Source organism: Shinella sp. BE166 (assembly GCF_051201095.1).
In the GTDB taxonomy this organism is placed as follows: domain Bacteria; phylum Pseudomonadota; class Alphaproteobacteria; order Rhizobiales; family Rhizobiaceae; genus Shinella; species Shinella lacus.
This window is the reverse complement of sequence record NZ_JBPEHL010000014.1, coordinates 56,681-110,072: the sequence shown is the minus strand read 5'-3', so window position 1 is coordinate 110,072 and position 53,392 is coordinate 56,681. Positions and strand designations below refer to the sequence as shown.

The following is a 53,392-nucleotide window of genomic DNA, read 5'->3' as shown; positions in this document are numbered from 1 at the left end:
TAGTCCTTGATGTCGTGGCCGCCGACATAGCCCATCGAGGCCTTGAGACCGCCGGCGAGCTGGTGCAGCACGCCCGAGACCGGACCCTTGTATGGCACCTGGCCTTCGATGCCTTCCGGCACGAGCTTCAGCGTGTCGCGCACTTCCGCCTGGAAGTAGCGGTCTGCCGAGCCGCGCGCCATGGCGCCGACGGAACCCATGCCGCGATAGGCCTTGAAGGAACGGCCCTGGTAGAGGAACACTTCACCCGGGCTTTCATCCGTACCGGCGAGCAGCGAGCCGATCATGACCGCCGAGGAGCCGGCGGCGATCGCCTTGGCCAGGTCGCCGGAGAACTTGATGCCGCCGTCGGCGATGACCGGAATGTCCTGGGCATGCGCCGCCTCGACCGAGGCCATGATGGCGGCAAGCTGCGGCACGCCGACGCCGGCGACGATGCGGGTGGTGCAGATCGAGCCCGGGCCGATGCCGACCTTGACGGCGTCGGCACCCGCATCGATCAGCGCCTTGGTGCCGCTGGACGTTGCGACGTTGCCGGCCATGATGCGCACCGAGTTCGACAGCTTCTTCACGCGGCCGACGGCGTCGAGGACGCGCTGCGAATGGCCGTGCGCGGTGTCCACCACGATGAGGTCGACACCGGCATCGATGAGGCGCTCGGCGCGCTCGAAACCATCGTCGCCAACGGAGATGGCGGCGGCGGCGCGCAGGCGCCCCTGTGCATCCTTCGAGGCGTTGGGGTTGAGCTGCGACTTCTCGATGTCCTTGACCGTGATGAGGCCGACGCAGCGGCCGTCGCCATCGACGACCAGCAGCTTCTCGATGCGGTGCGAGTGCAGCAGGCGCTTGGCTTCCTGCTGGTCGACGCTTTCCTTCACCGTGATGAGGTTTTCACGGGTCATCAGTTCGTAGATCTTCTGGTTCGGATCGGAGGCGAAGCGCACGTCGCGGTTCGTCAGGATGCCGACGAGGCGGCCAGCCTTGCCGTTGCCGCCGTTTTCGACGACCGGGATGCCGGAAATGCCATGCGCCTTCATCAGCGACAGCGCGTCGGCGAGCGTGGCGTCGGGGCCGATCGTCACCGGATTGACGACCATGCCGCTTTCGAACTTCTTGACCTGGCGGACTTCCTCGGCCTGTTCGGCGGGCGTCAGGTTGCGGTGGATGACGCCGAGGCCGCCGGCCTGCGCCATGGCGATGGCGAGACGGCTTTCCGTCACGGTATCCATGGCGGAAGAGAGGATCGGCAGGTTGAGCTCGAAATCGTGGGCGATGCGGGTCGCGATGTTCGTCTGGCCCGGCATGACCTCGGAGTGACCGGGCTGCAGGAGAACGTCGTCGAAAGTGAGAGCTTCGAGACCGGTTGCGGTTTCTATGATGCGCGCCATGGGCCAAGTTCCTTTAAGGGTAAAGCTTACGCACCAAGGGGAACATTGGGAGTTGTCCACCTCGGTCGCTTGCAAGAAATTCTTGGAAGTTGGCGAGGGCTGGTAACACGTTCATGACGGGTTGGGAATAGCAAAAGCGGCCCGGCGGCCCGCATTGCCGCGTTGACGATTTTTTAGCCGTGCCTGCTGGCGTTCTTTTAAATCTTCGCATGTATAACCGTTTTCGTGGCCAGGACAGAAAGGCCAACGGCAAGAAACAACCAGAGAAAACGGGGAATAACAATGTCTGCACTGAAGAAGAGAGCACGCGCACTCGAAAACGAATTCGCCTACCAGCAGGAATTTCAGTTCAAGGCTCAGGCCCGCCGCAATGCTCTTATCGGCCTGTGGGCCGCCAATACCATGCGCCGTCCCGATGGTGAGCAATATGCCCGCGAACTGGCCGTGGCCGATGTCGCAGCACCCGACGGCGCCTTCAACCGTATTCGCGCAGACTTGCGCTCGGCGGGCGTCAACTGTCCCGACGAAGAATTGCGCGACCGCATGGTCGTGATGCTGAAGGATGTGGCCCGCGAGATGCGCGGCGGCTACTGACCGGCTTTCTTGACGAAACGGCCCGCCCATGATGAGGCGGGCCGTTTTTGATTCAAAAGCAATTCCAGCAAAAGTGTGAAGCGGTTTTGCGTTCGGAATTGCGAGAAATAAATCAGATATCGAACTGGTAGCTTACGGGCACGAAGCGATAGCCCTCGCCGGCCTTCTCGACGAAACCGGCTGCCGGGAACGGCATGTGGTAGCCGATGAAGGCGAGCTTGTCGGTTGCGATCATGTCGAACACCTTCTTGCGGGTGGCCGCCGCCTGCGCCTTGTCCATGTCGAAACGCACTTCCCAATCCGGCCGCTGGAGCGACAGCACGTAATGGTTCGCCGTGTCGGCCGTGAGGATGATCGCCCTGCCCTCCGATTCGACGCGGAAGATCATGTGGCCCGGCGAATGGCCGAAGGCATCGAGGCCTGTGATGCCGGGCACGACCGCGCCGCCATCCTCGATGAAGGTGAGCTTTTCGGCGAGCGGCTGCACCTTGGCGAGCACGCCCTGGTGGCCTTGCTCGGCCGGCGTGCCCATGCGCTCAGGATTGACCCAGAAATCATATTCCGTGCGGCCGGCGACATAACGCGCATTCGGGAAGGCCGGCTTGCCGCCTTCCATCAGCCCGCCAATATGGTCGCCATGCATGTGGGTGATCACCACGACGGAAATCTGGTCCGGCGTGTAGCCGGCATATTTCAGCCCTTCGAGCAGGCGCCCCATGCCGGCCTCCCGGCCGCCCTCGCCCATGCCCGTATCGAACAGCACGACCTCGCTGCCGGTATCGACCAGCGTCGGCGCGAAGCTGTTGACGAAGCGGTCGGCCGGCAGGAAGTTTTCCGCCAGCAGCGCACCCACGGCATCGGCCGACTGGTTGATGCCGAAGGTTTCGTTCGGCGCGCCGGAGGGGCGCATGCCGTCGCGTACGACGAGCACGCGGAAGCTGCCGAGCTTGAAGCTGCGTGTTTCAAGGGGGCTTACTCTCATATCGGTGGCGTCCGTGTCGGATTGGGCGAAGGCTGTTGCGCGGTTGAGCAGCAGCGGTGCGGCCAATGTGCTGACGCCGGCGGCCAGAAACAAGGAGCGGCGCGAAATTGTCGAAGTGTCTCCCATGGAGTGTCCTCTTTTTGTGAAAAGCTGTTCATGAAAAATCTGCATGGCCGTTTGTAGGGCACGGCATCGGCATGAAGATGACATGCGTCCATCTAGGGCGCTGTCACGATCCGGGCACGCCCCATCACGGCCTTGTGAAGCCAAGGGTTTGACAGACGGCAACAAGGGGCGCAGAAGACGGGCGGGCCTGCACGAGGGCCTCAAACCCGATTGCCTGATGAACCGTATCGTCCCCCTCATCCTCGCCGTCGCGCTCTTCATGGAGCAGATGGACTCCACCGTCATCTCCACGTCGCTGCCGGCGATCGCCGCGGATCTGGGGGTGGGACCGATCACGCTCAAGCTCGCGCTCACCTCCTACATGGTGTCGCTCGCGACCTTCATTCCCTTGAGCGGCTGGATGGCCGACCGGTTCGGCGCCAAGCGCATCTTCCGCCTGGCGATCCTCGTCTTCGTCGGCGGCTCCATCCTCTGTGCCGTCGCAGACAGCCTCGTCGCCTTCGTCGTGTCGCGCTTCCTGCAAGGCATGGGTGGCGCGATGATGACGCCGGTCGCCCGCCTCGTTCTCGTGCGCAGCACGTCGCGCTCCGAGCTCGTCTCGGCCATGGCGCTGCTCACCATTCCGGCCCTCGTCGGCCCGCTTGCCGGCCCGCCGCTTGGCGGCTTCATCACCACCTATTTCTCGTGGCACTGGATCTTTCTCATCAACGTGCCGGTCGGCATCGTCGGCTACATCCTCTCCGGCATTTACCTACCGGAAATCCGCGCCGCAGCCCCGCCGCCGCTCGACTGGCTCGGCTTCTTCCTCAGCGCCGTCGCCGCCTCCGGCACGATGTTCGGCCTGTCGGTCGTCAGTCTCCCCGCATTGCCGCCAATCATCGGCATCGTCTCGACCCTGGTCGGCCTCCTCTGCGGCGTGCTCTATGTGCGCCACGCGCGGCGCCATCCCGCCCCGCTGCTCGACCTCAAACTCTTCCGCGACAGCGCGTTTCGCGCGGCCTCCGTCGGCGGCACGCTGTTTCGCATCTCCGTCGGCGCCGTGCCCTTCCTCATGCCGCTGATGTTGCAGGTCGGCTTCGGCCTGTCGCCGTTCCAGTCCGGTCTCGTCACCTTCACCGGCGCCGTCGGTGCGCTCACCACGAAGTTCCTCGCCAAGCGCGTTTTGACCTTCGCCGGCTTCCGCACGACCCTGATCATCGCCTGCCTCTGCGGCACGGCGCTGACCTTCGTCAACGGCCTCTTCACGCCCGCGACACCCTTCTGGTTCATGGCGCTGGTGCTGCTCGTCGCGGGCTTCGCGCGCTCCTTCTTCTTCACCAGCGTGAATGCCCTCTCTTTCGCCGACATTCCGGACGAGGACGCCAGCAAGGCGACGTCGATGAGTGCGGTGCTTCAGCAGATCAGCCTTGCCATGGGCGTCGCGGTGGCCGGCGCGATCCTCGAAATCGAGACCTCGCTCACCGGCTCGCCGCTGGAGCTGCGCGATTTCCAGATCGCCTTCATGGTCATATCGGCGATCACGCTCACGGCCGTCATCCCCTTCATCGCCATGGCCAAGAACGCGGGCGCCACGGTCTCCGGCCATCGGCTGGAGGCAGAGGAAACGGCGGCGGTGAAGTAGGGTTTATTCCGGCTGTTCGCAGACGGCAGCGAGCTTGTTGCCGTCATGGTCGCGGATGAAGGCCGCGTAGAAATTCGCATGGAACGGGCGCAGGCCCGGCGCACCCTCATCGGTGCCGCCCTGCGCAAGCGCTGCGGCATGGAAAGCATCGACCGCCGCGCGGGTCGGGGCAACGAGCGCGATGGTCACGCCGTTGCCGAAGGTCGCGGGCTCGCGGTTGAACGGCTCCACGACCCAGAAGCGGGCGCGCACGTCGTCGTCCGCCGCATAACCGATCTCGTCCGACCCCTCCTTCTGCCTGCGATAGCCGAGGAGCGGCAGTATGGCGTCATAGAAGCGGCCGGCGCGTTGCAGGTCGTTGGTGCCGACGGTGGTGTAGAGCAGCATCAGGCGTCTTCTTCCGTCGCCGCCGCCTCGTCGTCCCTCGCCTTGCGGCCCTTGAACCCCTTGGCGAGCAGGAACATTTCCACCGATTCGGCGCGCGAGGCGCCGGGCTTCACATGGATGACCTGCTTAAAATTCTGCTTCAGCAGGTTGAGCAGGTCGCGCTCCGTGCCGCCCTGGAAGGTCTTTGCCAGGAAATGCCCGCCCTCGGCCAGGACCTCGATTGCGAAGTGGGCTGCGACCTCGCACAGATGCATGGTGCGGATATGGTCCGTCTGGCGGTGACCGGTGGTCGGCGCCGCCATGTCCGAGATCACCAGGTTCGGCGTGCCGCCGACTGCCTCGATGAGCTTTTCCGGCGCATCGGGCTCCAGAAAGTCCATCTGGAGGATGCGCACGCCCGGAAGCGGGTCCATCTCCAGAAAATCGATCGCCGCGACGCGCGGGTCGGCATCGGTGGAATCCGTCACCTTGGCGGCGATCTGCGACCAGCTTCCTGGCGCCGCACCAAGGTCGATGATGCGCCGGGCGCCGGCGAGGATATGGTGCTTCTCGTCGATCTCCAGCAGCTTGAAGGCCGCGCGCGCGCGATAGCCTTCGAGCTTGGCGCGCTGCACATAGGGATCGTTGATATGGCGCTCAATCCAGCGGCGGGACGACGCCTTGAGCTTGCCCTTCTTGACCTTCTGGCCGAGCTTGCGGCCGATCGGGGGCTTGGTCATGACGCCTGTCCTTCGGGCTTTGCCGGGTTGCGGGGGCCGCCGCGATGGTTGCGGCGGTGGCGGCCACGGCGCCAGACGCCGTCATCGGCCATCATGTCGGTGAGCAGGCCTTCGCGCAGGCCGCGGTCGGCGACGCGCATGCGGCGCGATGGCCAGCGCTTGCGGATCGCCTCCAGAATGGCGCAGCCCGCCAGCACGAGATCGGCCCGGTCCGGCCCGATGCAGGGATTGGCCGCGCGGGCGGAAAAATCCCAGGAGAGCAGCCGTGCCTGCATGGCGGTCACTTCGTCGTCGGACAGCCAGACGCCATCCACGCGGCGGCGATCGTATCGCGGCAGGTCGAGATGCACACCGGCCAGCGTCGTGACGGTGCCGGACGTGCCGATGAGGTGGAAATCCTCCGGGGCGGCGCGCGCGACATCGCCCGGGCAATCGAAATTCGCCAGCATGCCCTCGACTTCCGAGACCATGCCCGCAAAGCTCTCGGGCGTCACATCGCGCCCGCCATGGCGTTCGGAAAGCGTGACGACGCCGACCGGCAGCGAGGTCCAGTGCGTGATGTGGTTGGCAAGCCGGCTGGAGCGGTTGTCGCCGATGCGGATGACCGCGATTTCGGAAGACCCGCCGCCGATATCGAACAGCACGACCGACTTCGCCTCCCGCCCGACGAGCGAGGAGCAACCGGACACCGCCAGCCGCGCTTCCGTCTCGCGGTTGATGATCTCCAGGTCGAGGCCGGTCTCTTCCAGCACCCGCTCCAGAAACGCTTCGCCGTTGACCGCCGCCCGGCAGGCTTCGGTGGCGATGAGGCGCGCACGGCGGATGTTGCGGTTCTTCAGTTTCGCGGCGCAGATCTTCAGCGCCTCGACGGAGCGGTCCATCGCCTCGTCGGAAAGCTGTCCGCTTGCAGCCAGGCCCTCGCCGAGCCGCACGATGCGCGAAAAGGCATCGACGACGCGGAACTGGCCGGGCCGGGTCGGCTGGGCGATGAGCAGGCGGCAATTGTTGGTGCCGAGGTCGAGCGCCGCATAAAGCGGCGCGTCGTAGACGTCGCGATCGGCCGGCCGGTGAGCCGCCGCGTCACGCCGCGGTTCCGGCATGTGGAAGGCGGGCCGCTCTCCATTGGCCTGCTCGACCGCCGGGTGCTGCACGACGGCCGCTTCGGCAACGAGCGGCACGGCGCGCGGCGCCTTCTTGCCACGGTTCTTGCGGCGATTGCGGCGGCCTTCGGCCGTGCCCTGCTCGGGAGGTTCCCGCTGGCCGACGGGCGCAAGCGGGCGCACGTTTTCGCTGCCGGCAGTTTTACTGCGCCGGCGGCGCTTGTTCCTGCGCGTGGAATCACCAGCCTCATTGGCCTTGGGGCGCTCAGCCGATCCGGACACACCGGTCGCCTGGCCTGCGGACAGGGAAACGGCAGAGGGACTTGTTGCGCCCTTCTGTTTTCCCTTGCGACGGCGCGACCGCTTCGGACGCCCCGTATCTTCCGCATCTCGCGCCCCGGAAACGGACGGCTTCACGCCGCTGTCGGGGTCGTTCACGTTGCTGCCTATGGCGCCGCGCAAAGCTCATAAAGCTGCAAGCAGGCGCTCTCTCGATCTTCGTTGGCGTGACATTACCAGCGCCCGGCCCGTTCGCCAAATTCTTTTTATGACGGACCGACGACACCTGCGGCCGAGAACACACCCGAGAAAGCCCGGCAACGATTTTCCCAAAAAAACCATTTGCATCTCCCCGCCTTTTGTTTATAAGCCCGCCTCACAGGCGCCGGCCCAGCCGGAACCGTTGCTGGGGAATAGTTCAACGGTAGAACGACGGACTCTGACTCCGTTAATCTTGGTTCGAATCCAGGTTCCCCAGCCAATCTTTTCAATGACTTAGCCGTCATTCGCTTGAAATTCCTTGTTGCAAGCCATTGCAACACGCTACAAAGGAATTCCAAGGGGTTACACAGCGATTCCCAATCAATACGACCTGTTGCGACTCAGATTCTTGCAACATGGAATGCGACAAGGCCCACTACGCGAGCCGATCGCGCAATCGCACACCTGGACCGTTTCCGTTCTGATCGATGAAGATGATGCCGGCTGCCTCAAGGGCTGCCCGCAACTTGGCCTGGGTGGTGGAATTCAGGCCGCCGCGTTCGTTCTCAAATCGTGTGATCGTAGCAGTTGTGACGCTTGCCATTTCAGCCAAGTCACGCACCCCGATTTTTAAAGCTGCTCGCGCCATCCTAAGTTGGCTGGAATCCATAGTTATTACCTTGTAGCAAATAAATGTTACGGGGTGTTGACTTTGGATTTGCCACCCTGTATCAAGTACCTATTACACGGTAACAAGTCAACACAAAGGACCACCAGCAATGGCCACGACCACGCACGACTCGATCACAGACAGAAGACTCGAACCCCGCAGGCTGCTCCCGAGAAGACAACCACCATTCATTTACGAGCAAGCGGCTGCCACCGAAATTCCCAGAATGGCCGCCTTGGCCGAGCAGCTTCAGGCCAGCATGGTCGAGTTGCAACCGATGCCGGATGAGGCCATGAACTCGATCAGCGACGCACACACAGCCGTCGTCGAGGCGCTCGCCGCCGCGCCGGTTACAAAGTCCTCAGAACTGGCGGACAAGCTTCGCGTGCTCGCCTACCTCGTCGAGGGAGACGAAGGCGGCGCGCTGGTCCTTGAGACCGTAATGCTCCAAGCCGTCCTCCACGACCTCGGCGCGTACCGGATCCGCGAGGCGATCGCCTGCGGGTTCGGCTTCGTCGAGACGATTTATGGCGATCTGCTCAAGCTGCGGGCCGATGAGTACGCGCAGCTCGAAGCCGCCTAAGCTTTCAGCCTTCCGTTTCACCGCATGTTGCGGAAGGCCTTTGCCGCGCTCCCCAGGGGGTTGAGCCGGCCTTTTATCCCGTCGAAAGACGGGTGGCGCGCGTAGCTTGGTAACAACGTCGCGCCGGGTGCCGCTGCTCTGGTCGACTGGACACGTCCAGAATGCGGCGGCACCCACCATCAATTACCAGGGAGGCCGCCGCCCACCGAGCGCTGGCATTAGAAGCCGCTCGCCCTCACCAGGGCGAGCGGCTTTTACGTTTCATTTTCCAGGATTGCCTGCCGGACGTCTTGGCCGCCTCATCGCCGGAACAAATTCGCGGCCTTTTCATTCTTGATGCTCTAATTCACAGAAAAGGGAGCACCCCCATGAAAACGCTTGCCGACATTTTCGAGCACACACTGCAGGACGTCTATTACGCTGAAAACGCTATCACGAAGGCGTTGCCGAAGGTGGCAAAGGCTGCGAAGAGCGCCGAGCTCAAAAAAGCGGCCGAGGCGCATCTTGCGGAAACAAAGGAGCAGATCAAGAAGCTGGAGCAGGTCTTCCAGTCGATCGGCAAGAAGGCTTCCGGTGAGAAGTGCGACGCCATCGAGGGGCTAATCAAAGAAGCCGATGGCCTGATGAAAGAGGCGGAAGGCATCGCGCTCGATGCCGGCCTGCTCGCTGCCTGCCAGGCTGTGGAGCACTATGAGATCGCACGTTACGGTTCGCTCCGCGAATGGGCCAAGGACCTCGGCCACGACGAAGCGCACAAGCTTCTAAGCGAGATCCTTGACCAGGAGAAAGCGACCAACAACAAGCTGACGAACCTCGCCGTCACGTCGATAAACAAGACGTCGGCCGCCAAGAAGGCTGCGTAGTCGCTTCTTGCCGGCACCGGACTTTAATAGCCGCTCGCCCCATCAAGGCGGGCGGTTTTTCTGTTTTTCGCACGATGAAATCTTGAATCGCGAAAATTCCAAATCCATATCGGAGGCGCCAGATTCGCATTTGAAAGGAGGATTCCGATGCTGGCTGAGATTTACTTCGCTACCCCACTTTATGTGCGCTTTTCCAATGGCACTGCCCGCACTTTCCACGGCGTCCACGATGCGCTCGACTTTCTCGAAAACGAATGGCCACTACGCAACGGAGAGCGCTATAAGCGCGCTTGCGAAAGGTGCCGCGCCGCGCTGCAGTTCCGCACGCCTGCCCACGTGGCGCGCGAGGCGTTTGTTGCTGCATGCTTGGAGGCCGGGATGCCTGTTGAGGGGCTCCCGCCCGTCTGGCACCGCTCCGGGCCGTCTGCGCCACCAGCTATGAGCGCCTAACCGTGCAGCCGTCCAGCTCCCCCGAGTCGGGCGGCTTTTTCGTTGAATGCCATTCGCCAAAATGACGACAAGCATCTCGACGACCCTGCGACACGGCGGGGGGATGGCGCACCTTGAGGGAGACGATGGATGAGATGAAGTTCAAGATCGGTGACCGATGAGAACGCGCAAGTGGCTCCAGAACATCCTACACCAATCCTGCGAGGGGCCTGATGAGATTGATCGGATTGCCTGCTCTGCTAAATATTTTGCATGATCAATGAATCACATAAGCGGATCTTGGCTCTTCGCGCGCAAGGCCTGACCTACGCGGCCATATCGAAGGAGCTAGGGATTGCCCTTGGCACAGTCGGAGGGGTCTGCAAGGGATACGCTCCACTGCCGGGCGACCAGCCCGTGCCTGAGGGTATGTCCCTGCTGACGGCTCGCGAAATCGAGCGGATCACGGGCTTTTGGCCGTGTGACAGGAATGCGGAGCAGATCTCTCGACGCGCTGCAGATATATTGGAAGACCGACGACGCAAGGGTACGATGCTGGAGCTTGGCAACTGGCTTCGAAAGCTGGGGTTGGTTCCGTGAGGCGCACTGATGAGTTCTAAGATGGCAGTAGAGCGAGACAAGCGCATCGTCGCCCTTCGCGACCAGGGTTGGACATTCAATGACATTTCCCGTGATCTGGGAATCTCCGTTGGATACGTAAATATCCTCTACTATCAAAACTGCGCGAAGCCCGGCGACGAGGACGTTCCGGATGTAATGTCGGTGACTACGGCCCGAGAGGTCAAGGCATTGCTGGGCGTCTGGCCATCGCCGGCGACGGCCGAGGAAGTGGCAAGGCGAGCGATGGATTTGTTTCGCATGTGCCGTAGGCGGCGAACCCGCGGAGAGGTGACCCAGTGGCTGGAGAGTCAAGGTCTCGGGTGGGGTGCGCCTAACGGGTGGAAGCCTTAGCGCCTAAGGGGTGAAAGCCTTAACCCGCGCGGCCAAAGCTGCGGAACGTCTCCAGTCCCGAAGTGCAGACCCACGGAACAATGCTCTCCAATCAAGGTTATGTCAGCGCGGCCGGAACAGTGCTTCCCACCAAGCCCCTCCCAGCCGGCCGCTTTAGGGGCTGTGCCATTTACTGGCGCAGCCCTTTTGTTCTTGCGCCTGCCGTCTCGACAACCCTGCATCACGGTGCGAGGATGGAGCAACACGACGATGTAGCCATGCCCTCAAAACCAATCTTGATCCACAAGCTCACGCCAGCCCAGATCGACCTTATCGATCGCTTGGCCTCCAGCGACGTCGTCCAAATGGACGGACTCGCCTACCCGGATTTGGTCGCCTATCAGGAATTGGAGAAACTTGGTTTCGCCGAAATGCGCATTGAGCCCCGGAAGAAAATCAAGATCGCGATCACCAATCACGGGCGTCAGGTGCGTGCGGCCAGGTACATCTCCAGCAAGCCCGTCGTTCGCCTTACGGGACCGCAATTCCTTGCAATGTGCCTCCTCGCGAAAGGGCAGCGATCCTACAACGATATCCCCGCCTCCATGAAGGAGAGTGTGCGGCGCTTGCGGTTACGCGGCTGGGCAACCGTGGAGGAGGATGCCGCGGGACGGTTCTGGACCGCGTTGACTGCCGACGGATGGCAGATTGTGGATCTGCTGGACTAGGGTCGCTGGGCCGCGCACCGGTACCGCACTGAATTTATTCACGAACCGTACCGATTTCGCTGATCCCGGCCTTCACATACACCCAATTTCTATATTCTATAGCGGCGGGCTCTGAAGGCCCTCCCAGTGTCATGAGCCAATGTGCCACTCGAATTGCCCCGCTTCGGCGGGGCTTTTTTGTGTCAACCTCGAACGCCCAGTGGATCGTCGGTAGGGTAGCAAGAACCAGCACCCGGCGTCGCCTCACGCGTCGTCCGATTTTCCCCAACCCAACTCACGGCACAGCGCTTCCCCCGCGCGCATCGCTTCTTGTTGCGTCTTAAAGGGACCCGCCAAATAATGCGACCTGCTACGGAATTCGACTAGGAGACCTTTGCTCAGGACGTCATAGACAATGTGCATGCCAGTTTCATATTTCATCAGATCACCTCCAGCCTTTGATACGGCCGGCAGCGTGATCGGATCAAATCAATGAGCTCGTTAACCCAAAGAATTGAGGTTAATCAGGAAGCAGGCGACGGGCTCCAGGTTCCAACTTGACTCCTTCTGAAATGAGAACAAAATAGGAACATAGTCCGCCGATCGGACGCAGTTCCTAGAGGTTCCCATGTCCAGCAAAGCCGCTCCGCAGCAAGATGTGGACGCCGTTATCGAGGCCTACGGCGGTGATGCACGGGCCGCGGTGCGCGAATTGCTGGCCGACGCGGACTTCCTGCGCGATCAGCTCTATACGGCCTCTGCGCTCGTTTCTAAGGGATATGCCCGCGGATGGAGGCCTCGCTATGAACGACCGTGATGCGTCAACGGCGCGGCATAGACATTACGGCCGGCACTCCGATTGATCCGGCGACGCGCACCGGCCTGAACGTTTATGTGAACAGCCGCCAGCACTCAGTCGCCTTCCAGGACATTCCAGAGTGGTATGAACTCGGCGCCCGGTGCTTCCGGTGCAAACACGCTGGATATCTTGATCGCTGGGAACTGGCGCGTCGCTTCGGCAAGAAATGCATGATCATCACTCTGGAGCCGAAACTGCGGTGCACGCGGTGCGGAAACCGGGAGGCGAATGACTTTGTGTTGGTGAAGATGGGGCGGTGAGGTGAACCGCGAGCGAAAACAAAAAAGCGCCGAGATAGGCGCTTACGCGGGTCGATGTGCGAAACCTTATCCGAATTTTTTCGGCCTATCGCGTAACTTGTTTCTTGCTTCGCGATGCATTGCCCTCGTTGCGGCCTCGCACGATTTTCTTTCTGAGGTCGACATAACCCGAACAACTGAGTAGTCGACCGGCTTCGGGGGATGTGAAACCCCGGTGATCAAAGCCGAGAAGCTCGTGGCAAAATTTTGCAAGATCGCTCCCATATGATTTCTCCAGCTGTGCTTGGGTATCAGTGTCGAGTCGGATCCGAACATCATTTCCATCTCTCGAGGCAATCGTGCTCATACCGATAACACGCCCACCTTTCCCGAGGATGAACGACCGGAGGTCGGCCAATGTTCCACCTAGAGTAATAACATCGTCTACTATGACATATAGGTCCTTCTTGTCAATTTCGCCGTAAAAGGTTGACCTATGCGCGACCCGTACCCAACCGTCCAACTTGTCCTTTGAAAAGTCCTTCATTTGAAAGACGTTCTCATCCACCGGCCATCCTAGTTCGTGGCCTAACCAGTTGGCGTAACCAATAGCTAATGCGTTATTTGACTCGCTGACCTGCGCAGCCGGCGCTATCAGCTTAGGCTTGACACCATGGCGCTTTTCAAGTTCACGGAGATTTACAACAGTCTTTTCTATGACCAAGTCGTCAAGAAGTCTCAGTGCCGCGTCCATGTCCCGCTGCCCCTTTGCAGCGGAATAGAGAGCGTGATCCGCTAAGCAGACGACTTTAGCATCTGGCGACTTCCACTTACAGTTTACGAATACGTCCGGGAAGTCACCCTCCCATGGTGCTCTTGCCATGGATCGAATCACACAATTACAACTTAGCGGATATAGCACCTGGCAGTCTGCGTTCTCAAGGCTCAAGCGCCGGCCAGTTCCCCTATTTCAAATCCCCGCCCTTTCCAACGCCTCTTCTCCGCCCTCACAGACCTCGCCCCACCTCTCCTCGCGGAAAATTCGCCGATATGCCGCGAGGCCATCCTGGACGAAGGCGGGCCACAATTCGGCCGGCACCTGCACGGCCCGGCGCCCGTCTCGCAGCAGCGGCGGCCGAGCCTCGAGCTTGCTGTCCGGTCGCTGGACGACAGTGCATCCGCGGATGGTCCACCCGTCGATTTCGACATCGAATATCGCCTTGGCGCCGCGAGAACCTTTGCGCATGTTTCCGATTCTGATCATGTCATCTCCCCATAATTCGCCACCGCAACCCGCAGCAGCTCCGCCTCCATCATCGCGGACAACGCCGCCGCCCTAGTCTCGCCAGGAGCGCCGATCCGGGGCACTGAAAGGCCATAGCCATCACCGCGCCGGATAAGTGCGCAGCCCGGAAGAACAAGGCCGCCGACTGTGGCCGTGAACGTCGCTGCTATCCGTCCGCGAGCCGGATGCATGTCAGTGATTTTGATCATGGGGAACCTTCCGTCCCTGCGCGCATTCCGGCTGCGCAACAGGGAACACCGTGATGGATTTGCAGAAACTCACCCTCGAAGAAATCGTCGCGCGGCTGCGTGAATTGGCCGATGAGATCCGTGCGCAGGCACAGGCCGAGCCGGCGAAGGCTGCATAACCACTAATTCTCGTCCGTGCGCCCATACCGGCGGGTGTTCGTCCACTCGGTCGGCGTTGCCGGCTACCTATTTTGGACACTTGACCTACATCCCGCCACGCTGTTTTCTAACGCGGAGTTGGGGGACTTGTGATGGCGTACGATTGGACCGGAGAACGTACAAGGCGTCTAAGAACCGCGCGGCGGGCCGTTGCGGCGACCTTTTTCATCATGCCGCTGCTGGCGGTTGCCGCCGCGCTATTCAATTTCGCCGGTTGATGACTTAGTCCGAATACGCCGACTCTACCGCCGCCTTCACCCGCTGACCCAACTGCGACGCGGCAGCGTCCACCGCTTCCTGGGGCGAAGAGATGTTGCTGATCGTCACCGGCGCGTGAACGTTGACGACCGGCTGCTGACGGTTGACGTCACGCACCTCCTGCACACCACGAGACGGCTGTAGCAGTTGTCCGATTGTGCCGGCGTCGAGAGACAGGGGCTTGCCTTGCAGTCCGGTGAGCAATTGCTCCACCGTCGCTGGCGAGCCGCCGGAGGGCATCTTCTCGGGACCGGCAAGGAATGCGTCCTGCGATGCTGACCGTCCACCGTCGTCGTCCGCCGACGGCTGCAGCGGTACGATATGCTGTTTGAACAATTCCGACGGCGTTGTGATCCGGTCAGTGAGCCAGTTATTGAGCTTTCCCGCACCCTCCCGGTTTTTCTTGTAGAGCTCCTGGATACCTTCCTTCGAATCCGGCATGCCGGCGTAGGCGTCGACCATCTGGAAGGCCGCAAGGAGGCCCTTCCATCCCAGCCCCCAACCGCCGGGTTTGTCGTCGGGTGCCGGCTTGGGCTTGCCGTCGCCCGGAACGGTTGGAATCGGCACATCCTTCAGGATGCCGCCAATCTTGCCGACGGCTTTGAGAATGCCGATGGCCGTCGTAACGCCAGTGATCCGTGCCAGCGCGGTAGCGAGGGTGGTAATCGCACCGGCAACCAGCGAGATGCCTCCGGCGGCAAGCATCAACTTCAGACCTTTTCCGGCCACGTCGCCGAGGAACTGCGCGATCGGGTTGTCCGCCAAGGATTCTTTGAAGTCCTTGATCGCCTTCCCGTATCCCTCGAACTTGGCGAAGATGCCGCCCAGGCGGTCAGCAGATCCCCCTGGATCGACCTTCCCGAAAAGTAGATCACCGAGCCCCTCAATGCCCTCCTTGATGCCGCCCTTGTAGCCAAGACCTTGCATGAACCCTTTCAGGCCGTAGCCGAGATCATCGAAGACGGAAGCGCGTTCCCCGAGCGTATCGAGAACCCCTCCGATAGCGGCGGTGCCCTCTTTAATCTTAGGCAGCCAGCCTTCGCCCATGTCCTCGAAGACATAGGCGATCTTGTTGCGCAGGATCTGCAGCGCGTTCCCGGTAGTGTCGGCGCGTGCGACAAATTCCTTGAAGGCCGAGCCGGTGTACTTGCTACGATCTGCTACAGCGTCGAGCGCCTGATCGAGCAGCCCTATGTTGCCGACCAGGGGCGCAAACGCCTTCGCTTCGTCCCCAAAAAAGTCAGATAGGAGCGAGAGGTGTCGATCCTTTGACTGCTTTGAAATGGCCGTGAGAACAGTCTTCAGCGCCTTCGGCGCATCTTTCTGCATCTGCTTGGCCAGGAGCGGAAGATCCAGGCCGAGTGCACGGGCGGCGTCCTTCTGTCCTTTTTTGGCCGACGCCCCTCGCGTCATAGCTTTCACGACGTTTTGCATCGCGGTGCCAGCGGTGTCCGCGCCGGCGCCTGCCGCAATCATGGCCGAGCCGATGGCCGCAATCTCTTCCTTCGCGAATCCGCCCATTTCGGCCAGAGCGCCAACGCGCAGCATGTAGTCAGTAACGTCGCTGGCCTTCGAGGCCATATTATTCGAGAGATGGTTGATCGCGTCGGCCATGTCGCCAGTCTCGGCCACCGTAAGACCGAACTGCGTTTTCAGCTTTGCCAGGCTTTCACCGGCCTCACCGGCCGACATGTCAAAGGCGATAGCGACCCGGCCGGCCATCTGTGAGAAAGCCTGGAGGTCATTGGTCGCAACGCCGGATTCGGCCGCTGCCGCGTACAGCGCGGCAATTTCCGTGCTCGCCATCGGCAGTTCGCGCGACATGAGCTTGATGGAGCGCGCGATCCCGGCAAGCTGCTCATCCGAACCGTCGACGACCTTTTTCACGTCCGCGAAGGCCGACTCGAACTTAATTGCCGCGCCGACGGTCGCGCCGAGTCCTTCCCGCATGCCGAGATAGCCGGCGCCCAGAGCGAGCGCCGAACCGATAACGCCCCGCATCGGGGCGAGCATGGACGTCGTTTGTCGATTCAGGCTTGAGACAGCGGCGTTTACCCGACGAGCGGGGCCGGTCACCTGGTCGAGCAGCGTTAACTTTAGAACGCTGGAAAGTTGAGCCATGACCGGCCTCCGTTCTTACTTCTTCAGCTTTGCCATATGCGCGGCCAGGTGTTCCGCGAGGCTATCTAGAACCGGCTGGCCGTCGACCTCGTCGATTGCATCGATCACTGCACGGGGTTGGCCCGAGAAGTGCCCGGCAAGATTCAGCAAGTCTTCCGAGAATGCGCCGAGGTGTCCTTGAGCGAACGATCCTGCCGCCCGAAGAATGTGCGGATAATCGCCAAGACGGACCGGTTTCCATGTGAGCGAGGAAACGACTGAGGGGCCGTTGGCGACGGGGCGTGTGAGGGTGATGGTGGTCATGAGGTCTCCATGAAAAAGGAAGGCTCGCACGATGGCGAGGCCGTGATGGGGGAGAAGGCGCTGCTGCCGATTTCCTTTTTACCTCACCGCGACCGCGTGACTTTCAGCGACGCCCGAAGCGCGCACCCGCCTGAGTTTCAGCGGTTTCCAATCTGGATAGTCGCCTGAATTTCAGCGATTCCTGAAATCCAAAAGGAAGGAAATGGTCCAGCAAAAAACTTGCAGCGAACGAGGATTCGGGCCGTCCTACCCGCAAGGGGGTGGGGTGGGCTTAAAGATCGTTTTGGGAGGGGGGGGCTATGCGGCCCTGCCTTGTTCGAAGCAGATCAGCGGCAAAGGTTGGACAGCAGCGGCGCCACCCATGCTGGAACGCCCTCGAGTGGGTTGGCGCACAATTCATCATGCACGCTGCTGTTCACACGCCGCTCCGCAAGGACGCCGGGCTCCATCCGATGCTCCATGATCAATTCATTGAGCTCGCTGCGCAACCGGATAGCCGCCGCAGCTTTGTCAGCTGACACCTGAATGGCGCGTGAGGCATCTGGAACGACGTCACGGATGGCCGCAATCGCGGTTCCGAGCGCCGCCTCGGCTTCCTGGCGCTTCACGGCGATTTGTGCGAGAACGTCGGTCAATACTGGATCCTCCGGTTGATCAAATGCGCCAGGGTCTCTGGGAGGTCACGCGCCTCGTCGCGGTCCAACCAGTCCCGCACTCGCAGCAGTGGCGGGAGTTCATCAACGGCGCGGAACACGCCCTGGTTTTCGGTGCGCAACTGATAATTTTGGTGATACAGCCGGTCAGTTTCCTCGACTGCCGTAAGTAGCGCATCAATCTTTTTCGCGGCTTCGGCGCCGTCTTTGATCAGTTTGCGCTTAATGTCGGCGAGCGCCTTATCAGCTGCAGCATGGCCATCGATGAGCGACTTCTCGCGGGCCGCGATCTCGGCACGGGCAAGGCGGTTCGCCAATTCCGCTCGAATCGCCGTGACGCGGTCGACCTGGATGCGAGCTGCGTCGATGGCGGCCTCGGCTTTCAGAATCGCAACGTCATCGCCCTCGAGCAGGATCACGGTTCGCTGTTGGTGGGCGTCGTCTAAATTTCTCTGCGCAACGGCGATGTCGGCCTTATCCAAGGCCGCGCGGATGTCTTCAGCGGACGCCGTCGGCGCCAGCCGTCTGAACCAATCAAACATTGAGTTTCCTTTGAGTTATCGCGGCCGATACGCCGCACGATAGGATGCCGGTTCGACGTCCGGACGCTTCATTGCCCAGGCAAATGCTGCCCCGGCCGCAAAAGAGGTTAGGTTGATGTCACGAAATTGTTCGGAAACGTCCATCCGTGCGTGCCACATCGCATCGGCTGCGTTGCCATGCGCTGCATGTGAGGCCGCGACCATCAGCGCTTCCGCCTCAGCAACGTCGAGATCGCCAGCCTTCACCAGCCTTGCCAACTCAGGCTTCATGCGCTTGGCCCATGTGGCGAACGATCGTGAAGGCGGCCGCGGCGGCTGCCGCAGCGTGCGAGACTTCGTGGCTCCGGTATTCCTGGAATGCCGCGGTGTAGGCATCGTCGGCGTTCTGCTCGATGCTGCCCGCGCCCCGTATCCAGGCAGAAGCCCAACCCATGCGGAGCGCTGTGGCGATTTCGGCATCGATGGCCAATCCGTGAAGGGCCTCTCGGATTGCAAGCCCCGCTTCGGGAATTTCCCCGTCGTCGTCTTCAAGAGATCGGACTTGCGAGCCAGCGTCGGCTGGGACCGGAACCGCTGAAATTTCTAATGGCTCCCAGTCGACAACGCGGCGAATCTCGTCGCTGCCGTGGGGACCGGCTTCAGTTTCGTAGCCGTGGATGGCATAGCCGACGCTGATATTTCGGATAATGCCGTCTCGGATTTTCGAGACGATGTCAGCATCGCCGGGAGCGTTGGAAAGGCGCACGCGGGCGATACCTAGGCCATTTTCAATCCGGGCGGTGCCAGGCACGACCGAGCCGATAATGGCGCCGAGCGAGCCGTCGCGATGGGTGTCGAGAAGCGGTGCACCGGCATTCAGGCGATCAAGGCGAACGGCCTTAGGCGTCACTTCTAGCACTTCGCTATAGTTCTCGCCGGTTCGCCAGTCACGTCGGCGGACGGCCGCGCCGGTAGTCCAGACTACTTCGACGCTGTTCTCGCCCTCGTCAAAGGAAGCGACGCGCAATTCCGCGCCGCGTGTGAGTTTCTTAGTCATTGAAGGCTCCGAATGGGACATGAGCGGCGCAGATCTCGTGGACGCGCTCGCCGGGGAGGGCTTCCTCGATGCGAAGGCACTGCGCGACGCCGAGGATGGCAGCCCAAATCTGGGGGGTCTGCAGGAGGTCGATCGCCCGAGCACGGGCTGCGAGGACGATGGCGAGGATGGCATCCGCGTCGTTTGAATCCTCTAGCTCACCGCGGGCAATGATGATCGAATTGACATAGTCGGTCTGCTCAATGCGACGAGCGTTAAGCACGTCATCGATGATGTCGCGCCAATTAGCGACCGCGAGGACCTCACCGTCAGGCTCCGCAAGCACGCCTGCCAAGAGGCAGACGACGACGTGGAAGGGCGTCACGGACGCACTGCGGGCGCTGTGTGGTGTAACGCCGCCTTCGTGGCCTTTGCACCGCACCCGGTCGATCCGCTCGCCATACGCGTGCATTACAACTGCGTGGGCTGCCTCATGGAGGCAAGCTTCCCAGAAAGCCGGCAACCATTCATTCGGAGCAACAGCGCGGTAGAGTTTGGGGTCGGTCTTTTCGAGATCGCGGAGGAATGCCGCGTGCTCTTCGCTGATCTCGGGTTCGTCACTCACCAGCAGCCCTCCGGATTTCGGTGAGGTTGATCGCGATCGCGCTCGGCAACAGGTCCGCGTCGCGAGCGACGTGCGTTGCGCCGCCTGGGGCGACGTCGACGAAGACGATGTCGGCCGTCATGGCGTTGATCCGTGCCGCAGCCGGCAGCGCGAGATGCGGGCGTGCATTGCGATGGCGTAGGATGTGCCCTGCCACGAGCAGCGTGGCCGCTTCGGCCGGGGTGAATACGCGGGTGCGTCCGTCGCGGACGCCGATCTCGAAGGCCGGCGCGCGGGCCATCCACGAGCGTACCGTCGCGGGCTCGACACCCGCAACGACCGCAATTTGGTCCGTGTTCATTTGTTGTTCCTTTCGGATTGCGGAAGATGCGCAACAGGTGGAGCGCAAAAAAACAGCGCCGAATGGCGCTGCTTCAAGGTTGCGGCGGGGATGAGCGATGCCCGATGCCGCTAATCGGACAAGCTGAACTGGCCCGCGTGCGGCGGACGAGCGCGCACGCGGAGATCGACCGGCAGATGTCCGTCCACCGGCGATTGGGGAAACTGGCCGCGGAGTGCGGGCGAGCGCACTCAACGCGGAGATCACGCGCCCGTGGGAGAAAGGACCGGGTGGCGATTGGGGGATAGAAAAAGCCGCCCATGGGGCGGCTCTTTTTGTCTTCATATATATATACGGTCCCGCGCAGCACTTTAGGGACACGTCACGCGGCGATTTGCTCAAGTTTCTTTAGAGCGACGTTGATCCGCTTTATCCCTTGCCGCTCTGCTGTCTTGCCTTCGTATCCAAACGCCTCGCCGATCTGTTGCGCTGTTGCGTCCGTGATCGCCACGTCGAGCACATCCGCGTCCAAACCCAAGGCGAGCCGCACAGCGCTCCTGCGCGCACTACGATCCATCTCGACGACTGCATCGTGCTCGCCGATATCCGGTCTGGTCCCGTTGCCGCGTGGCCGGGTTATGCCGCCGAGCCACCCGGCGCCCTCGGCGATCGGCGTGTTGTCATTGCTTGGCAACAAGAACCGGATCGAAGCATCTGACCGTGGTGGTGGTGCCTTGTATCCCTTCGGCTGCCGAGTCCGCTCTGCTGGAAGCTTGCGCTTTCCCTTGTGGGTCTCCCCATAGGAAACGAGCTTGCCGCCGCGAAAAAGGAGATTGCCCAGTTGAAAGCCATTCTCCGACAAGCCGAACATTGCCTCCCGCCGCTCAATCACCTTCCATCCGCTCGCCGTGCGTTCGGAGACGACCGCGCACCGCAGGCCATCTGATGCGGCGCTTAGCATCTCGTTCTCGCCGGGGCGAAATTCGTGGCGCATGTCTGGGTCGGCCTCGCAAGCAGCGACCTGCGGCTCGTTGTCGTTCGCCACGACCATGCGCGGCGGCGACATCATCTCGGCATAGCGGTATAGCGTGCGAGCGGCATCCGGGCTTTCCAGCCGCGACAGGCGTTCTGCCGTTGGCCACGCGAGGACCGGCTTGTATTTCTCAGGCAGGGTGGCGAGCCATGCACGGCGTTCCGCGAGATCCGAGAAGCGGCTCTGCTCACTCTCGATATCCTCTGCACGGATATCGACCTTGTTCCTGAATATCCTGTCCGGATGCATCGTGGAACGGTAGTAGCCGCGTGGAACGGGCTGCCCTGGCTTCCACGCTGAATTGTCGTTTGCTGCTACTGGTGTCATGCGGCTGTCCTCCTCAGTTGTTTCAATGTCTCGCTGCACCGTTGCACCGCTATAGGGATATGACCGGTGCGTGCAGTGTGGTGGGGATGAAATCCCCCCACACACAAAGACTGCTTTTGAATGAAAACTGCACCGACCGTGCAGGTTGATTTCATTGCATTTTCTGCGTTTTTTTGCGGTGCGGTGCAGGCGGTGCAAATGTCGGTGCAGCACCACCAAGCCGGTCTGTAAGACTAGGTGCTGCACCGATCGAACCGTGCAGTTCGATTAGCCCGTTTTCCGCCTCATCCGTTCGGCGAATTCGGTTGATTGCTGCTCGGCGTGACGGCGTGCCTTGGCATCCACGACTGCCTCGTGGCCGGCCTCGGTGAGCTTCCACTTCCGCGCTTCGAACTTCAGAAGTTTCTGAGTTTTGGCCTTGTCGGCGACCGTTTGCACTCGCCTGCGATCAAAGTCATCGTCCTTTCGCCATCCGAGGCGCTCTGCGACATCCCTCGTGGATTGGGTTGTATCCCGATCGAACTCGAGCAGCACGGCATCCATGTCGCTGAATGCCTGCCGCTTCACCACGCCGACTTCTTTCTCGGACATGTCCTTGGCAAGGACGGTCGGCACCAGTCTGCCGCGGCTATCGACCAGATCCGGCGCCGTTACCGATTCCAGCTTGAAGACCACCGGTTCGAAATCCGGCCCGCGGTGCTTTCCCTGCCAGTGAAGCCGCACCAACCCGTCGGACTTGGTCAGCGTGAGATTGCCATCCACCTCGGCAATGAACGCGCCGCCGCCACGGGGCAGGAGGCTGTCACTGCTGGCGTTCTTGGTCGGATGGGTAGCGACCAGCACAGCTGGCTCGCCGGGCAGCGTGGTCAACGTGCGGAGGTTCCGTGCATGGCGGCCCGCATCAGTATTCGAGTTCTCGTCCGCGCCGAAAAAGAACGCCGCGCTGGTATCGACGATGACGAGGCTGGCGCCGCCTAAAGCTTCCACGTCCTTGCGTATGAGCTCGATCGTCTCGGCAACATTCGTGGTGCCCTTCAGAAAGTGAACGTCAATTTCCTCCGGATCGAAGCCAAGATGGTGAGCGGCGGCGAGCCATCGCATTTGAACGTCGTCAGGATTTTCGCCTGCCAGATAGACGACTCGGCCCGGCTTCACGTCCCTACCGCCCACTGGCATGCCCAGCGCCGTCGCTGCCGCGAGGAGCAGCAGGACAGCCGTCTTTCCGGTCCCGGTCGTGCCGGTCAGGCTGTAAAAGAAGCGCGACTGGAACACGCCGTCCAGCGCATAGTCCGGCGGCACGAATCCCTTGACGAATGCCCCGCTCGATATGATGCCGGGGTATGGATTGTTGTCGTTGGCCGGCGTCATGAACCGCAGGCGATGAGCTACGCGACGATCGACGTGATCAGCAATCCCGCCCTCGAGCCGCGTTGCGGCTGCGGTGATGGCGGTGGCATAATCAATCTTCGGCCCGCGGCCCATCTCCAGATCGATGATTGCGCCCTGGAACTCCATTACGAGATCGGAGAGCTCGACGCGGCGGGGCTTTGCCGATTGCAATGGAGCCATTATGCAGCCTCGCTATTGCCGGCAAACACCAGTGGCAACCAGTGCGGCTTCGCGTACCGGCGTGTGATGCTTTCAGCGATCGGCATGTCCAGCACGCCGCCGTCGAAATTGTAGACCAGCCAGTTAGTAGGCCTCGGCACGATGTCTTCGGAATCGAGAAGGCGGCCCATTGCGGCGATGGCGGCCTCAGACATGTCGGCCCAGAGGATGATGTTCTGGTCTTCCTTGCCCCATGTCGCATTGCCGGAGAAGCCAGGAATGTCCCGTGCCATTTCGAAGAGGGTTACACCGGAGCGGCGACGCATATAGGTGGCGATGCGGCCCTCAAGCGCGTCGGTGACGTGCTCTTTAGAAAGCAGGCGGGCCGCGAAATTAAGTTGCGGTTCGGACATGGCGCAGGGCCTCCAATGCGATGCGGTCGACAACGACCGGCGGGAAGGTGACGATGCTCTGGCCGTGGTGCTTAGGGCCGTAGACGCGCCAGCCGGCGTTGCCTTCGACCAGCTTAAGGTCACGAATGCGCATGCCGTCGTCTGTTTCCAGATCGAAGCGCGCAACACAGTTGCCGCCTGGCGGAGCCGGGCGGATGGATATGATTTTCATGGGTGTCCTTGGGTTAGGCGGCGCGCGCTATGGCGCTGTTGTCATTGGCGGCGAGCGCAATGAAATCCCGAATTTCGGAGCAGTCCCTGAACCACTCACCCTTAACGCGATGGTCACGGAAGCGACCGTGGAGCTGAAACTCATCCTCAGCCCCGCCCGGCATCAGCCCAACGATGTTGAGGCGCTTTGGATGCCCGGTCTGAAGGGACGACAATCGTTTGCGAGGTTGTCTTGAGAGGCCAATTTTCACATGCTCGCCGTCGCTGATGAAATACACGAATGAGGAGCGGCGAGATGGCGCTCCCTCCTCAATGCTCTCGATCGTGTGGTCGCTGGCGGATGCCGGATAAGCGCTATAAAAGTCGGGAGCCGCGCAGTCCTTCGTATCGGTAGCCGTGAAAACCCTCACTCGAATAAGGTCATCCGCCGTTCGATACGGCACGAAATAGCCCTCATGGAGATGAAGGACGTAGACACATGCGGGACCGTCGATGGATTCCTGAAACACCTCAGCGGCGATCATGTGGCGGCTCATGCCGACGCCCTCGCACCAGCTTCCTGGCTGGCGATCCACGCTGTAAGCGTACTCTTCCTGGCGCGGATGTTCTGGCCGATTCGATAATGGGGGATCCGCCCCTTCTTTATCGCGTAGAAAACGGCTCGCTTGTCTTCCTTGATGAACTCGGCGATTTCGTCTGCGCCCTTCAGGACGTCGTCACATAGGTTATCATTCGCAGGGGTCATGGCGTCTCCTCTTCCGAGCGCAGGACGGAGTCCGAACGTCGGTTTTGTCGTGTTGAATGAGAGAAGGTTCGGTGGCCGACCGACTGGCCGGGTTGAGTTAATCGAAGCAGGCCTCTTGTCCTGCGGCCCGATGACTGGTGTCATCGCTGCGGGCACCACCCCGCGTATTAGGCGCCCACCACAGAACGCCTATCGTTCCCTTCTAATACAGTTTGACAATTTTGTCAATCCCTGTGGGAATGTTTTGTAGCATGTTGCATTTAGTCCGTTGGTCATGTAGGAAAGCTTCAACGGAGGATCACATGTCCATACGAGAACGCAAATGGGTGTCTGGCGGCGCGGAGAAGACGGCGTGGGTCGTCGATTACTTCGACCAGAACGGCAAGCGGCACATCAAGACATTCCAGAAAAAGAAGGATGCCAGGGACTTCGACGCTGGCACGCGGATCCAAGTCAAGGATAAGATCCATGTCGCCGATCGCGATACGGTCACCATCACCGCCGCGGGCAAGCTATGGTACGACGCGTGCGTTGGAGCCGGGCTAGAGGTCTCCACGACGAAGCAGTATGAGCAGCATCTCCGTCTGCACATCAATCCGTTTCTCGGTACGGTCAGGCTGAACGAGATGACTGTGCCCAAGGTCAGGCAGTTTCTCGACGATCTTCGCGACAACGGCCGATCGCCTGCAATGCAGCGCGCGGTGCGCGTCAGTCTAGGCGCCCTGCTCTCTGACGCACAGGAACGTGGTCTGGTCGTAAGGAACCCGGTCAAGGAGATGGGCCGCGGCAAGGCTCGGTCGCGTTCGGCCGCTCGCCACGAGGAGCCAGTTGTGGTGGGCGTCGACCTCCCCTTCCCTGAAGAAATCCGACAGGTCATGCCAACTCTGACCGGCAAGACGCGCGTTTTCTGGATGACAGCCATCTTCACGGGCATGCGGTCGTCGGAGCTTCGCGGTCTGCGGTGGAGGGATATCGATTTCAAGGGAGCGGAAATCAACGTCAGCCAGAGGGCGAACATGTGGAAGGCAATGGGGTCGCCGAAAACAAAGGCAGGCCGCCGCACGATTCCGCTTGTCGAGCATCTTGTTAAGGCACTCACAGACTGGAGGCAGGAGTGCCCCAAGGGTGACCCAGATCTGGACCTTGTCTTCCCTACTGGCATAGGCACCGTCGAGGATCACAACAACATTGTCACCCGCTGGTATCAGCCACACTGGGTTGCGGTCGGCCTGACGAAACCTTCCAGCAAGCTGGACAAGGATGGCAAGCCGATCATGCAGGCGAAATATACGGGACTCCATGCCCTGCGACATTTCTATGCCAGTTGGTGCATTAACACCCCGGCTGATGGCGGGCTCGGATTGTCCGCAAAGGTGGTGCAGGATCGGATGGGGCATTCGTCGATTCAGGTAACCTTGGATACCTATTCGCACCTCTTCAAAAAGGCTGGTACGGGTGAAGCCATGAACTCGGCTGCCGCCGCACTTTTGGGCTGACTGCGACAAGACTGCGACAAGACGCCAAATAGGACAATATAATCAATGCGATATAACGGACTCTGACTCCGTTAATCTTGGTTCGAATCCAGGTTCCCCAGCCAATCTCTTCTTCCGTATATTTTCCCTTCGATTGCCGGAATGCTGTTAGCATTCGCGAGGCTTCGCGCGGAAATTCCGGTTGCAATCGGGGGCCGAGTCACTAGTTGACTCAGGGAAGAGCGGATCTGCGCCGAGAGTTGTTGTCGATGATGTGCATGCGCCGGTGGTTTGCCGATAGATTTGGCGAGGCTTTCGCTTGAGCGACGTGGGGGCGCCACGGCAGGGGTTTCGCGGCGAAAGCGATGGGCGGCCGGCGGCCTCAAGGGCGTTTTTGCGGCGGCTTCGGCTTTGGACCGGGCTGGTCCTGTTTCTCTATGCGACGATGCATCTTCTGAACCAGGCGTTCGGCATTCGCTCCGTGGAGGCCATGGACATGGCGAGCCTGGTGCTTTTCGACCCGTGGCAGAGCGCGCCGGGGCGCGTGCTGCTTTACGGCTCGATGAGCATTCATGCCGCGCTCGGCTTGCGGGCGCTCTATCGGCGGCGGCATTTGCGGCTGCCGCCGGTCGATGCAGTGCAGCTGATCCTCGGCCTTGCGATACCGGCCGTGCTCTTCGCCCATGCGGGTTCGATCGCCTATCTGAAAAGCGTCTATGACGCCCGGGTCGGGTTCGACAAGATCATCTATGCGCTGTGGGTCGCCAACCCGCAGATCGGCCTGCCGCGGCAGTTGCTGCTGATCCTTGCCGTGTGGATTCACGGCTGTCTCGGCGTGCGGGCCTGGCTTCGAACCAAACAATGGTATGCGCGCCATGTTCCGGTCCTGATGTCGCTCGCGACGCTGGTGCCCGTGCTGGCGATCCTCGGCTTCGTCAATGCCGGGCTCGACATGCGCGAGCTCGCCTCCCTGGGCATCGACTACCTGTCGCCTGGTGCTTACGAAGCCCCGGGTTCGGCCGCCGCCAATGCGACGGCGCAGGCCAATGCGATTGCCGACCGCATTACGCTCGGCTACCTCGCGCTGCTTGGCGGCATCCTCGTGCTGCGTTTGGCGCGCGACTGGCATTCCTCGCGGTTCAGCTCGGTCAAGATCACCTATCCCGGCCCGCGCACCGTCTCCGTCCCGGTCGGTTTCAGCGTGCTGGAGGCGAGCCGCTGGTGCGGTATCCCGCATGCCTCCGTCTGCGGCGGCCGCGGCCGGTGCTCGACCTGCCGTGTCGAGATCGTCGCCGGCGGGGAGGCCTTGCCGGCAGCGGCAGGCGACGAAGAGCGCCTGTTGCGGCGGATCGGGGCGCCGCCATCGATCCGGCTCGCCTGCCAGATCCGGCCCAAACACGACCTCGCCGTCGTGCCGCTGGTGCATTCCGCCACCGCGGCGCAGGCCAAGGGCGGCGCGTTCCCGCAGGTTGCCTCGGCCCGCCGGGAAACAGAGGTGGCCGCACTTTTCGTCGATCTGCGCCAGTCCACCCGGCTTGCCGACGACCGCCTGCCCTATGACACGTTCTTCATCGTCGAGCGTTACATCAAGGCGGTCTCCACGGCCGTGCGGGAAAGCGGCGGCCATGTCACCAATATTGCCGGCGATGGCGTGATGAGCGTCTTCGGCGCGGACGGCCCGACGCATGATGCGGCGCGCGACGCGTTTCGCGCCGCGCTGCGCCTGTGGGAGGGCATCGATGCCCTGAACGAGGATCTGCAGCAGGAGCTGAACGAGCCGTTGCGGGTCGGCATCGGCCTGCATGTGGGGGTCGCGGTCGTCGGCACGGAATGGACGGGCGGCCTGGAGGGCATGCCCTTCCTCGGGGATACCGGCAATGTCGCGGCGCGCCTGGAGGCGCAGACGAAGCGGCTGGAAGCCACGATGGTCGCCTCCCGGGAGGCGATCCTGATGGCGGCCGGCCCGGAGCAGGTTTTCGACTTCGCGCCCGTGCTGCTGGCCGGCAAGCAGGAGCCGATCGAGGTCGCGTGTTTTCGCGAAAGCGAGGAGCTTCGTTTGCTGCTCGGTGCTCCTGTGGCCGGCTAAATCTCCACCACAGAAATCTACGGCACTCTTGTCAGCGGTTTGCCCGACTGGCAGGTTGCGCATGTCGATTCACACCTGCACGGAGGGGACAACCCATGGCGCACAAGTTCGAGATCTACAAGGACAAGGCTGGCGAGTTTCGCGTTCGCTTCAAGTATAACAGCGAAGTGATGTTCTCCACCGAAGGCTATTCCAGCAAGGCGAGCGCCCAGAACGCCATCGATTCGATCAAGAAGAACGGCCCCGGCGCGCCCGTCGAAGACACGACGACAGCGCAGGCCTGATCAGGTCTAACCCTCGAAAAGCCCGCCATCGGCGGGCTTTTTGCCGTTCAGAAGGTTGGCGGCGTGCAGGCGCTGATAACCTCGCAAGGCACCGGGCCGACGCAGCGGAAACGGTGCGGCCGGCGGCTTTCGAAATAATAGGCGTCACCCGGGCCGAGGATGCGGCGCTCGTCGTCGACGGTCACCTCCAGCCGGCCGGAGAGCACGATGCCGCCCTCCTCGCCATCGTGCACCAGCGGCACCTTTCCAGTATCCGCGCCGGGCTGGTAGCACTCTTTCAAGATTTGCAGGCTGCGGCCGAAGAGATTGTCGCCGACCTGGCGGAAGGAGATCGGGCCCTTGCCGATCTCCACCAGTTCATCCGACCGGTAGAAGGCCTTTTTTGGCCGGTCCGGCTCGAAGGCGAAGAATTCCGCAAGGCCGATGGGGATGCCGTCGAGGATGCGCTTCAGCGCACCGACGGACGGGTTAGAGGCGTTCGATTCGATCAGCGAGATCGTCGAATTGGTGACGCCGGCGCGTTTGGCGAGCTCGCGCTGCGACAGATTGTGGGCGAGACGCAGATGGCGCAGCCTGCCCCCGATATCGACCGACATGATCTTTCCTGTTCTAGATGTTCGGAATATCGCAATTCTTGACTTCCATATCCTTTCTTTTCAAGAGCTTGACGTCAACCAGAAAAGGACTTGTTCGGCATCGCAAATCATGGCGTCTATCGCCCAGCCAGAGGAGATCTGCCATGAACGCCCATAACAAGCCCAATGCACCGGTGCTGGACAGCTACTGGATGCCCTTTACCGCCAACCGCCAGTTCAAGGCGGCACCGCGCCTGCTCGCCGCCGCCGAAGGCATGTATTACACGAGCGCCGACGGACGCCGCGTGCTGGACGGCACGGCCGGCCTCTGGTGCGTCAACGCCGGCCATGGCCGCCGGCAGATCGCCGCCGCTGTGGAGCGTCAGCTCACCCAGATGGATTTTGCGCCCTCCTTCCAGATGGGCCATCCGATCGCCTTCGATTTTGCCGAACGGCTGGCCGAAATCGCGCCCGGCCCGGACGGCGCCAAGCTCGATCGCATCTTCTACACCGGCTCCGGCTCCGAATCGGTCGATACCGCGCTGAAGATCGCCATTGCCTACCAGCGGGCGATCGGCCAGGGCACGCGCACGCGCCTGATTGGCCGCGAGCGCGGCTATCACGGCGTCGGTTTCGGCGGCATTTCGGTCGGCGGCATCATCAACAACCGCCGCGTCTTCCCGCAGCTTCCCGGCTCCGACCACCTGCGCCACACCCATGACCTGTCGAAGAACGCCTTCGTGAAGGGCCAGCCGGAGCACGGCGCCGAGCTTGCCGACGATCTGGAGCGTCTGGTGGCGCTGCATGGCGCGGAAACCATCGCGGCCTGCATCGTCGAACCCGTTGCCGGCTCCACCGGCGTGCTGATCCCGCCGAAGGGTTACCTAGAAAGACTGCGCGCGATCTGCGACAAGCACGGCATCCTGCTGATCTTCGACGAAGTCATCACGGGCTTCGGCCGCCTCGGCGCATCCTTTGCCACCAACTATTTCGGCGTCACGCCGGATCTGGTGACGACCGCCAAGGGCCTCACCAACGGCGCGATCCCGATGGGGGCGGTGTTCTCCAGCCGCAAGGTGCACGACGCGCTGATGCATGGGCCGGAAAACGCCATCGAGATCTTCCATGGTTACACCTATTCCGGCCATCCGGCAGCCTGCGCCGCAGGCATCGCGACGCTCGATATCTACCGCGACGAGGGCCTGCTCACCCGCGCCGCCGAGCTTGAGGATGACTGGCAGACCGCGATGCATTCGCTGAAGGGCCTGCCGCATGTCATCGACATCCGCACGATCGGCCTGATCGCTGGCATCGAGCTTGCTTCGCGCGATGGCGCACCTGGCACGCGCGCCTATGACGTCTTCGTCGATTGCTTCGAAAAGGGCCTGCTCATCCGCGTGACCGGCGACATCATCGCCTTCTCGCCGCCGTTGATCGCGGAAAAGCAGCACTTCGAGGATATCGTCTCGATCCTTGGCGATGCGTTGAAGCGCGCGGCGTAAGTATTTTACGCAATTCCGGACGGAAAACCGCTTCACACTTTTCCTGGAATGGCTTCGACTGCAATTTGCGAAAAACGCTGTTATAGCTGGGCCCGTAGCAGTACGGGCCCACATTCATGACAGCATCCGCCAAGACCGAACCGAAAATCATCTTCCGCCTCCAGTTCGAGCCGGAGGGGCGCCTCGGCCGGGGCAAGATCCAGCTTCTCTCGCATATCAAGGATACCGGCTCGATTTCGGCGGGCGGGCGGGCGATGGACATGTCCTACCGCCGGGCCTGGCTGCTCGTCGACGAGATGAACCGGCTGTTTCGAGCGCCTGTGGTGGAATCGCAGCGGGGCGGAAAACAGGGCGGCGGCGCGGTGCTGACACCCTTCGGCGAGGCGCTGATCGCGCATTACCAGGCGATGGAGGAGAAGGCGCGCGCGGCCCTTGCCGACGATATCGACTGGATCGTCGGGCAGCTCGCCGACTGAGTAGAGCGTTTCCGCTTTTCTTCGAATCGCGAAAACACTCTATCTTTTTGTTTTTACGCAATTCCGGACGCAAAACCGCTACGCACTTTTGCTGGAATTGCTCTATTCCAGCGCCACCGTCTTGATGACGGCGTGAACGGGCAGGCCCGGCACGAGGCCCAGGCGCTCGACGGAAAATGCGGTGATGCGGGCACGGACAGGATCGCCGCCGCAGGCGATGCGCAGGCTCGCCATGCCCTCGCCGTCCGGCTCGATCGCTTCCACGATGCCTTCCAGAATGTTGAGTGCGCTGAGGCCTTCCGGGCGCACGGTCGCGACCATGACGTCACGGGCGGGAATGCGCAGCCGCACCGTCTCGCCGGGCGAAACGGCAGCGCCCGGCACGAGGATGGTCGCACCCCCGTCGAGCCGGATGGTCGCGAGGCCGTGGGTGGCGTCGCGCGCCTCGACGTGGCCGGAGAGCACGCTGCCGGCCTCGCGGCGATCGGCGGCGGAGGATAGACGCGGGCCGCCCAGCACGTCGGAGGCAGCGCCGACTGCCTCGATGCGGCCGCCCGCCATGAGCACCACCCGGTCGGCGAGGCGCGCGACCTCGGCCACCGAATGGCTGACATAGACGATGGGAATGCCGACCTCGTCGCGCAGGCGCTCCAGATAGGGCAGGATTTCCGCCTTGCGCTCCTCGTCCAGCGCTGCGAGCGGCTCGTCCATCAGCAGCAGACGGGGGGACGCGAGCAGCGCACGGCCGATGGCGACGCGCTGCTTTTCCCCGCCGGAAAGGTTGGCCGGCTGTCGGTCGAGCAGGTCGGCGATACCAAGCAGGTCAACGATGCGTTCCGGACTTTCGGCGCGAGCGCCCTTCGGCGAGAACCAGCGGCCGTAATTGAGGTTCTGGCGGACCGTCAGGTGCGGGAAGAGGCGCGCTTCCTGAAAAACGTAGCCGAAGCGGCGGCGGTGGGCGGGAACGAAGATGCGCCGCGCGGTATCGACCAGCACCTCGTCGCCGAGCAGCACGCGGCCTTCCGCCGGGCGTGTCAGGCCGGCGATGATGCGGACCAGCGAGGTCTTTCCCGAGCCGGAACGCCCGAAAAGCGCGGTGACGCCGCCATCGGCGCTGAAGGCGGCATCCAGCGAAAATTCGCCGAGCCGGTGGTGGGCTTCGACGACGAGGCTCATTCGAGGTTCACCTTGCGGCCGATGCGTTGCGCCAGCACTTCGGAAGCCAAGAGCGCGACCATGGAAATGGCGATCGCGACGAGGGTGAGCCGCATGGCGCCGGCATCGCCGCCGGGCACCTGGGTGAAGGTGTAGATGGCGGCCGACAGGGTCTGCGTCTCGCCAGGAATGTTGGAGACGAAGGTGATGGTCGCGCCGAACTCGCCCATGGCTTTCGCAAAGGCGAGGATCATGCCGGCGACGACGCCGGGAAGAATCAGCGGCAGCGTGACGGTGAGGAAGACCCAGAGCGGGCTGGCGCCGAGCGTGCCGGCGGCCTCCTCCAGCTTGCGATCGACGGCCTCGATGGACAGCCGGATGGAGCGCACCATCAGCGGAAAGCCCATGACGCCGCAGGCGAGCGCCGCCCCCGTCCAGCGGAAGGACAGCACGATGCCGAACCATTCGTCGAGCACCGAGCCGATGGCGCCACGCCGGCCGAACAGCACGAGCAGCAAAAAGCCGGTGACAACGGGCGGCAGGATCAGCGGCATGTGCACGATGCCGTTCAGGAGCGACTTGCCCCAGAAGCGGCCGCGGGCGAGCGCCAGCGCGACCAGAACGCCGAGCGGCAGGCTGACGAGGACCGCAACCGCCGAGACCCTGAGGCTCAGCCGGATCGCCGTCCATTCCTCGTCGCTCAAGGCAAGCCAGTCCACGTCGGTTCCTTCGAAATGCCGGAAGCCCCGGAGATTGAACCGGGGCCGGACCGTCGACAAGACCCAAACCTCATGTCCGTCATGGTCGGGCCTAACCCGACCATCCATGCCACGGATGCCGTGTGCGGGGTTTGGGACTTCCCGACAAACGAAGCCCCGGGTTTAGCGCCCGGGGCTGTCGCGAGGCTCGTCTTACTTCAGGATCGAGAAGCCCTGTTCGGTGAAGAAGGGGGCGGCCTTGTCGGACTTCAGGAAGTCGAGATAGGCGGCCGCGGCGGCGCTCTTCGATTCGTTCAGGATGGCGACCGGGTAGATGATCGGCGGGTGGCTGTCTTCCGGGAAGGTGCCGACGACGGCGACGCCCGGATCGGCAGCGGCATCCGTCTGGTAGACGATGCCGTAGGGTGCCTCGCCGCGCGAGACGAGCGCCAATGCTGCGCGCACGCTTTCGGCGCCGGCGACCTTGCCTTCGACCGACGACCAGACGCCGAGCTTTTCGAGCGCCGCCTTGCCATATTTGCCAGCCGGCACGGTCTCGACCGCGCCCATGGCGAGCTTGCCGTCACCGACGAGGCCGGCGAGGTCGAAGCCTTCCTTGATCTCGACGGTCGATGCCTTGTCCTTCGGTGCGACCAGCACGATGCGGTTGCCGAGCAGGTTGACGCGCGTGTCGTCCTTGATCAGCTTCTTTTCGGCAACGTAATCCATCCAGGCAAGGTCGGCCGAGATGAAGAGATCGGCGGGCGCCGCGGCCTCGATCTGCTTGGCGAGCGCCGAGCTTGCGGCATAGGAGACCGTCGTCTCGTTGCCGGTTTCCTTCGACCAGGCGGCATTGGCCGCATCGAGCGCGTTCTTGAGGCTGGCGGCGGCGAAAACGGTGACCTTTTCCGCGGCGACGGCCGGCAGGGCAAGCGGGAACGCCGCGAAGGCGGCGACGACGAGTTTCAGAAGCAGACGACGGTTCATTCCTGTTCTCCCTTATTCCTGCCTTCGGGCAGCGTGATATCCCCTTGAATATATCGGCGCTTCCGGCTTTGCCAGCGCTATATTTTCAAAAATACAGGGAAACAGACCACCGCCAAACGGCCGTAAAGACCGCCCGGCGAAGTCGTGGGATTCACAGGGAAATTTGACCGCCTAGAACAGCGCGTCGTCGAACAGTTCATCGTCGGTCTTCGCGGCTGCCGGTGCCGCGGGCGCTTCCATCAGGGTCCCGAAGATGCGGGCATGCACCTCGCGTTCGGAAACCATGGTGTAGGTGCGGGAAATCCGGCTGCCGAGGTCGGCCAGCGCCTCGTCGAGGCCGGACAGGTCGGGAAGCTCGTGGCCGATGAGGTCGCCGGCGCGGGCCGAGCAATCGGCGAGCACGTCGCCGAGTTCAGCGTTGAAGTCAAGGTCGGCGATGGTGCGGCCGGCCTTGGCGGAAACGTCCGCGCCGCAGGCACGCAGCGCCGTCATGTCCTCTTCCATGCGGTCGCCCGCGCGGCGGATATGGTCGAGCGCCTCTGCCAGATTCGCATCGAGCGAGCCGCCGGCGCTGGCGCCTGCCTCGCTCAGCCTGCCGGCATCGTCTTCCAGCGATTGCAGGGCGACGAGGATATGTTCCGCCGTCTCGTCGAGACGCGTGGAGAAGGTGCGAAGCTCCGCCGTCACGACGTTGATCGCGCGTCCCTCCTCGCCGAGCTTGCTGCAACGCAGGTTGGTGTTGAGCGCCATGTACTGGATGTCGGTGCGCACCAGCTTGATCGTCTCGACGCCCTTCAACAGCTCGCGCACGGTCTCGACCGTGCTGTGGCCGAGCGCATTGGCCTTGTCGGCCGCCTGTTCGATATCGCGCACGACGGCACGCGCCGCGGCAATGTCGGCCTCCAGGATGCGCATGGCGCGGTCAGCCGACTTGCCATCGGCGGCGTCCATGTCGCCGTAGAGCAGCATCAAGCCGTCAATATCGGCACCGAAACTGCGGATCGTGCTGACGACCGTCTTGCATTCGCGGGCAAAATCGCGGGCTATCTCGCCGAGTTGCGCGTGGACGAGATGGCGCACGAGCGCGGTCAAGCGGCTGGCCGCCTCAGTATCGAGCGTTCCAGCGGCCAGATAGTCGTCCAGAAAGGTGAAGGCGGATTGGCAATGTTCGATGCGCTGGCGGGTAATGTCGCCGATCTGCATGGCCGAAAGCGTGGTCGCGACCTTGGTCTGCACATGGCGGGCCGAAGCGCCGACCTTGGCGGCGAGCTGGGAAAGGTGGCGGCGCTGGGCCGTGAGGTCGCCGGCATTGCGCGACAGGTTGCCGGCAATATCCGGCACGCTGCGGCGGAACCGTTCGAGCGCCTCCCCGCCCCCGGTCGAGGCGGAGCCGATCACGCTGCTCAGCGTGCCGATCTTGGTGCCGAGCGCGTCGACCTGGGTTCTGCCGTATTGAATGCGTTCAAGGATTTCTTCCGCAAAGCCGGAAAAGTCCGGAATGGCGGCGCCGGTGATCTTGGCGGTCGTGGCGAAGGTGCGGAGGTAGCGCAGCGTCTCCTGCATATCGGCAATATAGGCGCCGAGCGACTTTTCCGTCACCGCGACATTGCCGAGGCGCTGCTGGCGCATCTCCTCGATGCCGGGAAGTGCCGTCAGCTGGTCGACGGTCGCCACGAGCTGGCCGATCGTCGCCTCGGCGGCCTCGTCGCCCAGCGAGCCGGAGAGGTTCTCCAGCGATGCAACCAGACGGTTCAGGACATCGAGCACGTTGAGCAGGACGACGCCGCCATCGAGGAACCGCTGCTCGATGCGCGAGCGAGCCCCTTCGAGGCGCGACACGAGTTCCGTCTCAGCCGTTTGTCGCTCCACGCGCTTTGCGCTTGTTATTCCTGACACGCCATACCCCACTCACAAGAACCCGTGAGCGGCACCCTAGGGCGAACAATGTAACGCCCAGTAAATTCGCAATACCTTATCTAATGGAGTCCCGCCGCGGCAGGTCGATTTCGGCGCCACTACCCGAAGATGCAGGCATCCCTAGAATTAGGGATTTATAAATGATATTACTTATATTAAATTTACTAGATTTCTTCATTAAAACAAAGGCTTATTTAATTTTACTCCCCATGCGTGAGGCGGCGTAGATACGTGCCGTTATCTACCAATAGATGAAATTAGCAACCGCGCTTTACCCTTCATTAAGCGTGACTTGGGAATCTGGCGCGGGAAATACTTTGTCCCGGAACGATTATCGAGGCCTCCATGTCATCAACCCTGCCGGGTGAAACGTCGTTAACCTTACCAACGACCCTCACCATCAAGAATATAGTGGCAGTTCGAGAGTTGATCTTGGACTGTTTGAATATAAACGCGTCCGCGACCCTGGATATTGATGAGGAAGCGCAGGTCGATCTCAGTTTTGTGCAGCTCATTACGGCGGCTCGCAAACAGGCAGAGATGAAGGCGGGGCGCATTCTACTTGCCCGGCCCGCTGCCGGAGACCTTTACGACGTGCTGAGGCGCGGCGGCTTCCTCGATGACATGACGCCGGACGCCGCGCATTTCTGGTTGCATCAGGAGAGAATTGATGACCGCGAAGATCTTGACCGTTGACGATTCCGCCAGCATCCGGCTGACGACGCGCGTCACCCTTTCCAATGCCGGCTATACCGTGACCGAAGCGGTCGACGGCGTCGACGGCCTGAACAAGCTGAAGGGCGGCGAATACGACCTCGTCGTTACCGACCTGAACATGCCGAACATGGACGGCCTGACGATGATCCGCGAGCTGCGCAAGCTGCCCGCGCACACCGGCGTTCCGGTCATCTTCCTCACCACCGAATCCGACGGCGAGCTGAAGGCCCAGGCGAAAGCCGCCGGCGCCACGGGCTGGCTCACCAAGCCGTTCGATCCGGAAAGCCTCGTCAAGATCGCCAAGAAGGTGCTGGGCAAATGAGCAACCCGGACCCGATCTCAGTCTTCCGGACAGAAGCCGCCGAACTGCTGGAACAGATCGAGTCCGGCCTTCTGGATCTGACGCGCAGCCTCGACGACCGCGACCAGATCGACGCCGTCTTCCGCGGCCTGCATACGCTGAAGGGTTCGGGCGCGATGTTCGGCTTCGACGCGCTCGCCGCCTTTACCCACCATTGCGAGACCGCCTTCGACCGGGTGCGCAAGGGCGACGTGCCCGCCACGCACGAGCTGGTCTCGGCCGTGCTTTCGGCACAGGACCACATGCGTGCGCTCTTGGAAACGCCGAACGGCGACCATGATGCAATGAGCGCCAGCCTGCTCGACAACCTGCACCGCGCCGTCAATGGCGCAGGCTCCCCTGCCCCGGCAGCGGTTGCCGCCGTAGCTGCCACGCCCGTCAAGGAAGATGCCGGCGGCATGCGTGAATGGCGCATCCGCTTCCGCCTCCCGGCCAATGCCATGGCAAACGGCACCAATCCGCTCGGCCTGCTCGACGAAATGCGCGATCTCGGCGATTGCAAGATCGTCGCCGACATTTCACAGGTGCCGGATCTTGCGACGCTCGAGCCGCGCGACATCCATCTCGGCTGGGACGTGACGCTGAAAACCGAGCGGCCGCGCGCCGACATCGAGGACGTCTTCATCTTCGTGATGGACGACATGGAACTGGAGATCGCGGAGGTCGCTGGCGAAAAACCGGCCGCGGCACCGAAGCCCGCCGAAGTGCCGGCTGCCAAGGCCGTGGTCGTCGCGGAGCGCGAGGCACCCGCGATCCAGGCAGCCAACGATTCCAAGCAGAACAAGTCGGCCGAAAACGTCCGCGTTCCGGCCGAACGGCTCGACGAGATGATGGACCGCGTTGGCGAGCTCGTTATCGCCCAGTCCCGCCTCACCCAGCTTGCCGGCACCGCGGCCGATCTCGGCCTGCGCTCCGTCTCGGAAGAAATCGAGCGGCTTTCCGGCGAGTTGCGCGACACGATGATGGTGCTGCGCATGATGCCGGTCGCGAGCCTCTTCAGCCGCTTCCGCCGCCTCGTGCACGATCTTTCGCGCGAAACCGGCAAGGAAATCGAACTCATCACCGAGGGCGAGACCACCGAGGTCGACAAGACGGTCATCGACCGGCTCGCCGATCCGCTCGTCCACCTCGTGCGCAACTCGATCGACCACGGCCTCGAAAAGCCGGAAGAGCGCCTTGCCGCCGGCAAGGAGGCGAAGGGCCAGGTCATCCTTTCCGCACACCAGACGGGCGGCGAGGTCATCATCACCATCAAGGACGACGGCCGCGGCATCAACCGCGAGCGGGTTCGCGCCAAGGCGGAATCCTCCGGCATCATCCAGCCGGGAGCGACCCTCACCGACCAGGACCTGCTCCAGCTGATCTTCCAGCCCGGCTTCTCCACCGCCCAGGCGGTCACCAACCTGTCCGGCCGCGGTGTCGGCATGGACGTGGTGAAGAAGACGGTGGAGGCGCTGCGCGGCACGATCGACATCGTCAGCAAGCCGGGCGAAGGCTCGACCGTCTCGCTGCGCATTCCGCTGACGCTTGCCATCATCGAGGGTCTTCTCGTGCGCGTCGGCCAGGGCTGCTACGTCATCCCGCTTTCGGCGGTGGAGGAATGCCTCGAACTGTCGCTCGAAGACGATCTTCGCTCGCGCGGGCGCAGCTTCATCTCGCTGCGCGACAGCCTCGTGCCGTTCCTTCGGCTGCGGGAACTGTTCAGAACCGGCACCGAGCCCGATCAGCACCAGAAGGTCGTCGTCATCTCGACGGGCTCGGAGCGCGTCGGCCTCGTCGTCGACCAGATCATCGGCGACCACCAGACAGTCATCAAATCCATGTCCAAACTGCACCATGACGTCGTCACCTTCTCGGGCGCGACCATCCTCGGCGACGGCAGCGTCGCCCTGATCCTCGACGTCACGCACCTCATCGCAGTCGGACAACATCAGGAGGCGCAATTGCGGGCGGCAGGATGAGCGAAGCGGCACGAAAACTCGACTACGAGACGATCTGGGGCGGCGAGGAAGAGCTCTCTGTCCTCACCTTCAACCTGAACGGCGAGACCTTTGCCATCGAGGCAATCGTCGTGCAGGAAATCCTCGATCTTTTGCCGGAAACCCATGTTCCCGGCAGCAAATCCTTCGTTTCCAGCGTCATCAACTTCCGCGGCAAGGTCATTCCGCTTGCCGATATCCGCCTTGCCTTCGGCATGGACGCGACGGAAACCACCATCGACAGCCGCATCGTCGTCATCGAGCTCGATCTCGACGACGAGGCGACGCTGATCGGTCTGCGCACCGACAAGGTCAACGAAGTCACGACCCTGCCGAAACTTGCGAGCGAGCCGCCGCCGAGCGTCGGCATGCGCTGGCGCGCCGACTACATTAATTGCCTCGTCAAGCGGGGCGGCGAATTCATTATCGTTCCCAATTTACACGCGATTTTTTCCTCCAAGCGAGATCGCACCGGTGCGGCCCAAGTGCCGAACTAGGACATCAGGAGAGACCCATGCGCTTCACCATTAAACTCAAGTTATTCCTGGCCTTTGGTTTCATCATGGCCATGCTGGCGGGCACCGCCGGCTACGGCATCCTGAGCCTCGGTGGCCTCAATGCAACGCTCGGCGACGTGCTCACCGGCCCGGCGACGCGTCTGCGGCTGGCACAGGAACTCAACGTCCTGCAACTCCAGCAGATCCGCCAGCAGAAGAACATGCTTTCGGCGACCAGCAATGCCGAGACGAACAAGTATATCGATGTCAGCAACAAGGCCCGCGCGGATTTCGACGCCGCCTTCGAGCAGGTTCTCGCCAAGGCGACCGAACAGGGCAAGGTCCTGTGGTCGAAGCTCCAGACGCACAGCACCGATTTCCGCCGGGAAGACGACCGCATCCGCAGCATGATGCTCGCCGGCGACAGCGCAGGCGCATTGCGCGTCTCCACCACCGACGCCCGCACCGTGACGAACGAGATCGACGCGCTGCTGGATGAGGTGGTGACGCTCGAACAGACGCGTCTGCAGGAAGCCGACGACAATGCCGAGGCACAATATACAAGCACGCGCACGATCATGATCGCCGTCGCGTCGGCCGCCTTCCTGATCGCCGGCTTCGCCGCCTTCTGGATCGTCTTCTCCATCAACCGCGGCATTTCCCGCGCCGTCGGTGTCGTGCAGAACGTTGCGGATGGTGACCTCACCCGCTTTGCCGAGATTTCCACCAGGGACGAGCTCGGCGACCTGCTCGGCCATGTCAACACGATGATTGAGCGCCTGCGCGGCGTCGTCGCCGATGCGCTTTCGGCCTCCGACAACGTCTCGTCGGGCAGCCAGGAACTGTCGGCCAGCTCGGAAGCCCTCTCGCAGGGTGCGACCGAACAGGCATCGTCCGCCGAAGAGGCTTCCGCCTCGATGGAAGAGATGGCCTCCAACATCAAGCAGAACGCCGACAACGCTGCCCAGACGGAAAAGATCGCCCGTCAATCCTCCAAGGATGCCGAAGCCTCCGGCCAGGCCGTCGGCCGCGCCGTCACGGCCATGCGCACCATCGCGGAAAAGATCTCCATCGTGCAGGAAATCGCCCGCCAGACCGACCTGCTCGCGCTGAACGCTGCCGTCGAAGCGGCCCGTGCCGGCGAACATGGCAAGGGTTTTGCCGTCGTCGCCTCGGAAGTGCGCAAGCTCGCCGAACGCAGCCAGGCGGCAGCAGCCGAAATCAGTGCGCTTTCCGGTGAAACCGTCTCGGTCGCCACCGAGGCCGGCGAGATGCTGACCCGACTGGTTCCCGATATCCGCAAGACTGCCGAACTGATCTCCGAGATCTCGGCCGCCTGCCGCGAACAGGATATCGGTGCCTCGCAGATCAACGAAGCGATCCAGCAACTCGACAAGGTGACCCAGCAGAATGCCGGCGCCTCGGAAGAAATGTCGGCGACCTCTGAAGAACTCGCCGCCCAGGCGGAAGAGCTCCAGGCCTCCATCGCCTTCTTCCGCGTCGACAACGCCTCCCGCAAGGAGCCGAACCATGCCGACAAGCTGCGGGCAACCGCAGCGAAGATGGCAGCGCCCGCCAGGCGCCCGGCCAACACCTCGGCCCACCGCCCGGCACCGGTTGGCACCAAGGGCCGCGGAAACGGCTTTGCCCTCGACATGTCGATGGGCGGCCCGGACGCCGACGACGCGGACTTCCGCGAAAGCGCCTGATCTGGAAACGACGGCGGCTCGCCCGGCGACGGGCGTGCCGCAAATTCGACCCGGCGCGTGTAGGCGACGGCAAAAGGGCCGCTTTCCCGGCCCGCGGAAGGGTGAGTGTATCGGTCTTCTCGCATTAGGGCGTCCGCAATCGCGGCGCCCCTGCCCTGAACACGGCATCTGCGACAAAGGAGACCATTCGAGATGCGCCTTACCATCAAACTAAAGCTAGCGATCGCCTTCGGCATCATCATCGCGATGATGGCCGGCACGTCCGTCTACGCGATCATGAGCCTCTCTTCCCTCAACCAGGCGATCACCGACATGATCGCTGGTCCGGCTGCACGCCTCGAGGCAGCACAGAACCTCGGCAGCATCCAGCTTCGCCTGGCACGCGCCCAGATGAACCTCGCAACGTCGACGAACACGCGCGACGCCGCGACCTTCCTGGAGGCAAGCGACCGCAACCGTCAGCGCTTCACGGAAACCAACGAGTGGTTGATGAATGCCGCAACGACAGAGGCCGGCAAGCAACAGTGGCGCGACGTCGCCGACAAGCAGAAGAAGCTGCTTCAGATCGACGATCAGGTACGCGCCGCCGTCAGCAACGGAAACTCCGCAGAGGCTATCCGGCTTGTGACCGGTGATGGCCGCCGATTTATGGACGAGATTGAAGAAGTCATCACTGCCCGCATTGACGCCAACAAAGGCCAGATGAAGGAAGCGGATGAGCAGACCAACGTACAATATGCGACGACCCGCAACCTGATCCTGGGCATTTCCGGCGCTGCCTTGCTGCTTGCTATCGGTGCTGCCGTTTGGATCGCGCTTGGTATCAACAATGGTCTTCGCAAGATCCAGTCCGTCGCGGAAGCCGTCGCCATAGGTGACCTCAACCAGAAGGTCGAGATCAAGACGAATGACGAGATCAAGGACCTGGTCGATACGATCAACGTGATGACCGGCAACCTGCGTAACACCGCGACGATTGCCGACCAGATCGCCAACGGTGATCTCACCGTCACGCCGAAGCCGCTCTCCGACAAGGATACGCTCGGCATCTCGCTGGAAAGTATGGTCGAGCGCCTGCGCGGCGTGGTCTCCGATGCGCTTTCGGCTGCCAACAACGTCTCCTCCGGAAGCCAGGAACTGTCGGCCAGCTCCGAGCAGCTTTCGCAGGGTGCAACCGAACAGGCGTCCTCTGCCGAAGAGGCCTCCGCTTCGATGGAAGAAATGGCCTCGAACATCAAGCAGAACGCCGACAACGCTGCCCAGACGGAAAAGATCGCCCGCCAGTCCGCCAAGGATGCCGAGGCTTCAGGCGAGGCCGTGGGCCGCGCTGTCGGCGCCATGCGCACGATTGCCGAGAAGATCTCGATCGTGCAGGAAATCGCCCGCCAGACCGACCTGCTCGCCCTGAACGCCGCTGTGGAAGCGGCGCGTGCCGGCGAACATGGCAAGGGCTTTGCCGTCGTCGCGTCCGAAGTGCGCAAGCTTGCCGAACGCAGCCAGGCGGCCGCTTCCGAAATCAGCGCGCTGTCGGGCACGACCGTGTCGGTCGCCACCGAGGCCGGCGAGATGCTGACCCGCCTAGTGCCGGATATCCGCAAGACCGCGGAACTGATCTCCGAAATCTCGGCTGCCTGCCGCGAGCAGGACATCGGCGCCTCGCAGATCAATGAAGCGATCCAGCAGCTCGACAAGGTGACCCAGCAGAATGCCGGCGCCTCAGAAGAAATGTCCGGCACCTCGGAAGAGCTTGCCGCCCAGGCCGAGGAACTCCAGACCTCGATCGCCTTCTTCCGCGTCGACCGCGCCTCCAGCGCGCCGTCGGTCGCCCAGCGCCGTCCGGCGCCCGTAACACGCACTGCCGCCAAGCCCGTCATGGCGTCGGTTCGCAAGCCCGACAACAGCGTCAACGCCCAGCAGGCCCGCGCCCGCGGCTTTGCCCTCGACATGTCGATGGGCGGCCCGGATGCCGACGACGCAGACTTCAGGGAAAGCGCTTGATCATGGCCGGCACATCCTCCGAATCCCAGTACGTCACCTTCAGTCTCGACAACGAGGTCTTTGCCGTGCCGGTCTCGGTCGTCCGGGAAATCCTCGACCATGAGGATGCCTTCAAGATCCCGCATGGACCGGAGTACCTGCTTGGGCTTCGCGACGTGCGGGGCCAGGGTGTGCCGGTCATCGATCTTCGTCTCCGCCTCGGCATGACGAAGACCGAGAAGACGCCGCACACGCGGGCACTTGTGCTCGACGTGCCGATGGGGGAGAAAACCCTCACCCTCGGCCTCGTCGCCGACCGGGTCTTCGAGGTCATCCCCTTCCGCACGGAGGAGATCGAGGGCGCGCCGGATATCGGCGTGCGCTGGTCGTCCGACTACATTGCCGGCGTGGTGCGCCGCAACGGCGCCTTTGTCGTCATCGTCGATCTCGCGCGCCTGTTTTCCGGCGCCGAGGTTGCCATGATGGGCACGGCCAATCGCCTCGCCGCCACCGCATAAATTCAGGAGTACGGGCGTGGGAGCAGCATTGCGGACGCAAGGGACGGAAGACGGCTTGAGCAGCCGGAACTTCGAGGCCCTGTCGCGCTACATTTATGATTATAGCGGCATCAAAATGCCGGTGACGAAGCTGACGATGCTAGAAGGCCGCCTGCGGCGGCGCCTACGGGCAACCAGCATCTCCAACTTCAACGATTATTGCGACTACCTGTTCAAACATGGCGGCATCGAGAAGGAAGCGATCTTCCTGATCGATGCCGTGACGACCAACAAGACGGACTTCTTCCGCGAGCCGAAGCATTTCGAATATATGGCCGAGAAAGGCCTGCCGGAAATGGTGGCGGCCGGGCACAAGCGGCTTCGGTTGTGGAGTGCCGCCTGCTCGATCGGCGCCGAGCCCTATACGATGGCGATGGTGCTGCAGGATTTTGCCGATGCGACGTCCGGCATCGACTACCGCATCCTCGCCACGGATCTTTCGACGGACGTGCTGCAGGCGGCGCGCCGCGGCGTCTATCCGCGCGACATGATCCAGCCCGTCTCGGCCGAGATGCAGCGGCGCTACGTGATGACATCGCGCGATGCCGCGCGCGGCGAGGTGCGCATCCATCCGCGCCTGCGCTCGACAGTCGGCTTCGCCCGCATGAACCTCATGGACAGCGCCTACAAGGTGGGCGATCCCATGCACATGATCTTCTGCCGCAACGTGCTGATCTATTTCGACAAACCGACGCAGGCGAAGGTGCTGTCCCGGCTCTGCGACTGCCTCGTGCCCGGCGGCTACCTCTATGTGGGCCATTCCGAAACGGTCACCGGCATCACCCTGCCGGTGCGCCAGGTCGCCAACACGGTTTTCAAGAAGATCTGATGCCCCTTCCGGTGAAGAAAATCCGCGTTCTCATCATCGACGACTCGGCGAGCGTGCGCCAGGCGCTGACCCATGTGCTGGAGCAGGATCCGGAGATCGAGGTGATGGGGGCGGCCTCCGACCCCTTCATGGCGGCCAAGAAAATCCAGGAGGAAATGCCCGACGTCATCACGCTGGATGTGGAAATGCCGCGCATGGACGGCATCACGTTCCTGCGCAAGCTGATGTCGCAGCGGCCGATTCCGGTCGTCATGTGCTCTTCGCTGACGGAAGAGGGCTCGGAAACCTTGATGCAGGCGCTGGAGGCCGGCGCCGTCGACATCATCCTGAAGCCGAAGATCGGCGCGGCCGACCACCTCGCCGAATCCGGCACGCGCATTCGCGAGGCCGTCAAGGGTGCGGCCGTCGCCCGCATCGGCTCCCACCGCCGCGCGGCCGTGCCGACCGGTCCCACGGCGAAACTCACCGCCGATGCCGTGCTGCCGCCGCCCTCGGGCCGCGCCATGGCGAAGACGACGGAAATGGTTGCCTGCGTCGGTGCGTCCACCGGCGGCACCGAGGCGCTGCGCGTCATGCTCGAACAATTGCCGGCCAATTCCCCCGGCCTCGTCATCGTGCAGCACATGCCGGAAAAATTCACCGCCGCCTTCGCCAAGCGTCTGAACAGCCTTTGCGAAGTCGAGGTCAAGGAGGCCGTGCATGGCGATCCCGTGCTGCGCGGCCATGTGCTGATTGCACCCGGCGACCGGCACATGATGCTGGAGCGGCAGGGCGCGCGCTACCATGTGGCGGTGCGCGAGGGCCCCCTCGTCTCGCGCCACCGGCCCTCCGTCGACGTGCTGTTCCGCTCCGCCGCGCGTTCGGCCGGCGGCAACGCCATGGGCGTCATCATGACCGGCATGGGCGATGACGGCGCGCGCGGCATGGCCGAGATGCACCAGGCCGGCGCCTATACGGTGGCGCAGGACGAGGCGACGTCCGTCGTCTTCGGCATGCCGAAGGAGGCGATCGCGCATGGCGGCGTCGACCGCATCCTGCCGCTTGACCAGATCGCCCGCGAAATCCTCGCCGCGGACCGCCGCCGGTAAGCGATTTTCACCTGCCGTTAACCATAAGTGGCGAGGATGACGAAGCACCATGCAAGGTGTTTCTTCAGGAGCGATGACCGGCTCACGAACCGATCCGGGGATCATCATGCCTGTCATCACCTTCGCCAACACCAAGGGCGGCGCCGGCAAGACCACCGCCGTGCTGCTGCTTGCGACCGAACTCGCCCGCCTCGGCTACCGCGTCTCGGTGCTCGATGCCGATCCGCAGCACTGGATCACCCGCTGGTTCGAGAATTCCGAAGGCGCGCTCGGCAACCGGCTGAACGTCGTGCCCTATGTCACCATGAGCTCGATTGACCGCCAGCTCAGCGACGAGAAGGCGCGCGCCGATTTCGTGCTGATCGACCTGCCGGGCTCGCGCAGCTCGCTGCTCGCCAAGGCCGTCGGTTATTCCGACTACGTGCTGATCCCCGTGCAGGGCTCCGCCATGGACGCGCAGGGCGGCGCCAATGTCATCGAGCTGCTGCAATATCTGGAAGACAAGGCGAATATCCGCATCCGCCATTCCGTCGTGCTCACCCGAGTAAATTCCATGGTGACGACGCGCGCGATGAATGCCGTGAAGGACCTGCTTGCCGCGCGCCGCGTGCACCTGCTCGAAACGCCGATCATCGAACGCTCCGCCTTCCGCGACATGTTCGGCTGCGGTGGCACGCTCTATTCGATGGACGCCAAGCGCGTCAGCAACCTCGACAAGGCGCAGGAGAACGCCCGCGCGCTGGCGCTCGAAGTGCTCCAGCAGATCCCGGCCACCCGCCAGGCCCAAGCGCCGAGCCTGCGCAGCGTCGCCTGACGGCCACTCCCCTCCCCTTCGTCATGGTCGGGCCTGACCCGACCATCCATCCACGCCGCGAATGCTGCAAGGATCCTCGGGTCGAGCCCGAGGATGACGCAAGAGTGTGCGGCACGCGGCTTGTCGGCAAGCCAATTGCGTCAGCGATTTCAATATTTTGGGAAAAACATGGCCCAGAATTGGAAAAGCCTGCCGCGGGAGGAGGTGCGGCAGGCTTTCCGATAGAACCGAATGACGACTGGGAGGAGGAGTGTCGCCATTCCCGCAGTCGGCCCTGGGAGGAGGAGCGGGCCTTCTGCAACATCGAAGCTTCGTGGGAGGAGGTACGTTGCTTCGATAAGTATGACTATACGCGATTCTTGCTCAATTGATAGGCATTGTTTTGCAAGGCAGCTATGCGCTATGCGCTTAACGGGTACCTCAACTGGGTTGAATTATCCCCGCGGCGGGCACAGCCTTCGCAGATGCAAAAACGCCCGCCGGAGGCGAGCGTCTTCGAAATTCTGCTATTTTTCGGCGTGTTTATCAGAAGCCGACGGCAGCGCGGGCGACTGCCTTGATTTCCGAACGCTCGATGCCGAGATCGCGCAGTTCGCGGGCGGTCATGCGGTCGAGTTCGGTCACGGTCTGACGGTACTTGCGCCAATTGTTGAAGGAACGTGCCATGTTCATGATGATCCCCTTTCGTGAGGCTCTCTGTTCGGCACCGGTCCGTGGCGCCGCGTCTTTCGATGGCCCCTTTATAGGCTTATGCTGCACTGCGGAACAGCGCTAAGCTGGCAGGCCACCCATGCAGATCGCGCATGGGTCTGGTAAGCCTCCGTTAACGGAAACAGCCCGCCGAGGGGCTTCAGGCCGCCAAAACGGCCTGTTCCTCCCGCAAAAACGCGGAAATTCGCCCCAAACCTTCGCGCAACACCGCTTCGCCGTTCGTGTAGCCGATGCGCAGGTGGCCTTCCATGTCCATGGCGCTGCCGGGTGTCAGCATGACGCCAGTACGCTCCAGCAGCTTGATGCAGAAGGCCTCCGAGGTGAGCGGCAGGTCGTATTTCAGGAGCGCCGTCGTGCCCGATTTCGGCTTGATCCAGGAGATCAGCGGCTCGCCGTCCACCCATTCGGCGAGGATGGCGAGGTTCGTCCGGGTGATCGCCTGGCTGCGGGCGAGGATCTTGTCGCGGTTTTCCAAGGCGATCGCGGCAAAATGGTCGTCCAGCATGCCGACGCTGATCGTGTTGTAGTCGCGGTGGATGGAGACGGCATGGAGCAGGTCCTTCGGGCCGACGATCCAGCCGAGGCGAAGTCCGGCCAGCGAATAGGTCTTCGACATGCTGCCGGTGCTGATGCCCTTTTCATAGAGGTCGGCGATCGAGGCCGTCATGCCGTCGCCCTCTTGGTCCGTGCCGCGATAGACCTCGTCGCAGAGGATCAAGGCGCCGCAGGCCCGCGCGATCTCGACAACCTCGATCAGGAAATCCCGGTCCATCAGCGATCCGGTCGGATTGTTCGGGTTGTTGAGGCAGATGAGCTTGGTGCCCGGCGTCGCGAGGCGGCGCAGTTCTGTGAGGTCCGGCAGGAAGCCGCGTTCGGCGGTGAGCTTCAGGATCTGCACATCCGCGCCAAAACTTTCCGGAATGGAATAGTGCTGCTGGTAGGTGGGCAGGACCGAGATGACGCGGTCGCCCGGTTCCACCAGCGTCTCGTGCACCAGCGCATTGGCGCCGATCGCGCCGTGCGTGACGACGACGTTTTCCATCGCCTGGCTGTCGTACATGGCGGCGATGAGACGGCGCAAGCGCTCGCTGCCCTCGATCGCGCCATAGGTGAGTTTCATCGGCAGGAGTTCGGAGAGGATCGTATCCTTCTTGCCGGCCATGTCGAGCAGTTCTTCCACCGTCAGCGATTCGACGCAGGTCTCCGCGAGGTTCAGTTCGCAGTGGTTCTCGTAGCGGTTCATCCAGATCTCGACGCCGAAATCGCGTATCTTCATGGCGGGGTCCTTTCGGGTTAGAAGGCGGCAGGCGGACAGGCCGCCCTTTTGATGACGGAACGATATGAGCAATATATTGCACAGTCAAGAACGCGGCGACGTGCTCGCCCATGTCTCCGGCAATCTGCGCCGCTTGCGCCAGCAGGCCGGCCTCAGCCAGGCGGCGCTGGCGGAAGCCTCCGGCATCAGCCGGCGCATGATCGTGGCGGTCGAAGGGGGCGACGCGAATATCAGCCTGTCGAGCCTCGACAAGCTCGCCGCCGCGATCGGCGTCGGCTTCGTCGATCTCGTGCGCGACCCGGCCCGCGCGCCCTCCGCCGAGATCAACGAGGTGACGTGGCGCGGCAAGGATGGTGAGAGCACCGCGGTGCTGCTTGGCTCCGCGCCGGCGACGACGGAGGCGCAGATGTGGCTCTGGTCGCTCGGCTCCGGCGAACGCTACGATGCCGAGCCGGACCCCGCCGGCTGGCACGAAATGGTTTTCGTGACCGAGGGCACGCTGCGGCTCGAACTCTCCGGCATGGCGAAGGATTTTCCGGCCGGCAGCTTCGCCGTCTACGGTACTGACCAGGCCTATGCCTATGTAAACCCCGGCGAAACGCCGGTGCGCTTCGTGCGCAACGTGGTCAGCTGACAGCCAGCGTCCAGGCCATGCCGGCAAGCGCCGACAGGCCGAGCGTCAGCAGCACGGACGCCTTGAGGCGGAAGAGCGCGAAGGCGGAGGCGGCCGCGAGCAGCGCCGAAGGCAGGATGAGTGTTGCCGGCACCGGCAGTTCGAGCCGCAGCGGCCCGGCGGCGAAAACCGTCACCTCGCGAAACAGCGTGTGCACGGCAAACCAGACCGCGAGGTTGAGGATGACACCGACGACGGCAGCGGTGATTGCCGACATGGCGCCGGAAAGAGCCGCATTGCCGCGCAGCTTCTCGATGAACGGCGCACCGAGGAAAATCCACAGGAAACAGGGCACGAATGTGACCCAGGTGGTGAGGATCGCGGCGAGCGTCGCCGCTGTCAGCGGGTTCAGGCTGCCGGGATCGCGCCAGGCGGCGAGGAAGCCGACGAATTGCAGCACCATGATCAGCGGCCCCGGCGTCGTCTCCGCCATGCCGAGGCCGTCGAGCATTTCGCCCGGCTTCAGCCAGCCATAGTGCTGCACGGCCTCCTGCGCGACATAGGCGAGGGCTGCATAGGCGCCGCCGAAGGTGACGACCGCCATCTGGCTGAAGAAGGTGCCGATCTCGGTAAACACGCTGTTGCCGCCGGCGATGAACCAGATCAGCGCCACCGGCCCGAGCCACAGACAGGTGAGCGCGCCTGAGATTTTCAGCGACCAGCCCAGCGCCGGCCTTGCATGGGCCGGCGTCGCCTCGCCGAGCAACGAATCGCGATCCTGCAGCACCTTGCCGTTGGCCGAGGCGTGGCCATTCGACGTGCGGAACAGCCGGGAACCGGATCTGGAACCGGCATAGCCGACAACGGCGGCCACCAGGATGATCAGCGGGAACGGCACCTTGAAGGCGAAGATGGCGACGAAGGCGGCCGCGGCGATCGTGATCATCGCCGGATTGGTGAGCGCCCGGCTGCCGATGCGGAACACCGCCTGCACGACGACCGCCAGCACCGCTGCCTTCAGCCCGAAGAACAGGCCCTCGACGAGGCTCGCATCGCCGAAAAGCACATAGATGTAGCTCAGCGCCAGGATCGACAGGAAACCGGGCAGGATGAACAGCAGGCCGGCGACAAGGCCGCCCAGCGTGCGGTGCATCAGCCAGCCGATATAGACGGCGAGCTGCTGGGCCTCCGGCCCCGGCAGCAGCATGCAATAGTTCAGCGCATGCAGGAAACGGCTCTCGCCGATCCAGCGTTTTTCATCGACGACGATGCGGTGCATCAGCGCGATCTGCCCGGCCGGGCCACCGAAACTCAACGTCGCCACGCGCGCCCAGACCTTGAGCGCCTCGCCGAAGGGCACGCCATGGCCGTGCGCCTCGGGCGGATGGCCGGGCTCGGCCGCTCGTTCTGTCATCTGCATGGTTCTCCCCGTTGCCGTCGCGATCGATCGCAGCGACACCCTGCCCTGTCAAGGCGACGGGGGCTTGACGGACGATGTGAATGGCATTATTAAACCAATAAGTTAATTAACTGAATGGATAAATACGTGAGCGACCCGCTGAGCCTGACCTTCGCCGCCCTTGCGGATCCCACGCGCCGCGCGATCCTCGCCCGGCTTTCCGAAGGCGATGCGACGGTGAACGACATTGCCGCGCCCTTCGAGATGAGCCTGCCGGCCGTCTCCAAGCACCTGAAGGTGCTGGAGGGCGCCGGCCTGATCACCCGCAGCCGAAGCGCGCAGTGGCGCCCGTGCCATCTGGAGGCAGCACCCCTGAAGGATGCCGACGGCTGGATTTCCCGCTACCGCCGCTTCTGGGACGCGAACTTCGACCGGCTCGACGACTATCTCCGGGAATTGCAGGCCGGCGACCCGGACAAGAAAAGCTGAGGAGACAAACCATGCAGCAGACCGCCGAACCCATCGGCCTTTTCATCGAACGGCTGATCGATGCGCCCTGCCCGCTCGTCTTCAAGGTCTGGACGACGCCGGAGCATATGGCCCGCTGGCTCGGGCCGAAGGATTTTTCGGCCCATGCGATCCGCCTGGATTTCCGCCCCGGCGGCGCCTGGTCGGCGGTCATCCGCTCGCCGGAGGGCAAGGATTATCCGATGGGCGGCACCTATCGCGAGATTGAAGAGAACCGCCTTATCGTCTTCACCTTCCGCTGGACCGGCGAGGACGACCCGGACACGCTGGTGACCGTGACCTTCGAGGACAGGGACGGCAAGACGCGCCTCACCTTTGCCCAGACACCGTTCGACACGGTCGAATCCCGCGACAGCCATGCCGAGGGCTGGGGCGAATGCCTCGACCGGCTGGTCGCCTATATCCTGCAAGCCTGAGGAGAAATGGGATGAAAAAGACCTATCACGGCCGCTGCCATTGCGGCGCCATCCGCTACGAAGCGGTCCTCGATCTCGACGAGGGCCTGCGCCGCTGCAACTGCTCCTTCTGCCGGCGCACACGCATGCTGAAGACCTTTACGCCGCGCGAGGATTTCAAGCTGCTCTCCGGCGAGGACCATCTCGTCAGCTACCGCGCCGACAAATCCGGCTGGCCGGAGGGCGATGTCGACCACTATTTCTGCAAACGCTGCGGCATCCGCCCCTTCTCGCGCGGCTACCTCAAGGACTTCATGGGGCACTTTTATTGCATCAATGCGGGCACCCTTGAGGACGTCTCCGAGGAGGAGATGAGCGCCGCGCCGGTGATCTATGAAAACGGCCTGGCGGACGATTTCTTCAACCCGCCGCCGTACACGGCGCATCTTTGAGATAGCCGGCCATCGCCTCCAGCATGGCCCGCCAGCCTTCGCGGTGGTCGTCGGCCCTGTCGCGACCATCGAAATAGAGGCCCTGCTCGACGAGCCGCATGCGCGTGCCGCCGTCCGCCGGCTCGAAGGTTACCACCACCGTGCCGGAAAAGCTGAGAATGCCGGCTTCCTGCAGGGTGCTGGCATAGACGATACGCCTGTCCGGGGTGATCTCCAGATAGCGGTTTTCGTTGAGATAGGTCGAGCCGTCCTTTGGGCCGAAGCGGCAGAGGTCGCTTTCGCCGACCGTGAAGCGGAAGCGCTCGAAGCTCATCTGCCAGTCCGGACCGGGATCGCCCCAGGCCAGTTGGGCCGTCTTCTGCGACCAGGCCGCAAAGACCGCAGCGACCGGCGCGGCAAAGGTTTTGGTGATGTCGACGGTTCCCTGTTCGATGCTCATGGCTTTCTCCCACCCGGGTTGCTGACGGTTAAACCATGGTGGAGATTGCCGTTCCTTCGTAGAGACGTTCTCGACAGATTCGGGGCAAATGTGCCAAACTCGTGTCATGCCGTCCCGCCCCAAGCCCACAAGCCCGCTGACCATCGCCATTCTCTCGCTGCCGGAAAGCGGCACCATGGCGCCCTACGGCCTGCACGAGGTGCTGGGGGAAGCCGGCCGCGGACCCAATGCGCTGCGCAGTCTGCGCCCGACGCTTGTCGCAGCGGAGACCCGCGCCTACGAGACGGGCAGCGGCGTGCGGGTGATGCCGCAGCAGGGGCTTGAGGGCGGTACGGCGGATATCGTCGTCGTCTGCGACATCCATCTCGAACCCGGCCTCTCGCCAGAGGGGCGCTGGGGCCAGGAGATCGCCTGGGTCCAGCGGCATATCGCGGCGGATGCGCTGGTCTGCTCGGCCTGCAGCGGCGCGGTGCTGCTGGCGGAAGCCGGCCTGCTCGATGGCGCGGACGCGGCGTCGCATTGGATCATGGCCGACCTTTTTCGCGACCGTTATCCGAACGTCAAATTCCGGCCGGAACGCATTCTCTGCGACAGCGGGCGTGCGGGGCGACTGATCACCACGGGCGGCGCGTCGTCCTGGCAGGATCTGGCGCTCTATCTGATCGGCCGGTTCTGCGGGGCGGAGGAAGCCGCCCGCATCGCGAGGCTCTTCCTGCTTGGCGACCGGGGTTACGGCCAGCTTCCCTTCGCCTCCATGACCCGGCCGCGCCAGCACGACAATGCGGTAATAGCCGATGTGCAGACCTGGCTTGCCGACCACTATGCGAGCAGCAATCCGGTGACGGCGATGGTCGCGCGTTCGGGCCTGGCGGAGCGCACCTTCAAGCGGCAGTTCAAGGCGGCGACGGGCTATGCGCCGGTGGACTATGTTCAGGCCATGCGCATCGAAGAGGCCAAGCAGATGCTGGAGACCGAGCCCATGGCGATCGAAGAGATCGCGGTCGCGGTCGGCTACGAGGATCCGACCTTCTTTCGCAAGCTCTTCCGCCGCCGCGTCGGCGTGACACCCGCGCAGTACCGCCAGCGCAACCGCCTGCGCACCCTGGGCGACTAGTGGCGTATTTGCCCCGAAGGCAGCCTGTTTGCCTCTGACCCCGTCGGCCCATTGCCTCCACACTCGGCTCATCGAAAACGAGGAGACGAGAGATGGACTTCTATTACACGCCCACCGCTTGCAGCCAGGCGGCCCATATCCTGCTGGTCGAAACCGGCCTGCCGTTCCGGCCGCACAAGGTCGATATCTTCCGGCATGTGCTGGAGGATGGCAGCCCCTACGAGGCGGTCAATCCGAACGGCTACGTGCCCGCCCTGGTCTTCGACGACGGCACGCTCCT

The 53,392-nt window shown here is 62.8% G+C and carries 62 protein-coding genes and 1 tRNA gene (2 of these 63 cut by a window edge); 31 read left to right on the top strand and 32 right to left on the bottom strand.

Going from position 1 to position 53,392, the window contains the following annotated elements:
- Nucleotides 1–1,388, bottom strand: partial view of an IMP dehydrogenase gene (gene guaB, locus J2Y63_RS26970; RefSeq protein ID WP_435268604.1) — the 5' portion only. The gene continues 109 nt to the left of window position 1, outside the view; only the first 1,388 of its 1,497 coding nucleotides appear in the window; its start codon is at nucleotides 1,386–1,388; its stop codon lies beyond the left edge, outside the window.
- 282 nt (nucleotides 1,389–1,670) lie between these two features.
- Between guaB and J2Y63_RS26965 the strand changes: the two genes are divergently transcribed.
- On the top strand, nucleotides 1,671–1,982 hold the full coding sequence (locus tag J2Y63_RS26965) for a DUF1476 domain-containing protein (protein ID WP_435268603.1): 312 nt from the start codon (nucleotides 1,671–1,673) through the stop codon (nucleotides 1,980–1,982).
- A 112-nt stretch (nucleotides 1,983–2,094) separates the two neighbouring features.
- Here J2Y63_RS26965 and J2Y63_RS26960 read toward each other — a convergent pair whose 3' ends face one another.
- Entirely contained in the window at nucleotides 2,095–3,090 is a 996-nt protein-coding gene (locus tag J2Y63_RS26960; protein ID WP_435268602.1) for an MBL fold metallo-hydrolase, read from the bottom strand.
- 217 nt (nucleotides 3,091–3,307) lie between these two features.
- On the opposite strand from J2Y63_RS26960, the gene J2Y63_RS26955 reads away from it, so the two are divergent.
- A complete protein-coding gene (locus J2Y63_RS26955) occupies nucleotides 3,308–4,711 on the top strand; it encodes a DHA2 family efflux MFS transporter permease subunit (RefSeq protein WP_435268601.1) in 1,404 nt (467 codons plus the stop codon).
- 3 nt (nucleotides 4,712–4,714) lie between these two features.
- On the opposite strand, the gene J2Y63_RS26950 is transcribed toward J2Y63_RS26955, so the two are convergent.
- The 3 genes from J2Y63_RS26950 to J2Y63_RS26940 are packed head-to-tail and all read right to left on the bottom strand — an operon-like array spanning nucleotide 4,715 to nucleotide 7,355.
- Entirely contained in the window at nucleotides 4,715–5,098 is a 384-nt protein-coding gene (locus tag J2Y63_RS26950; RefSeq protein ID WP_435268600.1) for a VOC family protein, read from the bottom strand.
- Complete coding sequence (locus tag J2Y63_RS26945; protein WP_435268599.1) at nucleotides 5,098–5,817, bottom strand: RlmE family RNA methyltransferase; 720 nt, start codon at nucleotides 5,815–5,817, stop codon at nucleotides 5,098–5,100. The genes J2Y63_RS26950 and J2Y63_RS26945 overlap by 1 nt, the downstream gene beginning before the upstream one ends.
- Entirely contained in the window at nucleotides 5,814–7,355 is a 1,542-nt protein-coding gene (locus J2Y63_RS26940; RefSeq protein ID WP_435268598.1) for a Ppx/GppA phosphatase family protein, read from the bottom strand. Before J2Y63_RS26940 ends, J2Y63_RS26945 begins: the two co-directional genes overlap by 4 nt.
- A 248-nt stretch (nucleotides 7,356–7,603) precedes the next feature.
- Here J2Y63_RS26940 and J2Y63_RS26935 point away from each other — a divergent pair.
- Nucleotides 7,604–7,677 (top strand) — tRNA-Gln (locus J2Y63_RS26935).
- Nucleotides 7,678–7,833: 156 nt separating this feature from the next.
- Here J2Y63_RS26935 and J2Y63_RS26930 read toward each other — a convergent pair.
- Nucleotides 7,834–8,067, bottom strand: a complete 234-nt coding sequence (locus tag J2Y63_RS26930) for a helix-turn-helix domain-containing protein (RefSeq protein WP_435268597.1) — start codon at nucleotides 8,065–8,067, stop codon at nucleotides 7,834–7,836.
- A gap of 235 nt (nucleotides 8,068–8,302) precedes the next feature.
- Between J2Y63_RS26930 and J2Y63_RS26925 the strand changes: the two genes are divergently transcribed.
- The 6 genes from J2Y63_RS26925 to J2Y63_RS26900 all read left to right on the top strand — a co-directional run bounded on the left by J2Y63_RS26925 (nucleotide 8,303) and on the right by J2Y63_RS26900 (nucleotide 12,719).
- Nucleotides 8,303–8,650: a hypothetical protein gene (locus J2Y63_RS26925; protein ID WP_435268596.1), complete on the top strand. Its 348-nt coding sequence runs from the start codon at nucleotides 8,303–8,305 to the stop codon at nucleotides 8,648–8,650.
- A 368-nt stretch (nucleotides 8,651–9,018) separates the two neighbouring features.
- Nucleotides 9,019–9,513 (top strand): ferritin-like domain-containing protein, encoded by a 495-nt coding sequence (locus J2Y63_RS26920; RefSeq protein WP_256116202.1) that lies wholly within the window; start codon nucleotides 9,019–9,021, stop codon nucleotides 9,511–9,513.
- A 147-nt stretch (nucleotides 9,514–9,660) separates the two neighbouring features.
- Nucleotides 9,661–9,963, top strand: a complete 303-nt coding sequence (locus tag J2Y63_RS26915; RefSeq protein ID WP_256116075.1) for a DUF982 domain-containing protein — start codon at nucleotides 9,661–9,663, stop codon at nucleotides 9,961–9,963.
- 1,184 nt (nucleotides 9,964–11,147) lie between these two features.
- A complete protein-coding gene (locus J2Y63_RS26910; RefSeq protein WP_435268595.1) occupies nucleotides 11,148–11,621 on the top strand; it encodes a hypothetical protein in 474 nt (157 codons plus the stop codon).
- A gap of 607 nt (nucleotides 11,622–12,228) precedes the next feature.
- Nucleotides 12,229–12,417 carry a hypothetical protein gene (locus J2Y63_RS26905; RefSeq protein WP_435268594.1) on the top strand — a complete coding sequence of 63 codons (189 nt, stop codon included), beginning with the start codon at nucleotides 12,229–12,231 and terminating at the stop codon, nucleotides 12,415–12,417.
- Entirely contained in the window at nucleotides 12,417–12,719 is a 303-nt protein-coding gene (locus J2Y63_RS26900; RefSeq protein WP_435268593.1) for a hypothetical protein, read from the top strand. Before J2Y63_RS26905 ends, J2Y63_RS26900 begins: the two co-directional genes overlap by 1 nt.
- An 85-nt stretch (nucleotides 12,720–12,804) precedes the next feature.
- Here the strand turns inward: J2Y63_RS26900 and J2Y63_RS26895 are convergent, their stop codons facing one another.
- The 5 genes from J2Y63_RS26895 to J2Y63_RS26875 all read right to left on the bottom strand — a co-directional run bounded on the left by J2Y63_RS26895 (nucleotide 12,805) and on the right by J2Y63_RS26875 (nucleotide 17,072).
- A complete protein-coding gene (locus J2Y63_RS26895) occupies nucleotides 12,805–13,452 on the bottom strand; it encodes a hypothetical protein (RefSeq protein WP_435268592.1) in 648 nt (215 codons plus the stop codon).
- Between the two features lie 216 nt (nucleotides 13,453–13,668).
- Nucleotides 13,669–13,962: a hypothetical protein gene (locus J2Y63_RS26890; RefSeq protein ID WP_435268591.1), complete on the bottom strand. Its 294-nt coding sequence runs from the start codon at nucleotides 13,960–13,962 to the stop codon at nucleotides 13,669–13,671.
- Entirely contained in the window at nucleotides 13,959–14,192 is a 234-nt protein-coding gene (locus J2Y63_RS26885; protein ID WP_435268590.1) for a hypothetical protein, read from the bottom strand. The genes J2Y63_RS26890 and J2Y63_RS26885 overlap by 4 nt, the downstream gene beginning before the upstream one ends.
- 420 nt (nucleotides 14,193–14,612) lie before the next feature.
- Nucleotides 14,613–16,769, bottom strand: coding sequence for a phage tail tape measure protein (locus J2Y63_RS26880; RefSeq protein WP_435268589.1), 2,157 nt, complete (start codon nucleotides 16,767–16,769; stop codon nucleotides 14,613–14,615).
- Nucleotides 16,770–16,784: 15 nt separating this feature from the next.
- On the bottom strand, nucleotides 16,785–17,072 hold the full coding sequence (locus J2Y63_RS26875) for a hypothetical protein (RefSeq protein WP_435268588.1): 288 nt from the start codon (nucleotides 17,070–17,072) through the stop codon (nucleotides 16,785–16,787).
- A gap of 9 nt (nucleotides 17,073–17,081) precedes the next feature.
- On the opposite strand from J2Y63_RS26875, the gene J2Y63_RS26870 reads away from it, so the two are divergent.
- Nucleotides 17,082–17,240 (top strand): hypothetical protein, encoded by a 159-nt coding sequence (locus tag J2Y63_RS26870; RefSeq protein ID WP_435268587.1) that lies wholly within the window; start codon nucleotides 17,082–17,084, stop codon nucleotides 17,238–17,240.
- A 158-nt stretch (nucleotides 17,241–17,398) separates the two neighbouring features.
- Here the strand turns inward: J2Y63_RS26870 and J2Y63_RS26865 are convergent, their stop codons facing one another.
- The 12 genes from J2Y63_RS26865 to J2Y63_RS26810 all read right to left on the bottom strand — a co-directional run bounded on the left by J2Y63_RS26865 (nucleotide 17,399) and on the right by J2Y63_RS26810 (nucleotide 24,502).
- Nucleotides 17,399–17,707, bottom strand: a complete 309-nt coding sequence (locus tag J2Y63_RS26865) for a hypothetical protein (RefSeq protein WP_435268586.1) — start codon at nucleotides 17,705–17,707, stop codon at nucleotides 17,399–17,401.
- Nucleotides 17,704–18,267: a hypothetical protein gene (locus J2Y63_RS26860; RefSeq protein WP_435268585.1), complete on the bottom strand. Its 564-nt coding sequence runs from the start codon at nucleotides 18,265–18,267 to the stop codon at nucleotides 17,704–17,706. Before J2Y63_RS26860 ends, J2Y63_RS26865 begins: the two co-directional genes overlap by 4 nt.
- Nucleotides 18,268–18,282: 15 nt before the next feature.
- A complete protein-coding gene (locus J2Y63_RS26855; RefSeq protein WP_435268584.1) occupies nucleotides 18,283–18,537 on the bottom strand; it encodes a hypothetical protein in 255 nt (84 codons plus the stop codon).
- A complete protein-coding gene (locus tag J2Y63_RS26850; protein WP_435268583.1) occupies nucleotides 18,527–19,303 on the bottom strand; it encodes an HK97 family phage prohead protease in 777 nt (258 codons plus the stop codon). The genes J2Y63_RS26855 and J2Y63_RS26850 overlap by 11 nt, the downstream gene beginning before the upstream one ends.
- On the bottom strand, nucleotides 19,296–19,907 hold the full coding sequence (locus tag J2Y63_RS26845) for a hypothetical protein (RefSeq protein WP_435268582.1): 612 nt from the start codon (nucleotides 19,905–19,907) through the stop codon (nucleotides 19,296–19,298). Before J2Y63_RS26845 ends, J2Y63_RS26850 begins: the two co-directional genes overlap by 8 nt.
- Nucleotides 19,900–20,247, bottom strand: a complete 348-nt coding sequence (locus J2Y63_RS26840; RefSeq protein ID WP_435268581.1) for a hypothetical protein — start codon at nucleotides 20,245–20,247, stop codon at nucleotides 19,900–19,902. The genes J2Y63_RS26845 and J2Y63_RS26840 overlap by 8 nt, the downstream gene beginning before the upstream one ends.
- Nucleotides 20,248–20,608: 361 nt before the next feature.
- A complete protein-coding gene (locus tag J2Y63_RS26835) occupies nucleotides 20,609–21,586 on the bottom strand; it encodes a hypothetical protein (RefSeq protein WP_435268580.1) in 978 nt (325 codons plus the stop codon).
- 267 nt (nucleotides 21,587–21,853) lie between these two features.
- The gene (locus tag J2Y63_RS26830; RefSeq protein ID WP_435268579.1) at nucleotides 21,854–23,155 is read right to left on the bottom strand and encodes an AAA family ATPase; all 1,302 of its coding nucleotides are present in this window, start codon (nucleotides 23,153–23,155) and stop codon (nucleotides 21,854–21,856) included.
- The gene (locus tag J2Y63_RS26825) at nucleotides 23,155–23,547 is read right to left on the bottom strand and encodes a hypothetical protein (protein ID WP_435268578.1); all 393 of its coding nucleotides are present in this window, start codon (nucleotides 23,545–23,547) and stop codon (nucleotides 23,155–23,157) included. Before J2Y63_RS26825 ends, J2Y63_RS26830 begins: the two co-directional genes overlap by 1 nt.
- The gene (locus J2Y63_RS26820; RefSeq protein WP_435268577.1) at nucleotides 23,528–23,758 is read right to left on the bottom strand and encodes a hypothetical protein; all 231 of its coding nucleotides are present in this window, start codon (nucleotides 23,756–23,758) and stop codon (nucleotides 23,528–23,530) included. Before J2Y63_RS26820 ends, J2Y63_RS26825 begins: the two co-directional genes overlap by 20 nt.
- A gap of 13 nt (nucleotides 23,759–23,771) precedes the next feature.
- Complete coding sequence (locus J2Y63_RS26815) at nucleotides 23,772–24,293, bottom strand: GIY-YIG nuclease family protein (protein WP_435268576.1); 522 nt, start codon at nucleotides 24,291–24,293, stop codon at nucleotides 23,772–23,774.
- Nucleotides 24,290–24,502 (bottom strand): helix-turn-helix domain-containing protein, encoded by a 213-nt coding sequence (locus J2Y63_RS26810; RefSeq protein ID WP_435268575.1) that lies wholly within the window; start codon nucleotides 24,500–24,502, stop codon nucleotides 24,290–24,292. The genes J2Y63_RS26815 and J2Y63_RS26810 overlap by 4 nt, the downstream gene beginning before the upstream one ends.
- 302 nt (nucleotides 24,503–24,804) lie before the next feature.
- Between J2Y63_RS26810 and J2Y63_RS26805 the strand changes: the two genes are divergently transcribed.
- From J2Y63_RS26805 to J2Y63_RS26795, 3 genes are all read left to right on the top strand, one after another.
- Nucleotides 24,805–25,998, top strand: a complete 1,194-nt coding sequence (locus J2Y63_RS26805) for a tyrosine-type recombinase/integrase (RefSeq protein ID WP_435268574.1) — start codon at nucleotides 24,805–24,807, stop codon at nucleotides 25,996–25,998.
- A 307-nt stretch (nucleotides 25,999–26,305) separates the two neighbouring features.
- Nucleotides 26,306–28,063, top strand: coding sequence for an adenylate/guanylate cyclase domain-containing protein (locus J2Y63_RS26800; RefSeq protein ID WP_435268645.1), 1,758 nt, complete (start codon nucleotides 26,306–26,308; stop codon nucleotides 28,061–28,063).
- 95 nt (nucleotides 28,064–28,158) lie between these two features.
- Nucleotides 28,159–28,347, top strand: coding sequence for a YegP family protein (locus tag J2Y63_RS26795; protein ID WP_256118448.1), 189 nt, complete (start codon nucleotides 28,159–28,161; stop codon nucleotides 28,345–28,347).
- Between the two features lie 47 nt (nucleotides 28,348–28,394).
- Here J2Y63_RS26795 and J2Y63_RS26790 read toward each other — a convergent pair whose 3' ends face one another.
- Nucleotides 28,395–28,943, bottom strand: a complete 549-nt coding sequence (locus J2Y63_RS26790) for a cupin domain-containing protein (RefSeq protein ID WP_256118447.1) — start codon at nucleotides 28,941–28,943, stop codon at nucleotides 28,395–28,397.
- A gap of 143 nt (nucleotides 28,944–29,086) precedes the next feature.
- On the opposite strand from J2Y63_RS26790, the gene J2Y63_RS26785 reads away from it, so the two are divergent.
- Nucleotides 29,087–30,424: an aspartate aminotransferase family protein gene (locus tag J2Y63_RS26785; RefSeq protein WP_435268573.1), complete on the top strand. Its 1,338-nt coding sequence runs from the start codon at nucleotides 29,087–29,089 to the stop codon at nucleotides 30,422–30,424.
- A 116-nt stretch (nucleotides 30,425–30,540) separates the two neighbouring features.
- Nucleotides 30,541–30,900, top strand: a complete 360-nt coding sequence (locus J2Y63_RS26780; protein ID WP_435268572.1) for a winged helix-turn-helix domain-containing protein — start codon at nucleotides 30,541–30,543, stop codon at nucleotides 30,898–30,900.
- A gap of 102 nt (nucleotides 30,901–31,002) precedes the next feature.
- Here J2Y63_RS26780 and modC read toward each other — a convergent pair whose 3' ends face one another.
- The 4 genes from modC to J2Y63_RS26760 form a co-directional block, all read right to left on the bottom strand.
- Nucleotides 31,003–32,076: a molybdenum ABC transporter ATP-binding protein gene (gene modC / locus J2Y63_RS26775; RefSeq protein WP_435268571.1), complete on the bottom strand. Its 1,074-nt coding sequence runs from the start codon at nucleotides 32,074–32,076 to the stop codon at nucleotides 31,003–31,005.
- Complete coding sequence (gene modB / locus J2Y63_RS26770; RefSeq protein ID WP_435268570.1) at nucleotides 32,073–32,774, bottom strand: molybdate ABC transporter permease subunit; 702 nt, start codon at nucleotides 32,772–32,774, stop codon at nucleotides 32,073–32,075. Before modB ends, modC begins: the two co-directional genes overlap by 4 nt.
- A gap of 192 nt (nucleotides 32,775–32,966) precedes the next feature.
- Nucleotides 32,967–33,740 (bottom strand): molybdate ABC transporter substrate-binding protein, encoded by a 774-nt coding sequence (modA, locus tag J2Y63_RS26765; RefSeq protein ID WP_435268569.1) that lies wholly within the window; start codon nucleotides 33,738–33,740, stop codon nucleotides 32,967–32,969.
- A gap of 171 nt (nucleotides 33,741–33,911) precedes the next feature.
- Nucleotides 33,912–35,636: a chemotaxis protein gene (locus J2Y63_RS26760; RefSeq protein ID WP_435268568.1), complete on the bottom strand. Its 1,725-nt coding sequence runs from the start codon at nucleotides 35,634–35,636 to the stop codon at nucleotides 33,912–33,914.
- Nucleotides 35,637–36,002: 366 nt separating this feature from the next.
- Here J2Y63_RS26760 and J2Y63_RS26755 point away from each other — a divergent pair, with 366 nt between their 5' ends.
- From J2Y63_RS26755 to J2Y63_RS26710, 10 genes are all read left to right on the top strand, one after another.
- A complete protein-coding gene (locus J2Y63_RS26755; RefSeq protein WP_435268567.1) occupies nucleotides 36,003–36,353 on the top strand; it encodes an STAS domain-containing protein in 351 nt (116 codons plus the stop codon).
- The gene (locus J2Y63_RS26750; RefSeq protein ID WP_256118439.1) at nucleotides 36,328–36,696 is read left to right on the top strand and encodes a response regulator; all 369 of its coding nucleotides are present in this window, start codon (nucleotides 36,328–36,330) and stop codon (nucleotides 36,694–36,696) included. Before J2Y63_RS26755 ends, J2Y63_RS26750 begins: the two co-directional genes overlap by 26 nt.
- A complete protein-coding gene (locus J2Y63_RS26745; RefSeq protein ID WP_435268566.1) occupies nucleotides 36,693–38,696 on the top strand; it encodes a chemotaxis protein CheA in 2,004 nt (667 codons plus the stop codon). The genes J2Y63_RS26750 and J2Y63_RS26745 overlap by 4 nt, the downstream gene beginning before the upstream one ends.
- Nucleotides 38,693–39,211: a chemotaxis protein CheW gene (locus J2Y63_RS26740; RefSeq protein ID WP_256118437.1), complete on the top strand. Its 519-nt coding sequence runs from the start codon at nucleotides 38,693–38,695 to the stop codon at nucleotides 39,209–39,211. The genes J2Y63_RS26745 and J2Y63_RS26740 overlap by 4 nt, the downstream gene beginning before the upstream one ends.
- Before the next feature lie 17 nt (nucleotides 39,212–39,228).
- Nucleotides 39,229–40,920, top strand: a complete 1,692-nt coding sequence (locus J2Y63_RS26735; protein ID WP_435268565.1) for a methyl-accepting chemotaxis protein — start codon at nucleotides 39,229–39,231, stop codon at nucleotides 40,918–40,920.
- 192 nt (nucleotides 40,921–41,112) lie between these two features.
- Nucleotides 41,113–42,918: a methyl-accepting chemotaxis protein gene (locus J2Y63_RS26730; RefSeq protein ID WP_435268564.1), complete on the top strand. Its 1,806-nt coding sequence runs from the start codon at nucleotides 41,113–41,115 to the stop codon at nucleotides 42,916–42,918.
- Nucleotides 42,919–42,920: 2 nt separating this feature from the next.
- Nucleotides 42,921–43,415, top strand: a complete 495-nt coding sequence (locus J2Y63_RS26725) for a chemotaxis protein CheW (protein ID WP_256118434.1) — start codon at nucleotides 42,921–42,923, stop codon at nucleotides 43,413–43,415.
- Between the two features lie 16 nt (nucleotides 43,416–43,431).
- Nucleotides 43,432–44,283, top strand: a complete 852-nt coding sequence (locus J2Y63_RS26720) for a CheR family methyltransferase (protein WP_435268563.1) — start codon at nucleotides 43,432–43,434, stop codon at nucleotides 44,281–44,283.
- Entirely contained in the window at nucleotides 44,283–45,371 is a 1,089-nt protein-coding gene (locus J2Y63_RS26715) for a protein-glutamate methylesterase/protein-glutamine glutaminase (protein ID WP_256118432.1), read from the top strand. The genes J2Y63_RS26720 and J2Y63_RS26715 overlap by 1 nt, the downstream gene beginning before the upstream one ends.
- Before the next feature lie 106 nt (nucleotides 45,372–45,477).
- On the top strand, nucleotides 45,478–46,185 hold the full coding sequence (locus tag J2Y63_RS26710; protein WP_435268562.1) for a ParA family protein: 708 nt from the start codon (nucleotides 45,478–45,480) through the stop codon (nucleotides 46,183–46,185).
- Nucleotides 46,186–46,710: 525 nt separating this feature from the next.
- Here the strand turns inward: J2Y63_RS26710 and J2Y63_RS26705 are convergent.
- Both J2Y63_RS26705 and J2Y63_RS26700 read right to left on the bottom strand, forming a co-directional pair.
- Nucleotides 46,711–46,857 (bottom strand): DUF1127 domain-containing protein, encoded by a 147-nt coding sequence (locus J2Y63_RS26705; protein WP_256118430.1) that lies wholly within the window; start codon nucleotides 46,855–46,857, stop codon nucleotides 46,711–46,713.
- A gap of 178 nt (nucleotides 46,858–47,035) precedes the next feature.
- A complete protein-coding gene (locus J2Y63_RS26700; protein ID WP_435268561.1) occupies nucleotides 47,036–48,172 on the bottom strand; it encodes an aminotransferase in 1,137 nt (378 codons plus the stop codon).
- A gap of 64 nt (nucleotides 48,173–48,236) precedes the next feature.
- On the opposite strand from J2Y63_RS26700, the gene J2Y63_RS26695 reads away from it, so the two are divergent.
- Nucleotides 48,237–48,806 carry a helix-turn-helix domain-containing protein gene (locus J2Y63_RS26695; protein WP_435268560.1) on the top strand — a complete coding sequence of 190 codons (570 nt, stop codon included), beginning with the start codon at nucleotides 48,237–48,239 and terminating at the stop codon, nucleotides 48,804–48,806.
- Here J2Y63_RS26695 and chrA read toward each other — a convergent pair.
- The gene (gene chrA, locus J2Y63_RS26690) at nucleotides 48,799–50,205 is read right to left on the bottom strand and encodes a chromate efflux transporter (protein WP_435268559.1); all 1,407 of its coding nucleotides are present in this window, start codon (nucleotides 50,203–50,205) and stop codon (nucleotides 48,799–48,801) included. The two genes, J2Y63_RS26695 and chrA, sit on opposite strands and share 8 nt — an antisense overlap.
- Nucleotides 50,206–50,319: 114 nt before the next feature.
- On the opposite strand from chrA, the gene J2Y63_RS26685 reads away from it, so the two are divergent.
- The 3 genes from J2Y63_RS26685 to J2Y63_RS26675 are packed head-to-tail and all read left to right on the top strand — an operon-like array spanning nucleotide 50,320 to nucleotide 51,559.
- Nucleotides 50,320–50,673, top strand: a complete 354-nt coding sequence (locus J2Y63_RS26685; protein ID WP_435268558.1) for an ArsR/SmtB family transcription factor — start codon at nucleotides 50,320–50,322, stop codon at nucleotides 50,671–50,673.
- An 11-nt stretch (nucleotides 50,674–50,684) separates the two neighbouring features.
- Nucleotides 50,685–51,128, top strand: a complete 444-nt coding sequence (locus tag J2Y63_RS26680; RefSeq protein ID WP_435268557.1) for an SRPBCC family protein — start codon at nucleotides 50,685–50,687, stop codon at nucleotides 51,126–51,128.
- Between the two features lie 11 nt (nucleotides 51,129–51,139).
- A complete protein-coding gene (locus tag J2Y63_RS26675; RefSeq protein WP_435268556.1) occupies nucleotides 51,140–51,559 on the top strand; it encodes a GFA family protein in 420 nt (139 codons plus the stop codon).
- Here the strand turns inward: J2Y63_RS26675 and J2Y63_RS26670 are convergent.
- The gene (locus J2Y63_RS26670) at nucleotides 51,528–51,998 is read right to left on the bottom strand and encodes an SRPBCC domain-containing protein (protein WP_435268555.1); all 471 of its coding nucleotides are present in this window, start codon (nucleotides 51,996–51,998) and stop codon (nucleotides 51,528–51,530) included. The genes J2Y63_RS26675 and J2Y63_RS26670 overlap by 32 nt on opposite strands.
- Before the next feature lie 106 nt (nucleotides 51,999–52,104).
- Here J2Y63_RS26670 and J2Y63_RS26665 point away from each other — a divergent pair, with 106 nt between their 5' ends.
- On the top strand, nucleotides 52,105–53,112 hold the full coding sequence (locus J2Y63_RS26665; RefSeq protein ID WP_435268554.1) for a GlxA family transcriptional regulator: 1,008 nt from the start codon (nucleotides 52,105–52,107) through the stop codon (nucleotides 53,110–53,112).
- Nucleotides 53,113–53,204: 92 nt separating this feature from the next.
- A protein-coding gene (locus J2Y63_RS26660) for a glutathione S-transferase C-terminal domain-containing protein (RefSeq protein ID WP_435268553.1) crosses the window boundary here: on the top strand, nucleotides 53,205–53,392 show its beginning. It continues 415 nt past the right edge of the window; the window shows 188 of its 603 coding nt (coding positions 1–188); it begins with the start codon at nucleotides 53,205–53,207; the stop codon falls past the right edge of the window.

Bases quoted from the DNA above. Each gene is read 5' to 3' on its own strand.
- J2Y63_RS26965 (WP_435268603.1), top strand. From the start codon at position 1,671: ATGTCTGCACTGAAGAAGAGAGCACGCGCACTCGAAAACGAATTCGCC.
- J2Y63_RS26960 (WP_435268602.1), bottom strand. From the start codon at position 3,090: ATGGGAGACACTTCGACAATTTCGCGCCGCTCCTTGTTTCTGGCCGCC.
- J2Y63_RS26955 (WP_435268601.1), top strand. From the start codon at position 3,308: ATGAACCGTATCGTCCCCCTCATCCTCGCCGTCGCGCTCTTCATGGAG.
- J2Y63_RS26950 (WP_435268600.1), bottom strand. From the start codon at position 5,098: ATGCTGCTCTACACCACCGTCGGCACCAACGACCTGCAACGCGCCGGC.
- J2Y63_RS26945 (WP_435268599.1), bottom strand. From the start codon at position 5,817: ATGACCAAGCCCCCGATCGGCCGCAAGCTCGGCCAGAAGGTCAAGAAG.
- J2Y63_RS26930 (WP_435268597.1), bottom strand. From the start codon at position 8,067: ATGGATTCCAGCCAACTTAGGATGGCGCGAGCAGCTTTAAAAATCGGG.
- J2Y63_RS26920 (WP_256116202.1), top strand. From the start codon at position 9,019: ATGAAAACGCTTGCCGACATTTTCGAGCACACACTGCAGGACGTCTAT.
- J2Y63_RS26915 (WP_256116075.1), top strand. From the start codon at position 9,661: ATGCTGGCTGAGATTTACTTCGCTACCCCACTTTATGTGCGCTTTTCC.
- J2Y63_RS26910 (WP_435268595.1), top strand. From the start codon at position 11,148: ATGGAGCAACACGACGATGTAGCCATGCCCTCAAAACCAATCTTGATC.
- J2Y63_RS26905 (WP_435268594.1), top strand. From the start codon at position 12,229: ATGTCCAGCAAAGCCGCTCCGCAGCAAGATGTGGACGCCGTTATCGAG.
- J2Y63_RS26900 (WP_435268593.1), top strand. From the start codon at position 12,417: ATGCGTCAACGGCGCGGCATAGACATTACGGCCGGCACTCCGATTGAT.
- J2Y63_RS26895 (WP_435268592.1), bottom strand. From the start codon at position 13,452: ATGGACGCGGCACTGAGACTTCTTGACGACTTGGTCATAGAAAAGACT.
- J2Y63_RS26890 (WP_435268591.1), bottom strand. From the start codon at position 13,962: ATGATCAGAATCGGAAACATGCGCAAAGGTTCTCGCGGCGCCAAGGCG.
- J2Y63_RS26885 (WP_435268590.1), bottom strand. From the start codon at position 14,192: ATGATCAAAATCACTGACATGCATCCGGCTCGCGGACGGATAGCAGCG.
- J2Y63_RS26880 (WP_435268589.1), bottom strand. From the start codon at position 16,769: ATGGCTCAACTTTCCAGCGTTCTAAAGTTAACGCTGCTCGACCAGGTG.
- J2Y63_RS26875 (WP_435268588.1), bottom strand. From the start codon at position 17,072: ATGACCACCATCACCCTCACACGCCCCGTCGCCAACGGCCCCTCAGTC.
- J2Y63_RS26870 (WP_435268587.1), top strand. From the start codon at position 17,082: ATGAAAAAGGAAGGCTCGCACGATGGCGAGGCCGTGATGGGGGAGAAG.
- J2Y63_RS26860 (WP_435268585.1), bottom strand. From the start codon at position 18,267: ATGTTTGATTGGTTCAGACGGCTGGCGCCGACGGCGTCCGCTGAAGAC.
- J2Y63_RS26855 (WP_435268584.1), bottom strand. From the start codon at position 18,537: ATGAAGCCTGAGTTGGCAAGGCTGGTGAAGGCTGGCGATCTCGACGTT.
- J2Y63_RS26850 (WP_435268583.1), bottom strand. From the start codon at position 19,303: ATGACTAAGAAACTCACACGCGGCGCGGAATTGCGCGTCGCTTCCTTT.
- J2Y63_RS26840 (WP_435268581.1), bottom strand. From the start codon at position 20,247: ATGAACACGGACCAAATTGCGGTCGTTGCGGGTGTCGAGCCCGCGACG.
- J2Y63_RS26835 (WP_435268580.1), bottom strand. From the start codon at position 21,586: ATGACACCAGTAGCAGCAAACGACAATTCAGCGTGGAAGCCAGGGCAG.
- J2Y63_RS26830 (WP_435268579.1), bottom strand. From the start codon at position 23,155: ATGGCTCCATTGCAATCGGCAAAGCCCCGCCGCGTCGAGCTCTCCGAT.
- J2Y63_RS26825 (WP_435268578.1), bottom strand. From the start codon at position 23,547: ATGTCCGAACCGCAACTTAATTTCGCGGCCCGCCTGCTTTCTAAAGAG.
- J2Y63_RS26820 (WP_435268577.1), bottom strand. From the start codon at position 23,758: ATGAAAATCATATCCATCCGCCCGGCTCCGCCAGGCGGCAACTGTGTT.
- J2Y63_RS26815 (WP_435268576.1), bottom strand. From the start codon at position 24,293: ATGAGCCGCCACATGATCGCCGCTGAGGTGTTTCAGGAATCCATCGAC.
- J2Y63_RS26810 (WP_435268575.1), bottom strand. From the start codon at position 24,502: ATGACCCCTGCGAATGATAACCTATGTGACGACGTCCTGAAGGGCGCA.
- J2Y63_RS26805 (WP_435268574.1), top strand. From the start codon at position 24,805: ATGTCCATACGAGAACGCAAATGGGTGTCTGGCGGCGCGGAGAAGACG.
- J2Y63_RS26795 (WP_256118448.1), top strand. From the start codon at position 28,159: ATGGCGCACAAGTTCGAGATCTACAAGGACAAGGCTGGCGAGTTTCGC.
- J2Y63_RS26790 (WP_256118447.1), bottom strand. From the start codon at position 28,943: ATGTCGGTCGATATCGGGGGCAGGCTGCGCCATCTGCGTCTCGCCCAC.
- J2Y63_RS26785 (WP_435268573.1), top strand. From the start codon at position 29,087: ATGAACGCCCATAACAAGCCCAATGCACCGGTGCTGGACAGCTACTGG.
- J2Y63_RS26780 (WP_435268572.1), top strand. From the start codon at position 30,541: ATGACAGCATCCGCCAAGACCGAACCGAAAATCATCTTCCGCCTCCAG.
- modC (WP_435268571.1), bottom strand. From the start codon at position 32,076: ATGAGCCTCGTCGTCGAAGCCCACCACCGGCTCGGCGAATTTTCGCTG.
- modA (WP_435268569.1), bottom strand. From the start codon at position 33,740: ATGAACCGTCGTCTGCTTCTGAAACTCGTCGTCGCCGCCTTCGCGGCG.
- J2Y63_RS26755 (WP_435268567.1), top strand. From the start codon at position 36,003: ATGTCATCAACCCTGCCGGGTGAAACGTCGTTAACCTTACCAACGACC.
- J2Y63_RS26750 (WP_256118439.1), top strand. From the start codon at position 36,328: ATGACCGCGAAGATCTTGACCGTTGACGATTCCGCCAGCATCCGGCTG.
- J2Y63_RS26745 (WP_435268566.1), top strand. From the start codon at position 36,693: ATGAGCAACCCGGACCCGATCTCAGTCTTCCGGACAGAAGCCGCCGAA.
- J2Y63_RS26740 (WP_256118437.1), top strand. From the start codon at position 38,693: ATGAGCGAAGCGGCACGAAAACTCGACTACGAGACGATCTGGGGCGGC.
- J2Y63_RS26735 (WP_435268565.1), top strand. From the start codon at position 39,229: ATGCGCTTCACCATTAAACTCAAGTTATTCCTGGCCTTTGGTTTCATC.
- J2Y63_RS26730 (WP_435268564.1), top strand. From the start codon at position 41,113: ATGCGCCTTACCATCAAACTAAAGCTAGCGATCGCCTTCGGCATCATC.
- J2Y63_RS26725 (WP_256118434.1), top strand. From the start codon at position 42,921: ATGGCCGGCACATCCTCCGAATCCCAGTACGTCACCTTCAGTCTCGAC.
- J2Y63_RS26715 (WP_256118432.1), top strand. From the start codon at position 44,283: ATGCCCCTTCCGGTGAAGAAAATCCGCGTTCTCATCATCGACGACTCG.
- J2Y63_RS26710 (WP_435268562.1), top strand. From the start codon at position 45,478: ATGCCTGTCATCACCTTCGCCAACACCAAGGGCGGCGCCGGCAAGACC.
- J2Y63_RS26705 (WP_256118430.1), bottom strand. From the start codon at position 46,857: ATGAACATGGCACGTTCCTTCAACAATTGGCGCAAGTACCGTCAGACC.
- J2Y63_RS26700 (WP_435268561.1), bottom strand. From the start codon at position 48,172: ATGAAGATACGCGATTTCGGCGTCGAGATCTGGATGAACCGCTACGAG.
- J2Y63_RS26695 (WP_435268560.1), top strand. From the start codon at position 48,237: ATGAGCAATATATTGCACAGTCAAGAACGCGGCGACGTGCTCGCCCAT.
- chrA (WP_435268559.1), bottom strand. From the start codon at position 50,205: ATGCAGATGACAGAACGAGCGGCCGAGCCCGGCCATCCGCCCGAGGCG.
- J2Y63_RS26685 (WP_435268558.1), top strand. From the start codon at position 50,320: ATGGATAAATACGTGAGCGACCCGCTGAGCCTGACCTTCGCCGCCCTT.
- J2Y63_RS26680 (WP_435268557.1), top strand. From the start codon at position 50,685: ATGCAGCAGACCGCCGAACCCATCGGCCTTTTCATCGAACGGCTGATC.
- J2Y63_RS26675 (WP_435268556.1), top strand. From the start codon at position 51,140: ATGAAAAAGACCTATCACGGCCGCTGCCATTGCGGCGCCATCCGCTAC.
- J2Y63_RS26670 (WP_435268555.1), bottom strand. From the start codon at position 51,998: ATGAGCATCGAACAGGGAACCGTCGACATCACCAAAACCTTTGCCGCG.
- J2Y63_RS26665 (WP_435268554.1), top strand. From the start codon at position 52,105: ATGCCGTCCCGCCCCAAGCCCACAAGCCCGCTGACCATCGCCATTCTC.